Consider the following 42283-nt stretch of genomic DNA (forward strand, 5'->3'; position numbering starts at 1 on the left):
TTTGGCGATTATATTGTAACTGGTTTCCTCTTTTTTGTTAATTAAAAATTTGATTAAATTTATTTGCCCCTATATTTTTTACTCTGTCTTTTCAATCATTCTTATTGAACAAATTCTAAAAATGTGGTATAATAAATTGAAATTAAGAAGTAGATATACTATAGTAAGTAAAAGGTCAGAAAAATGCTCTAATTTTGTTGATTAGGGTATTTTTTTATGTTATAATTTTATTTGAGGTTTGACCGCCTCAAAACTTACTATAGGAAGGAGGTTAATTAATCATGATTAACGGAGACTTCTTAGTTTTTATTATACTGATAATACTTTTGTATTTCTGGTTTAATAAAATTAAATAAAATCTTGCCGTTAATTCCTCCTATATCTATCTTGAGACTTTCTCGTAAATATGAGAGAGTCTCTTTTTTTCATAATTTCTATAAAAAAAGACAACTTCAAGTTTCCCCAAAGTCATCTATTTCATTTAAAAATTATTCTCCAAAATAAGCTATCGCTTCAATTTCTACAAAAACCCCTTTTGGTAATTTATCCACCGCAAAAGCTGATCTTGCTGGATATGGTTCAGTAAAATATTCTGCATAAATATTGTTTACTGCTGTAAAATCATTGATGTTGTCAAGCAAAACTGTTGTTTTTATTACATTTTTTGTTGTTAATCCATTGTTTTCCAAGATTGCCTTTAAGTTTTCGAGAACTTGTCTTGTCTGCTCTTCTACAGTAACAGCTTCAATTTGCTGATTTTCAGGATTTATTGCGATTTGCCCTGAGATGTACAAAAAGTCGCCTGCTTTTCTGAATGCTGAATATGGCCCGACTGCTTCTGGTATTTTTTTCATTTTTCCTCCTAATTTTTCATATTTTTTTAAATTTTACAATTTTATTCTATCATATTTTTTCAATATCAAAAAGAATTTTCTTTCACTTTGAATTACTATTCCAAAAATCGTTATTCTGGCGAATATCCAAAGTTTATAATGTATCGCCAGCTTTCTCCCGGCACTTTTGCAAATCCAAAATAAAGAGGTATCGCCAATGTTTTGGCACCTATTCCAAACTTATAGCTTTCCTTTTCATCATGTCCAAACTTGTAACTCTTGTTGGAAATATTGGCTCTGGAATAAGTTGTATCAAGATACAGGAATTTTGATAAGTTGTACTGGACTTTCAGACTTCCTACAAAAATACTGTTTCCACGAATTTTATCCGCAGGCATTCCAGCGAATTCCAGTGAATTGTCAGAAGTTCTGATTCCACCTATTTTAGGCCTGTACGTTTCTGGAATATCATCTCCGTATGATGTCAAGTAAACTGCTTTCGGAGTAATAGTGATTTTTTCACCAATTGGTATGTTTATTTCTCCTCCTGCACTCAATGAATTAAATTTAGCCTCTTTTGAATTTGCCAATGTATAATTTGAAAATAAATGTACTCCTCTTGTTGCAAAATTTATACTGTCCCTTGTGTCATAATCTATTTTTGCTTCAAAATATGGAAATACTTTCCGTACATTTTCATCGTGATTTTCGTGTTTAGTCACATCCGAAACCTGATATCCGCCTCCAACTGAGAATAATAAATTTTTGTACATTTCAAATCCAATACCTGTTCCAAGTTTGAATTTTCTATTTTCAAAGTTAAAGTATCCATTTTTATACTTCTGATTTTCTATAATGTCACGCTTGTAATCAAATTCAGTATAAATTACCACTTTGGAATTTTTTCCCAACTCCATTGTTGCCTTACCTCTTGCCCCATATTCATTTGCAACCGTTCCAGTTACTGAATATCTGACATTCGTATTATTTATAATCTTACTCCCCTGAAAACCAACATTTACTGTGGCCAAGTCCTCATTATTTATATTTCCTGAAAGTGTTAGGTAATCACTTGGTTTTTCCTGAACATTTATTACCAGATCATTGTCCTTCACTTCATAATAAACCGTTGTAAAATCACCATTCTGATAAATATTATTAACAATTTTTTCCATATCCAGCCTGCTTAAAACACCGAGCTTCTTAGGTAAAAATTTATCAAAATATGTCTTTTTGTATTTTTTATTTCCTTCTATCACAATTCCAGTAATATTGTATTCATCACTCCAAGTCCGTCTAAACTCCTTCCGTTTCTCCTCCAGCTTTTCAAAAAGTTCAGGATTTGACAATTTTCTAATTTCATCTATATTTTCCCTTGCAACTTTCTCCCCAGCCGCAATAAGCTCCTTTACCTTTGAAAAATCATAAGACTCGAATTTTTCCAAATCCGGTTTCATATACAAGTCAAGCATACGGATTTGCCGTTCCACTTCCTGTCTTCCCGCAATCGTCGTCGTATCCGTAATTACGTCAACCAGGTTCATTTTAGACTCGTCTCTTTTTGTGAAACCATCCCCCACATTCACACCAATTGTATAATCCGCTCCTAGCACCTTCACATCCTGTACTGGCAAGTTCCGTGTAACTCCCCCATCAATGTAAAGCCTTTTTCCATCCCGAATCGGTGCAAAAATCGAAGGCAATGACAAACTTTCCCTAATCGCCGTTGCAATTGAGCCTTTATCAATCATAACTCCTTCCCCAGATTCCAAGTCAGTCGCAACCGTCGCAAATTTCCTAGGAAATTTTCTAAAATCCTGTACTCTTAATGCCCCATAAAAAATTTCATTCAGCCTTTGACTCGCAGTTTTCCCCCCAACAACTCCGCTAGGCAATTTCGGCATAAAATTTTTCATTGGAATTACTGTACTATTCCTATCTTCAATCGAATTTCTTATAGCCCCCTTGTCCTTTCTTTCAATTTTATCACTAAAAAGCCCTAGCCAATCCATACTAATCGCTATTTCTTCAATTTCTTGCGGAGTATATCCTACACTATACATTCCCGCAATAATGCTTCCCATACTCGTCCCAGTCGCATATTCCACAGGCACCTTCTCCTCTTCCAGTACCTTCAATATCCCAATATGAGCAAGCCCTTTCGCCGTTCCCCCACTAAGCACCAGCCCAATCCTTTTATTCTCCTGAGAAATCACACTTTTTTTATTTTCCGAATTTTCTCTATTATTTACAATATCCTTATCTAATTCTATTTTAAGTTCATTTCCCAAAATTTCCTTTTCTTTCTCTTCCTCAATTTTCTCAAAATCTCGTTCATCTTTTTTCTCATTTTTCAATACAAGATTCTTCTCATTTTTATCACTTTCTATATTTTTAGAAAATCCAAAACTATTTACCAAAAGAAAAATAATTAAAAACAAAAATCTTTTTCTTCTTTCAATCATTTATGTTATCCTCCTTTTTTACTGATTTTTTATTAAACTTGATTTATAAAAATTTACCTATAATCATTAATACAGTTGACTTTTTTTGATTTTAGGCTATTTTAGTTAAACCAATTTTAAATTGCAATAAAATAATCTTTTTTAATTTTAATTATCAGGATAAACCTTTCTTGCAAGATAGGGATTTTCGACAGTGAGCAATCCTGTAAAAATAAAAAAGATATAAAATAGTAAAAACTGCTATTAAACAAAATAATCTAATACTAAATCCCATTAGAAAATAATTTGCAATTCAAAATTTATTAAATATTCACCTTTTTAATGGGGAATAATTAAATAAAAACTGACTCTTTAGTCATTTTACTATAAAAAAATTTTATTTTTCTTATAAATTTGCTAAAGTTTTGAATAAAATTACAATATTTCAAATAACTCTTCCAGTTTATTCACTTCATATTTTGGAGTAATCCCGGTATCATTCACATTATTTCGCAAATTTACCCAGCAAGTATCAATTCCAACATTTTGTCCACCTTTTATATCTGCCCCTAATGAATCGCCTATCATTATAACTGCTTTCTTATCTGATATTCCAAAATAATTCATTGCATATTCAAATATCCGCTTATCAGGCTTGTTCACTCCAACTTCATCGGAAATAATGATTTTATCAATGTATTTTGCAATCGCTGAATTTTCTATTCGTGAATGCTGGACTTCCTTTATTCCATTTGTTACAATTCCAACTTTATATTTTGAATGTAAATATTCACATAGTTTTTCAGTTGCTTCAAAAGGAAAAATCCCTTCTCCAAGTTTTTTCAAATAAAGCTCACTCATTTCATGCGGATTGTATTCCAAATCAAATTCTTTGATTAATTGCTCAAATCTCACAACCTTTAATCTATCCTTATCCACAGCCCCTTTTTCCAAATCCTTCCACAATTGCAAATTCACATCTTTATATCTATTTTTTATCTTCTCATAAATTTCTTCTTTTTTCTCATTGCCTAATTCACTTTCCGCAAAAAATCCCAATTCTTCGAAAGTGTTCCTAAATGCCTCCTTTTCAGTTTTCGGATAATCAAAAAGTGTGTCATCCAAATCTATTAATACAAGTTTATAGTTCATTTTATGCTCCTTCATTTATTTAGAATATTCTCAAACTCTTTAAATTTAAGAAAATCTGTTATTTTTTATTTGTAATAAATATGATGCAAATATTTGTATCGGTTTTTTATTGTATCCTAATTTTTATAATATCTTGTTCCTCTTCCATTTCCTGTAGCAACAATATATTTTTTCTCAATCAACGATTTTAATAATTTAAGATTTTTATCCTTTTTAAACCCTGTGATTTTCAATATTTATTTATTCGATAAAATATTTCCCTTCTTCAATGCTTCAAATTTTAAATCTTGATTATTTGATTTCAATTTTTCAAAATATTGATTCATCCCTTCCAAAGTGAACCTGTTTAATTCCAGTCTGCCGACTTCAATAGTTGAAGTATCATTTTTTTTGTAGGCTTTTCCTTTATATAGATATGGCTTGTCAAGCTCTTCTTCGATTACAAGTGTTATTGTCTTATTTTTTCCATTTTTTATAAATTTAAAATTAGGTTTCGGCACAATATTGTCATTTATTTTATTTTCAAGATTTAAGCATGTTTCTCCCAAGTCTTCTATTCCCACAACTTTTCCATCATCATCAATCCCAAAAATTATTCTACCTGAACCATAATTAGCAAAAGCACTAACTGTTTTAAAAAACGTATTTGTTATTATCAATTTCAACTCTAATTCTCTATTTTCCTTCATATCCACAAATTCTCCTGACAAAAATTATATCATAATCCAGCCAGAAATACGACAAAAAAATTATCGTCGATTTTACATCGTTTTTCTTATCTATAATTTGTACAACAATTTTACCATTTCATAGTAAAGTCAAGAACACAAATAAATTTAGTAATCAAATTATTTAAATTTTCCAGGTTTTTTTTTATATAACAAGCATATCCTAAAAATATAACAAAAAAACTTCCCAAATTAAGATATTTTCTCAATTTTAAGGAAGTTTATTATGTAACTACTTTTAATTACCTTTTTTTATAACTTTAGGTAACTTGTATTATTTTACTCACATCTTCAAACTTATAACTTATTTCCTAAAGTATTCTTTCATTTATTTACATGTTTCTCACATGTGTGAATCATTTTTGTGAATATTCCCACTCTCCTTCTAATGAATATTATTATATTAATTTTTTTAATAAATCAAATCTTTATTTAAGAATAACATCATATTAATAACTTATCTTATTACAAGTTCCATCGCATACACAAATACAGGTATGGTAAACAAAGAGAGTATTGTACTTAGGCCTATCAGTTTTGCCGCATGTACATAGTCTCCACCAAACAGCTGAGAATACAATGATGCTGTCAATCCTACAGGTGTACACGTGGCAAGCAATATTACGTATTTTATTTCCACTGGAACAAAAGGAATAAATATAAAAAGTATCAGAATCATTAAAGGAATAATAATTAATTTTATAAAAGAAATAGTATAAATCCTTCTATCTTTGAGAAGTTCGACTATATCCATATTTGCTATATAGGTTCCAAGTATTATCATTGCCAATGGTGCATTTACTTTAATACTGAAATTAAATATAAAACTAAGTGATGATGGAGTTCTTACTGAAAATATAAACATCAGAATTCCTAATATTACAGATATTATACCTGAATTTTTTATTATCCGTTTTATTGAAATGTAGTTTGCCTTTTTTGTTATGAGATAAATTCCATAAGTATATGCGGCTATGTTAAAAACTGCAAGATAAGCCGACAGATAAAACACTGCATGATTACCTATTATACTTGCAACCAGAGGAATGCCTATAAAACCGCTATTTGGAAGTCCAAGTCCCAGTCTTTCAATACTATTTTTGGTAAATTTGTTTCCTATAAAAAATCCAAGTGATATTGCAAATATTGAAAGAATAAAGCTTATCAGCAATCTGGAAAATTTTTCTTCAGAAAATTCTGTCTGATATTGTCCAAAAATTATAATGGGATTTATTATCCATACCAATATAAATGACAATTTTTGAACAATATTTCTGTTTATAATTTTTATTTTGAATAAAAAAAATCCAACCATTATAAAACTGTACATTATTCCTACTTTTTCAAATACAATCTGAAATATTTCCATTCCTGTATTCTCCTTATCCAATCTGTAATAAAGGCAGTTGAGCTGCACTTCCAACCTCGTTCCTAAGATTTTGGTGCAGTTCAAATCTGTAATTTCTTGCCTTCACTTTATATACTTTTACTATTTAGGAGTATAAGTCACTCCCTGTTTCTTCAATTTTTCTATAATTTCCTTAAATTGTGGTAAATACTTTTCATTGGCAACTAACATCTCATCAAGAAGATTTTTAGCTATTTTTCCACTTGTAACTATAGGATTAAGTGTAAAAGCCTGTAATGCCTTTCCATAATCTCCTGTTACTCCAGCTTCTATTGTAAGAGCTTCCATTGCTTTCATTATTTGAAGGCTTCCCCTTAATGCAATAGGAAATTTTCCCCAGTTTAAAGGCTCAGGCCCGTGTGAAGTGATTATTGCACTGACTTCTACGGCACAGTCATATTCCACATCTTCTATTGTACCATTATTTTGAGTACTCACTACCATCATAGTTTTCTTGTCGTTAAATATTGAAGCTATTATTTCGCAGGCAGCATCACTGTAATATGTTCCGCCTCTTTTTGTAAGCTGTTCCGGCTTATAGTCCAGTTTAGGATCTTTATACAGTTCAAACAGTTCAGCTTCTGTTCTTTTTACTACTTCTGCCCTTGTCTCATGATTTTTAAAGGCTTCCCTTTCTTCTTCCAGCATCAAGTCTGTCAAGTAATAATATCTGTGATATGAACATGGCAACATTCCTAGATCTTTAATCTGATCATAATTAAAAGGCAAATCAGAGATATTTTTCATTCCTTCGTGTTTTCCAGCATTTGCAGGATTATAAATTGCTTCTATTACTTCATTAGTCACTTCATTTCCTTTTTTATCCCAGACTCTGTGCCAGTGGAAGTGATTTATTCCTGCAAACTTTACAAAAAGTTCATTTGAATTTTCAGGCAGTCCGAGAGCTTCATTACATAATTTCACAAATCTTATAGGTACATTACAAAGCCCCACCGTTTTCTTCCATTTTCCTATTTTTATTGCTGTTTCAGTAATCATTCCCGCCGGATTTGTAAAGTTTATAAGCCATGCATCAGGACAAAGCTCTTCCATATCTTTTATTATTCCCAGTATAACAGGAATTGTTCTAAATGCTTTGAACATTCCTCCTGCCCCATTTGTTTCCTGTCCTATCAGTCCATGACTTAGAGGTATCCTTTCATCTCTTATTCTGGCATCCAAAAGGCCTACTCTAAATTGTGTTGTTACAAAATCTGCATTTTTTAAGGCTTCTCTCCTGTCAAGTGTCAGATTTACTTCCCAGTCAAGTCCTGCAGCTTTAACCATTCTTCTAGCCATAGCTCCTGTTATTTCCAGTTTTTCTTTTCCGTCTTCTATATCAACAAGCCATATTTCCTTTATTGGAAGCTCATCTTTTCTTTTTATGAATCCTTCTATTAGTTCAGGAGTGTAGCTGGAACCTCCTCCAATAGTAACTATTTTTAATTTTTCCATTATTTTTTCTCCTTAATCTCATATTGATTTAATTAATTTATATTTTTAATTTACTCTTTGGCCTCAGATATAGTCTGTTCCTGCTCATAATTTATCTGATCCTGCTTTTTTATGAAAGGAAAATATCCTAATATTGAAATCAACATTATTACTGCCTGAAGCAGGGCAAGCCTCCATCCACCTACTAAAAAACCGCTTATTATAGGTGGCGTTGTCCAAGGTGGATTTACATTTCCCATTAATGGAACAAGTCCTGTTTTCATTGAAATATATGCAACTACGGTGGCCACTATAGGAACTCCTATAAAAGGTATAAACAGTATTGGATTCATCACTACTGGAGTACCGAATATTATAGGCTCATTTATATTGAAAATAGCAGCTCCTATACTCAGTTTCCCCAACTCTTTAAATTGTCTGGATTTTGCAAAAAATAACATATAGACTACTATGCCAATCGTTATTCCTGATCCTGTTATTATCTGTAACATCGTTCTGAAATTATATGTAACTATATATCCATTTGCAGTAGTTAGTATTTTCCCTGCATCCAGTATTTCCTGATTTTCTAACATGTTAGACATCAAAATTCCGGCCATAATTCCAGAAACTATACTTGCACCATGTACACCAAACCACCATAAGAAAGACATAGCAAAAGCCATAATTATAGCCCCGCCAAAAGTACTTGTCATCCCCTGTAAAGGAATAGATAGAACTTTATAAATAAAATCTACAAAAGTCGTTTTAAAAATTATATTAAATAAAGCATATAAAATTACACTTCCAGTTACTATTACTGTTCCAGGGATTAATCCTACAAATGAGTTTGCAACTCCTGAAGGAACTCCATCAGGCATTTTTATTACAATTTTATTTTTTATAAACCATGAGTATACTTTTCCTACTATTACTCCTATTATTATTGAAGCAATCATACCTCTTGATCCAAGATAAAGAACTGGAATAACTCCATCAATTTTCTCATTATTAGGCAGTATATGAAAATGGTTTATTAAAACTACAAATGCAACTAAACTTAATATCCCTGCATTCAATGCTTCTATTTTTTCGTTTTTTGCATAGTAATACCCTATTGTAAACACTGAAGCCAATGCCAGTATACTATACGTAGCATTATTTGCCTGTAAAAGATAACTTCTCCAGCCTGTTTTTGTTAAAAATTCTACAAAGGGGCTGTATGGAAAATTTGCAATCAACAGAAAAATCGAACCTATTATTGTGAGCCCTATTGTCGCTGAAAAACCATCTCTTATAGCCTGTACTGTTTTTGTGCTAACAAAATCCATTATCTTAGGCAGCATTTTTTCTTCCAGTATATTCTGCAAAGCCATTATAATCACACTCCTTGTAATATAATATTTTTTATAACTTTATTTTTTGTTCTATATGATATTATTTTTAAATATTTTATTCCAAATCATTTCCATTTGTCTCAATAACCTTTTTATACCAATAAAATGATTTTTTTCTACTTCTTTCGTATGTTCCGTTTCCTTCATCATCTAAGTCAACATAGATAAATCCATATCTTTTACTTATCTGACACGTTGACATGCTTACAAGATCTATACATCCCCATGGAGTGTATCCCATAACTTCAACTCCATCTTCTATTGCATCTCTTATGGCTGTTATGTGTTCTTTAAAATATTGTATTCTATAATCATCAATGATACTTCCATCTTTCTCAACAGTATCCCTATTTCCAATTCCATTTTCTACGATAAACAGGGGTTTCCTATATCTGTCATACATATCAATTAATGAATAATGCAGTCCTTTAGGATCAATCTGCCAGTTCCATTCAGTAACCTCCAGATAAGGATTTTTCACTCCTGTTGAAACATTTCCGTTAACTTTCTCAAGTTTTTCAGCATTTATGCTTGAAACAAATGACATGTAGTAACTGAAAGATACAAAATCAACAGTATAAAGTTTCAGTATCTCTTCATCTCCTGACTCAAAGTGTACGTTTATTCCATTTTTTTCCCATTCTTTTTTTATAAACTCAGGATATTCCCCAAACACCTGAACATCTCCATAAAAATAATTCTCCCTATTATCTTTTAATGCCAGAAGGCAGTTTTCAGGATTGGAATTTTCAGGATATGTCAGCAGTCTTGTAAGCATACATCCTATTTTTGAATCAGGTACTATTTCATGACAGTATTTGGTTGCAAGTGAACTCGCTACAAACTGGTGATGCAGTGCCTGATATATTATTTCTTCCTGTTTTTCCTTTGGATATCTATCTGTAACTATTCCTGCAGTTGTGAAAGGGTGTCTGAAAATACTGTCTATTTCATTAAATGTCAGCCAGTATTTTACAAGTTTCTTATATCTTTTAAATACTGCTTTACAAAATTTTACAAACATATCAACTACTGGTCTCTGATACCACCCATCATAATTATTTGACAGGTATAACGGCATTTCATAATGAGAAAGAGTAACAAGAGGCTCTATATTTCTCTTTCTCATTTCAGTAAAGAGGCTCTCATAATATTTTAAACCTTCTTCATTCGGTTCTTCTTCTGTTCCCTCAGGAAATATCCTTGTCCATGCAATGGAAACCCTTAATGTCTTAAATCCCATTTCAGTAAATAAATCCAAATCTTCTTTATATCTGTTATAAAAATCAATTCCATGTCTTTTTGGATACATTTTCGTATCTTTTGAGTTCATGGCTTCTTCTATATCTTTTACTGATATACTATGCTGAGCCTGATAATCTTTTGGATCTGTCTTAGGCTTATACGTACTACAGTCTGCCACTGACATTCCTTTGCCATCTATATTCCATGCACCTTCACACTGGTTGGCAGCAAGAGCTCCTCCCCATAAGAAATCTTCTGGAAATATATTTTTTTTATTCATAGTATTTCTACCTTTCTAGATTTTTTATATAATTTTTATATGATTTCATCTATACTTTCAGATTTTTTTATTTTCGATAAAAAACTTCCTTAAGCAACTGTTGCTTCCTTTTTCTCTGTTTCCTTGTTTGAAAACAGTACAAAAGGTATCCAGCACAAAGTACATACAAAAAATATAAGTAACTGTATTACTACACCCTGCCATCCATGAGATATAAATGGACTTATTATTATAGGTACTCCGAATGGAACTTCTACCACATTTGGTACCAAAAATCCAATTTTTGTGGCAAACAATGCTATCCCTGCTCCTATTGCTGAATTAAATATAAACGGTATTGCAAAAGTCGGATTTAACACAAGAGGCAGTCCAAAAACTACAGGTTCATTTATACTGCATATTCCGGGTAAAAGTCCTAATTTTGCTATCATTCTGTGTTCCTCTCTTTTTGAAAACAAGAATATTGCTATAAGTAATGATAATGTGACTCCTGCTCCTCCAGGCACTATAAAGTTCATCCAGAATGACATTGTAAATGCTTCATGTGGTACTTTCCCTACTTCCACCGCTGCAATATTTGCTGCCAATGCAGTCACAAACAAAGGATTTCTGAGAGGTGTAATAACAAGTCCACCATGAATTCCAAGAAACCAGAATATTTGTCCTGCTATTACTAAAGCCAATATCCCTAATGGACTTTTCAGTGCTATTTCAAGAGGTGTCTGAACTATGGCATAAATAAATTCATTTAGATATTGCCCTGTCACTGTTTTAAACACATTTCCAAAAATCGCCGTTCCTAAGACTATTATTAATATTGGAATTAATGTGTTAAAAGAAGTTGCTATTCCAGCAGGTACTGATGGAGGCATTTTTATTTTTATGGCTTCAATTTTTATGAGTACTCTAAATAATTCAGCTACAATTATTGCCATAAGCATCCCTATAAATAATCCTTGAGCACCAAGAGCTGTAGCTGATACAGCTCCAATCTTTTTTGTTTCTTCACCCACTACAGCTGTAAGAGACTGAGGAACAACTGATATATAGGCCAATGCCGCTACAATTCCCGTCAAATGTTCAGGAGTCTTATTTGATCTTGCAAGTTGCATTGCTATAAGAAATACTATTGGAACAGTCATAAAAGTCATTGTTGCAAAATTTATTGCTGAAAATGCTCCTGATAAACTTTCTAATGCAGGTATCCACTGTGCAAGTCCTGTTTTTGGACTAGAAATTAGAGCAGAAAACAATGTTCCAAAAGATCCCACTATAATAAAAGGCATATATGCTGTAAAAGCATTTTTTATTGCTTGTAAATATCTATTATCATCTATTTTTTCTGCAACTGTCATTAGTATATCTTCCAGTTTTTCCTTTAGTGCCATAATCATTTCCCTCCTGCCAGCTCTTCAGCCTGTTTTAATACTGCAGCTCCATCACACCTACCATATGCCATTGGATCTATTATTCCAACAGGAACATTATCTCCAACTATTTTTTTTACTTTTCTTAAAATATGTCTAACTTGAGGCCCTAACAGCAGTACGTCAAAATTTCCAATTTCTTCTGCTATCTGTCCCTGCTCAACTGCCCATATTTTATAATCTTTCCCCTGTTCCTTCGCACTTTCTTCCATTCTTGATACTACCAGACTTGTAGACATTCCTGCTGTACATGCTAACATTATTCTCATATAAATCATCTCCTTATTTTTATTTTAATATAATCTTTTTATTTCCAATCTTAATTCACATAATATCTGCAAAATTAATTCTTTTCTATTTTATCTTTTAATTCCTTTATCATTTTATAAAGCTGCAGGAACTCTTCAGCATTATCTCTTGCAGTTATCGCCATAGACAGATGATCCTGCGAATGAACAAGAATTATGTTTACATCAACTCCATCCCCGTTACTTTCCCGCTGTATAAGTTCAGTCTGTACATGATGAGCCTCCCTCATCTCCTTATCAGCCTCCACTAAAAGTCTTTCAGCCTCTTCAAAATCAAATTCCCTCGCCGCTTCTATAGCCATCATTGATGAAGATTTAGAATTTCCTGCATTCATTATTACCTGAAATGCTATTTCGTATTTTTCATCATTCATCTCTTTCTCCTTTCATTTTTTCTTCTATATTTTTCAACATGTTTATAAGCTCATTATAGTCTCCTGTTTTTATCAGTTTTTCTATATTCTTTTTATTTAACAGAAATTTTGCAGTTATCTTATAGAAATACTTTAATTTCTTATCCTTTTTTTTCGAAACAGAAACTAAAAATATTACCTGAACTTCCTTTTTCTCCCATATAATCGGCTTTTTAAGTATTCCCACACATACAAATGTTTCCTCTGTAAGTGTCCTATCAGTATGAGGCATCGCTATTTTATTTCCAAATTCCGTTATTCCAAGTTTTTCCCTTTTTTTTACTGAAGACAGAAAGTTTTTGGGTATCTTTCTATATTTTTTTATGTGATTTACCATATATTCCAGAATTTTTTCCTTCGATTCCAAATCTATATCTTTTAAAAATAAATTTTCATCATAATATTTTAAGACATCCTCATCTTCCTCCAGAGTAAATATTTTCTTTATTTCCCTGATATTGCTCTCTTCCAGAAAATAATCCACTTCCTGAATAGGAACAGGAATTTTTATATTTATAGGTACCGTTGTAAGAACAAAGTCTATCTTACTGAAATCCATACTTTCCAGATCATATACACTGCAGGTTATCAGTTCTTTCAGATATTCTCCAAAGGCTTCCCTGTATGTATAGGCCAGAAGCTCTGCACTTCCTTTTCCTGATGAACAAACAAGAAGAACTGTTTTTCTATTTATATCCTTTTTCTGTCTTTCAATGGCCAGTGCCAGATTTATTGCTATATATCCTATTTCATCTTCTGACAGTTTTTTATTATAGTATTTATAAAATACTGTACTTGCATACTTTGCCATTGTATAGGCCAGACTGAATCTTTCCTTTATTTTATCAAGCATCGGATTTTTCATTTTCATATCAAATTTCATTCTTATTCTCAAAGGCATTAAATGCTGGGCAAGAGCCATACGTAATTCCAAATCTTTAGTAAAATCAAAATTAAAGGCTTCGTATATTTTCTTCAGCATTTCATTTACTATATTGCTTATTTCCTGTTCTATAATGAAATTTTTCTCATCAATCTTACTTCCTTTAAATAATTTTTTCCCTGCAAGATGAATTGCCATATATCCTACTTCTGAATCGGGAAATTTTATGTTAAATATTTTTTCCAGATTATGTGTACATTTTTCTGCTATTTGAAATTCTTTTTCACTTATATATTCTCTCAACTTTTTTTCCTCAACAGGAACATAACAGTTTTCTTTTATCCTTTTTAAAGCTATCTGAATATGTATAATTAAATTTTGAAAAGCTACATCTGATATATTAAATTTTTCTTTTTTTAATGTGTCCATTATTACTACTGCTATTTTTTTGAGTTCATTTTCATTTATTAAGTTCATATTTCCATTGGTTTTCATTTCTATGTAGTTTGCTATACAAAGACGGAAATCAAATTCTTCTCCTTCAGCTTTTATACCATAATAAGGTTTTCTTTTAAGTTCTATATTATAGCTACTAAATATCTTTTCCACCTCTTTTAAATCTTTAGACAATGTTTTAGGAGAAGTAAAAAGCATTTCACTTAATTTTTCCACCTTTATGTAGTTATCTGTGTTTATTAAATATTCTATAATATACTGTATTCTTTTTTCCGATGTATCAGGAAGAACCTTTCTCTTATTTGTTAAATCTAACTTTGAAAACAGTTCCCCATTAGTAATCTTTAGTATATATCCATATCCTGATTTAGAAACTATCTCACCTCCTGATTTAGTAAGCAAGTTATTCAAATCTTTTATTGTTGTTCTTACAGTTTTGCTACTAATATTCAGCTTTTTTGCCAGTTCTTCAGCAGTTATATATTTTTTTGCAGAAATTGATTTTAATAATATTTTTATACGATTATTCAAACTGACATCCCTCTTTTCTTTATCAATTTGATGTTGTAATATTTCTTTTGTATAATAATTTCTCATATCTTTATCTATAATAAGTATATCTTGAATTTAAAAAAACATCAATTACCACTTTTTCTACTTCAATGTGGTAACTAAGGTCATTTATAATTAATGAAAATCTTTTCGTTTCATTTTTTAGCAAAAAAAAACGTCAAATTTCTGACGCATTTTAATATTTATCCTTTTCTTTCTGATACTGCGATACTGTTTTTCAAGTCCATTTTTTGAATGCCCGATAAAAAGATGGAATTTCTGTATATCCGACTAGATAGACGATTTCTTCTATTGAAAGTTCATTTGATTCTAAATAATTGAAAGTCATTATTTTCTGAACATCTTTGACTAATTGATTAAAACTTGTATTTTCAGCCGACAAATTTCTTTGAAGAGTCCTTCCACTTATGCCAAATCCTTCGGCTATATTTTCCAGTTCAAAACGTCCGCCTTGTAACATTTACTGGAGATATTTCCTTACCAATTCCTTTATTCAATAAATTTATCAACATAAGCTGTTCATTCAAAACTGCAAAACGTGGCAATTCCTTTTTCCTTTGTTCAAAAAAATATTGTATTTGAACAATTTCTTCAAACTCTTAATACTATCTTCATCAGTCACATCCAAATATATCGGCTTGACTCCAAATTGCTTCAAATCCTCCATTTTTTCAGTTCTTCTAGCCGCACCATAAACTACATGCCCCTCTTTTGCCAAACTGTCCGCTGTCTAATATTCAATTCCGCCACTTGCTCCTGTCAATAAAATTACTTTTTTCATATTTTTAATTTTTCCTCTCTTTTCCTCATCATTTTTAAATTTTTATTTTTGTATTCTTCCTTTCAAGTAATTTTTCAACTCCCTTGTCAAAAAAAGTCCTGAACAGTTTCTTCATTCCCACAGGAGAACATCCTCCACGAATATATCCTGTTTCCTTCTCCAGCTCTGATAATGGCAATAAATCAATATTTTTCTCTTCACAATCCTTCGCCACTTTCTTCAAATCCAGGTGAGCCTCTCCATGAATCACACAAACATACAAATTCTTACTTTTTCCCTTTAACACAATAGTCTTGAAAACTCTATCTACCAATTCAGGCAACTTTTTTCAGCAACACCAAGCCCTCTGCTTTTATCTTCGCTCAACTCATAAGTATGAATAATGTGTGGAATCTTTTGTTTATCCAGCTGTCTTAATGCATTCGTTTTTGTAATTTTTTCTTTCTTATGTTTCATATTTCATTACCCCCATACTCGATTTTTTGTTATTTTTAGTAGTCTAGACTGCCATTACCTAATTTGAAGTAACCCTATCTTTCGTAGAATGTTTAGCATAACCCTAGTTCATGCTCAATTTTAGCTTCAAGCATAGTCTGAATAGTAACCAAAAGCGTATCCTTAATATCATTAGTATCCTTAAATACCGTAATTCTCAATTAATGTTTTAAAAATTTCGTTTTCAATTTTCTTTTTAACCATAACAAAAACCTCCAAATACTATATAGTTATTTTACCATATATTATTTAGAGGTTTACACAAAATTTATTACACACCCTCACTTTTATTCTAAACTTACAACCTGTTTCCTAAAAAATTCAATTTAAATCTCCTAATCTCTTGATCTGCTTCTTTCATCTTCCGATTATTTTCATGAATTTTTCCATTTTCATCCACATATCTTACAATTTTTCCATTAGAATCAAAATAATATCTTGTTTCATAAATTCCAAGAACTTTAGGATTATCTGTCCATATAACATGTTCTGTAGATGTTAATTTACTATATATAAAGTAAACTCTATTATTTTTAATATAATATTCCCTGTATTCATTTCCTGTTTCAAAATAAAGGTGACTCACTATTTTTTTTAGTATATTCCCTTTATAGTAATAGCTGACTTCTCCTACAGGTCCATCGTCTACTTCTTCTTTTCGTACTACCAATTTCTCTTTATCTGTTCTATCCTTTTCATTCCTTATTTCCTGTACTACGGAATTTACCTTAGCTGCTGCATTCACAGCAATATTACATGAAAAAAGACATAACATAAGCAATACAAAATTCATTATTTTTTTCATAACAGAACATCTCCTTTTTATTTAAATATTGAACATCATCAACCAATTTACAATTACCTTTTATTCGCTACTCTTCTTCAGGATAGATCATTCCCCATTCCTTACGTAATTTTGTCATAATATCCATAACATCTATCGTATATTCCAGTTTCATTTTGTTAATTCCTGTTTTTACAGACTCTTCCATGTTCTGAAGTTCATACTGAAGTGCATTTGATGTCATCCCTGCTGTAATTTCCTCAACTTCACCAGTTTCAGTATAAATTATTTTAGCCTTATCAGCTCTTGGATATTCGGTAATTTCAATATATGCTTTCTCACATGCAATTACAACTCTTTTTGGCTGTTTTGAATGAAGTGTAAGTGCTATCGTTGACATCTGCTGTTCCTTATTCATCATAATTATACCTACCTGTTCATCCACTCCTGTTGGTGCATATTTCACCTGTGAAAGCACATTATCAGGTTTTGAAGTCATAAACAGCCTTGTAAGGAAATGGCATAAACTCCTATATCAAGCAATGCTCCTCCTGCTAGATTTCTGTTGAAAAATCTATTATTCATGTCATATTCCTTATAACTTCCAAAATTAACCTGTATCATTTTAACATCCCCAAGTTTATCTGAGTTTACAATTTCTGAAAGTACAGTATAAAGTGGCATATTGAAAATTGTCATTGCTTCTCCGAGAATAAGATTTTTTTTCCTTTGCAATTTTTACTGCTTCTTCAAGTTCTTTACTATTTAATGTAATTGATTTTTCACATAGTACGTGCTTCCCATTTTTAAGTGCTTCAATCATAAATTTTATATGTGTGTTATGAGGAGTTGTAATGTAGATTATATCAGTTTCTTTGTCTGTAAACATATCTTCTATTTTGTCATAAACTTTTTGAACTCCATATTTTTTGGCGAATTCCACAGCCTTTCCATGTGTTCTGTTTGCTACTGCATAAAGTTTCTTCCCCATTTTTTCAAGTGCCTGTGCCATCTCATTTGCAATTACGCCAGTTCCCAGCACAGCCCATTTTAATTCTTTTTCTATCTTTTCTCCCATAGTTAGCCTCCTCATTCAAATTTATTATTTCACCTCAATTATATCATGTATTTGTACATTTCCTACTTCTACTTTGTTTTTTACAAGCTGATTGTAATATTTTCTATTTGACATTCAATATAATTTATCACTTTTGAAACGAAAAGCCTTTCGTTCCATTTTACGTTTCATTTTGAAATGAAAAAAATAATTTTGGTTTATTTTTTCAACTGATATTTTACTGAACGTCCTTTTCCTACCTGCTCAACAATGCTTTTCTCAATTAAACCATTTATCGATCTTATGACTTTTGATTTGTTATATCCACTTAATTCTTCGATTTCTTTCCTACTTAATTTTTCATACTTTTTAAGAATTTCAAAGACTTTTACTTCTCCATTAACTAAATTACTTAGAACTGTTTCAATTATCGGCAAAGTTATCCTTATACTATTTTCATATATCTCAAAAGACGGTTTTACAGAATTTTCCCTGTATTCATATTTTATTCTTTTTATTCCTGTTCCAAATTTTTCTATTATTCCTAGTCTATAAAAAATATTTGCTATTATGGGATTTCTTAAAACTGAAACATATCCTCTCATATATTCATCTTCAGACATTCCTGAAGGTAAACTTCCTGGCGATATAATCTCAATTTTATCATTTGACATTACTATTTTTATATTTGCATTTATATCCCATAATCTATGGACTATTGCATTTGCAACAGATTCCCTGAAAGCTTCTTTTGAAATTTTTTCTTTTTTTATACGTTCAGCTCCTACTATTTCTTCATACTCATAATATCTTTCAAATGTGCTGATTGCTTCAAAATATTGTTCAAGTATGGATTTTCTTTCAATGTTTTCCCTAAATAGTATTTTATTTATATTTTCACCTAAAACCACTATATCAATTCCAGAAAATTTTCTATTATTATTATCCGCAAAAAGTTCAGCAGCTATATTAAATTTTCTATTTTTATACAAATTCAGAGTTTTTAATATGTCTAAATTTAATTCTTTTATCCCTACTATTTCCTTCATTTTTTTTTCTAAAAATGTAAATTCTAATTTTTCATTTTCTACTTCAATTGCTTCATAATCTAAATTACTTCCTTGTAATATCAATCTGTTCAATTCAACTGTGTCTACTTCAATTGTCGATGTGTCATTTCTTTTGTAGACTTTGCCATTGTAATAATATGGTGGAAAATCTCCTTTTTTCACATTTAAAACTATACAACTTTTTCCATCTATTTTTTCAACATCCAATGTATATTCTGGCTTAGGTTTTATACTGTCATTAATGGTATTTTCTATATTAAGTTTATTTTCCATTATCTTTTCTATTCCTATAACTTCTCCATTATCATTTATTCCAAAAATTATTTTCCCACTTTCATAATTAAAATAAGCAGAAACTGTTTTCAAATAACTTTTTGTTATTTTTTTCTTAAACTCTATCTTTTTACTTTCTTTTCTCATTTGAACCCTCCATTCTTTTAAATAAAAAAATATATATAATTCCTTTAAAATAGCCCTTTTATAAATTAATTATACTTCATTTTTATCATTTTTGCAACGAAAAGGTTTTCGTTCCATTTTGCGTTTCATTTTGCAACGAAAAATAGTTTTCTGAATTATTAAAACAATTGTAATTGTAACAAAAAATACGCCTAATTTCTGACGTATTTCAATTTTTATTTTTTCTCTTTCTGATACTGCGATACTGTTTTCCCTGTCCATTTTTTAAATGCCCGATAAAAGGAAGAAGTTTCAGTATATCCTACTAGATAGGCTATTTCATCTATTGAAAGTTCCTTTGCTTCCAAATAGTTGAAGGTCATTATTTTTTGAATATCTTTTACCATCTGATTGAAACTGGTATTTTCTGCTGCCAGATTTCTTTGAAGAGTCCTTCCACTTATCCCAAACTCTTCTGCTACATTTTCAAGTCCAAACTGTCCACTCGGAATAAGCTGAAAAAGTTTTTTCTGAACTCTGCTTGCAAAAGTTTCAAATGTCTCACTTTCCATTTCTGCCAGTTTCTGTTTCAATTGCGGTTCCAAATATTCCATCATTATATTATTTGCTGTCAAAAATGGCTTTTTCAAATCTTTCATGCTGAAAATGACTTCATTTTGCTTTGCTTTATTTATCGTAGCATTTATCTCTTTTGTCAATAATTCACCATACTCAAAAGGACTTGTAACACTTACTGGAGATATTTCCTTACCAATTCCTTTATTCAATAAATTTATCAACATAAGTTGTTCATTCAAAACTGCAAAACGTGGTAATTCCTTTTCCCTTTGTTCAAAAAAATACTGCACTTGAACAATTTCTTCAAACTCTTTAATTTCCAAAAAAACAGGCCCTATTAATTTCTTGTATTTTGCCAATCTTTTTAAGCCTTCAAGTCCATTTTTTGAAGAAAGTGCTGCAAAAAATGATGGAATAAACACATTCAAGTTATCAATATTGCTAATTGCTGAAATTTGCTCATCAGTAATAACTTCATCAATTTTTTTCAAAAATAAATAATATTCCTCAGTAGAAAGCTGAATTTCTTCTTTCCATAAAATATTTGGTATTCCCGCTTGTTCAAGAATATTTTCAATTGATAATCCAATACTCTTCAAAAAATCCTGAAACTGCTTTGGCATAGTTATTTTCATATTTTCTCCATTTTTCCAAAGTTTTTTTATCTCAAATTTTCCATTTTCCCAAAATTAATTTCTTCTTATATAAGTTTCTCAGAAAAATTCAATTTTCAATTATTTTTTTACCTATTTCGAAGCACTTTTCATAATTTTGTCAAAAACTCTTGCTGGAAGAATAGTATGTAAAAATACAAGAGGTTTTGCCATAAAGCCTATTAAATATCTTGCTTTAGGACGATTACTGTTTACTGCTTTTGAAATTGCTTTTGTAATAACAATTGGGTTAGAAAGCATATTTCCCGAATATTGCTTTTTCATTCCTTCCGCTGTCTTCAATGCTTCTTTTTCATATGCTCCACCTTTTGCAGAATTTGCCAGTTTATCTGCAGCAATAATTCCCCAGTCAGTTTTTATTCCACCTGGCTCAATAAGCGAAACATCTATTCCAAAATCAGTCACTTCCATACGCAACGCATCACTGAATGCCTCAAGTGCATATTTAGTCGCATGGTACCACCCACCAAAATAACTTGTCAATCTTCCTCCCATCGAAGAAATATTTATAATTCTACCTGGTTTTTGCTTTCTCATATGCGGAAGCACTAATTGAACCAATCTCGCCAATCCAAATAAATTAACCTCAAACTGCATTTTTGCTTCACTTATTTCAACATCTTCTATCGCACCATAAGAACCATATCCCGCATTATTTATCAAAACATCTATACGACCTTCATTTCCAATTATTGTATCAATTGCACTTTTAATACTTTCCTCATCAGTCACATCTAAATGTATAGGTTTAACTCAAAACTGTTTTAAAGTCTCCATTTTCTCAGTTCTTCTAGCTGCACCATAAACCACATGCCCCTCTTTTGTCAAACTTTCCGCTGTTTGATATCCAATTCCACTGCTTGCTCCTGTCAATAAAATTACTTTTTTCATATTTTTAATTTTCCTCTCTTTTCCTTATCATTTTTAAATTTTTATTTTCATTTTTGTTTTCCACATAAATTAGTTTATCAAAGATTAAAATCATTTTCAATGATAAAAAGCGACATTCGGTTAGCAATTTATGACAATTTTTGTTTTTGTATTCTTCCTTTTAAGTAATTTTTCTTTTGTAATTATTAAAAACTAACTCAAAAATTATATTTCTTCCATCGTCAAATCCACAACATTCCCTTTCACCACTTCAACCAGTTTTTCTGTTTCCACTTCCATCTGTAATCCTCGTCTACCAGCTGAAACCATTATTTTATCAAATTTTTCAACTTTCTTGTCAAAAAAAGTCTCAAACAACTTTTTCATTCCCACAGGAGAACATCCTCCACGAATATATCCTGTTTCCTTCTCCAATTCTGATAATGGCAATAAATCAATATTTTTCTCTCCACAAGCCTTCGCCACTTTCTTTAAATCAAGATGAGCCTCTCCATGAATCACACAAACATACAAATTCTTACTTTTTCCCTTTAACACAATTGTCTTAAAAACTCTCTCCGCCAATTCAGGTAATTTTTCCGCAACACCAAGCCCTCCGCTTTTATCCTCACTCCACTCATAAGTATGAATAATATATGGAATCTTCTGTTTATCTAGCTGTCTTAAAGCATTTGTCTTTACAATTTTTTCTTTTTTATGTTTCATTTTTATACCCCCATAATCGTATTCTTCGTTATTTTCAGTATATCAAATTAATATTTTTCAGTCAATAAAAAAACAAGAAGTTAAATTAAATCCCTTATTTCTAAAAACATTTTAATATTAAACTCCATTTAAATAAAGAGGAATAAAATTATAAAAGTCCTTACGTTGGATACTTAATGATTAAATTTAATTAAAGGGCATTTTAATAGTTAATAGACAAATATAATAGCATAATCTTGTAAAAAATGAGTTTAATTTTTTGATTTTCATTGTTTAAACAGGAAATAGTATAAATTATAAGATTTAAATGATATAATAGAATATATAAATTGCAAAATAATATTAGGAAAAGAGGTAAAATTATGTTGAAGGGACGTTCATTTTTGAAACTGCTGGACTTTACAACGGAGGAATTGCAATATTTACTGGATTTGGCAAAGAAATTGAAGGAGGATAAAAAAAATAAAACTGAAAAGAAAAAATTAGTTGGAAAAAATATTGCACTAATTTTTGAAAAAACTTCGACACGGACTAGATGTGCATTTGAGGTGGCGGCTTATGATCAGGGTGCGAATGTTACTTATATTGGGCCTTCTACTTCACAAATGAATAATAAGGAATCTATTGAAGACACTGCAAAGGTTTTGGGAAGATTTTATGACGGGATTGAATATCGGGGATACGGGCAGAATTTGGTTGAAGCATTGGCAAAGCATTCTCGTGTGCCTGTTTGGAACGGGCTTACGACTGAGTTTCATCCTACACAGGTTTTAGCGGATTTTTTGACAATTTTAGAAAAAAAGGGAACTTTAAAGGGAATTAAATTTTCATACCTTGGGGATGGAAAAAACAATATGGCAAATTCACTTATGATTGGGGCAGCAAAATTTGGAATGGATTTTACGATTGTTGCTCCGAAAGAATATTTTCCAGATAAGGAATTGGCTGAAACTGCCTTGAAATTGGCTGAGGAAAATGGAGGGCGTATTTCATTTACAGATGACAGAATTGCCGGCGTAAAAGATGCGGATGTGATTTATACGGATGTATGGGTGTCAATGGGAGAATCATCCGATGTATGGAAGGAGAGAATAAACAGGCTTTCATATTATCAGGTAAATAACGAGCTTGTAAAACATGCAAAGGATGATTATTTATTTATGCACTGTCTGCCTGCATTTCACGACTTAAATACAAAAGTTGCGAAGGAAATTGAACAGAAGTATGGAATTAAGGAAATGGAAGTTACTGATGAAGTGTTCAGAAGCAAAAATTCCGTGGTGTTTGATGAGGCTGAAAATAGGATGCATACGATAAAGGCAGTTATGGTGGCAACTCTAGGCGAAAAATAGGAAAAATTGAGAAATTGGAAAAAATTAAGAATAATGTATTGAAAATTTAGAAAAAATGTACTAAAATGATATTGAAGATTTAACATTCAGAAAGGAGATATTGGTGAAATCAATTATAAAAAAAATATCATTATTAGCAATTACAGTTTTAACAGCGGCGTCATTAAATGCTTCCAGTATTATAATGGGAAATAACCGCAATGCAGCAAAAGTTAATAATCAGAAAATAACAAAAAGCAGGGAACTAAGAGGAGTCTGGGTAGCAAGTGTAAGCAACATCGACTGGCCATCCAAGAAAGGGCTTAGCGTAGAACAGCAAAAAAGAGAATTTTTGACAATTCTTGACAATGTAAAAAAATGGAATATGAATGCAGTATTTGTACAAATCAAGCCAACAGCAGATGCCTTTTATCCATCAAAATACTCACCCTGGTCTGAATATTTAACTGGAACACAAGGAGTAAATCCAGGATACGATCCATTAAAGTTCATGGTGGAAGAAGCACACAAAAGAGGAATCGAATTTCACGCATGGTTTAATCCATACAGACTTTCAGTATCCAGTTCAAGAGATAAATTATCAAAAGACAACATCGGACGTAAAAAACCTGAATGGACAGTGGCTTACGGAGGACAATTATACTTAAATCCAGGAATTCCCGAAGTAAATGATTATGTTGTAAACAGTATTGTTGAAGTTGTAAAAAACTATGATGTTGACGGTGTCCATATGGATGATTATTTTTACCCATACAAAGTTAAAAATCAGGAATATCCAGATTCTGCACAGTACCAGAAATATGGAAGCAAATTTTCATCAGTTGGTGACTGGAGAAGGGATAATGTAAACAAATTAGTTGAAAAATTGCATAAATCCATAAAAAAAGAAAATGTAAATGTAGAATTTGGAATAAGTCCATTTGGAGTATGGAGAAACGCCTCTACTGATCCATCAAGAGGTTCTGCAACAAGAGCGGGAGTCCAAAACTATGATGACTTATATGCAGACATTCTATTATGGATGAATAAAGGCTGGATAGATTATGTGGCACCACAAATTTACTGGAATCAAGGGCATAAATCCGCTGAGTACAATACCCTTGTAAAATGGTGGAGCAAATATGCAGGACAGACACAGACAGACTTATACATTGGACAAGCCGCATACAAGGTTAATGATTGGCAAAATGCAAAAGAATTAATAAATCAGGTAAATTTCAACAGAAATTATCCAGAAGTAAAAGGAAGCATCTTCTTTAGCTACAAATCATTATTAACAAACCCTAAAAATGCGACAAACAGCTTGGCACAAGGGCCTTATTCCAATAATGGCAATTTTTAGTTTCTAAATTTAGAAAAATTTAGAATTTTAAGAGAACTAAAAAAATTAAAAAAATTAAAAAAATCAGTATTATTAAAGTTATTATGACTTAGATAGTGCTGATTTTTTTGTAAAAAAAATTAAAATATATAAAAAGTGATATAAATAACTTGCTGTTTTTGTATAAAAATATGCAAAAATTCTTTTAAATAAAGACTTTCCCTTGATGTTAATAAAATTTGCAAAATGAATTTAATTGGAGTATAATAAGCATATGTAACAAAGAATATTAAATCTTTACTCAAAGTTGGGAGAAAGGAGGGAGATAATGAAAAATAAAATTTTGAAATCTTTAGGATTTCTATTTCTTATGATGGTTATTGTAAATGTGATTTTATCAATTATTTCGACGTTTTTACCAGTGAAATTTGAGTCACCGAGTTCAGTCGTGGAAGCACCACATTATTTTAATTTTGTTCTGGGGAACTTTAAATTTTCACTTAGCCAGACAGTCCTTGATACGTGGGCAATTATGCTTATAATCATATTTATTGTAAGAGCTGGGACAAAGAATATAAGTGTGGAAAAACCTGGCAAAATGCAAATTGTTATGGAAGAATACTATCATTTTATTGAAAATACCTTTTTGACTACTTTTGGAAAACATAAAAAAACTTATATACCATTTTTTGCGGCATTATTTGCATTTATAATGTTTTCAAATTTAAGCACTTTCCTATTCCCGTTCATTATGATGGCAGTCAAAGAAAATGGCATTAGAACGGTAAAACCATTTTTTAGAACGCCAACAGCGGATCCAAATACTACAATTGGGCTATCACTCGTGGTGATTGTCGTCTTCTTGGCAGTTTCTATAAAGCAGCATGGTTTAAAAGGATACATAAAATCATTGTTTGAACCAATGTGGTTTATGTTTCCGTTAAACGTCGTAGATATTTTTTCAAAAGTGCTGAACACTTCAATGCGGTTATTTGGGAATATGCTCGCAGGACTTGTAATTGTCGGGTTGCTATATAGCCTTGTTGGGCGTGGACTGTTACAGTCAATGACAAATAATATGCTGAAGGGAAGTTTTTCATTTTCAGTCGGATGGCCGATGATTATACAGCTTTATCTGGATTTATTCATTGGAATAGTACAGGCGTTCGTATTTACAATACTATCATCAGTTTATATCGGTGAAGCGTTAGGCGAAGAAGAATAAAAAATAAACTTGTAGTTCTTTTATATGTTCAAAGTCATTAAAATTAATGGATTTTGCATAAATAAGAGAATTATAAAAAATATAATTTTTAAAACAAAAAAACAAAAATAAATTTAATAAAAATTAGGAGGATTAAAAGAATGGAAGGAATAGTTCAAGCAGCAGCTTTATTAGGAGCAGGAATTGCAGCAGTAGGAGGAATTGGAGCAGGATTAGGACAAGGGATTGCAACTGGATATGCAGTAGAAGCGGTTTCAAGACAGCCCGAAGCTAAGCAGGATATTATGCAGACATTAATTACTGGACTTGCGATTACGGAATCATCCGCAATTTATGCGTTGGTAATAGCTTTCTTATTAATTTTCTTAAAAGGATAGCAAAAATTAGGCATACTATTCGAGCCCTCTAGAATTGTAAATAAATAAAACAATTCAGAAGTTTGGATAAAATAATTTTGATATGAAAGTTATTTAAAGGAATTAAAAAGAAACAAAAATAGGATTAATAATGTAAATTAAGGAGAAAAAATGAATGAAGGAGCAAAATTAGTAAACATCGATTTTACGATGGCTATTCAAATAATAAACTTTATAGTATTAGTCTATTTTTTTTCACGGGCTTTTGCAAAAAAAATCGGAAAAGTGCTTGAGGACAGAAAAAAATTAGCTTTGTCTGAAATGGAAATCGTTGAGAACGAAAAGGAAAAACTGGAAGAACAGAAAAAATTAATGGAAAAATTGAAAAAGGAATCTAAAAGACGTGCTAACGACATTCTGATAAAAGCTGAAAGACAGGCAGACGACAGAAAAGATCAGATTATATCGCAAGCTATGAGCAATCGTGAAAGAATGATGATGAAAGCCGAAGCTGACATTGAAAAAATGCGGCAAAACGCTAAATTTGAACTTCAAAAGGAAGTTGGGGAAATGGCAGTTGAACTTGCGGAAAAAATTATCAAGGAAAATATTGATGAAAAGCAGGATGAAACTATAAACAAGTTTATTAATGAGATAGGAGATTAAAATGGCTAATGATGAAATTGCAAAAAGATATGCAGCGGCAATTTATAATATAGCAAAATCTTCTAACAGTATAAATGAAGTTCGGGAAGTGTTAAATATTCTTATGGAAAATTATGAGGAGGAAGAGGAATTTAGAAAAATTTTAGAAGATCCTCTGAAAAAATTTCCAGAAAAGGAAAAATTTTTGGAAAAATCATTTGATCATACGACAAAAGAAGCACTTGGAATAGTGAAATATATTGTTAAAAAGCAACGATTGTCGCTAATCAGTGATATAAAAGAATATTTTTTAAAACTTTATTATGAAGAAAATAATAAACTTCCAATAACTGCTATATTTGCAAAGGAGCTATCGGAAACGCAAAGGGAACAGTTAATACAAAAACTTGAAAACAAATATGGTAAAAAAATCGTTTTAAATCTTAAAGTCGATAAGGAAATAATCGGCGGTGGAATTTTAAAAATTGGAAATGAAGTTATTAACGGTTCAATAAAAAATCAGATTGAAGAAATAAAGAAAAATTTTTAGAAACGGAGGTGCTTTTCTTTGAGAATCAAGCCAGAAGAAATAAGTAAAATAATCCGAAGCGAAATCGAAAATTACAAAAGTTCACTGGATATTTCCAATACTGGGACGGTTTTGGAAGTAGGAGATGGAATTGCCAGAATCTACGGATTAAGTAACGCTATGGCAGGAGAGCTTTTAGAGTTTGAAAATGGAACTATCGGAATGGCACTAAACTTGGAAGAAAGTAACATTGGAGCAGTAATTTTTGGAAAGACACAAGGAATAAAAGAAGGAAGCATAGTAAAAGGACTGGGAAAAGTAGCTGAAGTTCCAGCTGGAAATGAGCTTCTTGGAAGAGTAGTTGACGCACTTGGGACTCCTATTGACGGGAAAGGTTCTATAACAGCTGACAAACATATGCCAATCGAACGACAGGCATCAGGAATTATCGCAAGAAAACCTGTTACACAGCCTATGCAGACTGGAATAAAGGCAATAGACGGAATGTTCCCGATTGGAAAAGGACAAAGGGAATTAATAATTGGAGATAGACAAACTGGTAAGACGGCAATCGCCATTGACTCCATTATAAATCAAAAAAATAACGATGTTTTATGTATTTATGTTGCAATTGGGCAAAAAAGATCAACAGTTGCACAAATTTATAAAAAACTGGAAGAGGCAGGTGCGTTGGAATATACAATTATTGTTGCGGCAACTGCTTCAGAATCGGCACCACTTCAATATTTGGCGCCATATTCAGGGGTTGCCATGGGTGAATATTTTATGGATGAAGGAAAAGATGTATTGATAGTTTATGATGATTTATCAAAACATGCGGTAGCTTACCGTGAAATGTCATTACTGCTAAAACGTCCACCGGGAAGGGAAGCATATCCAGGAGATGTCTTCTATCTTCACTCAAGACTGCTTGAAAGAGCGGCAAAATTAAGCGATAAACTGGGTGGAGGCTCAATTACGGCACTTCCAATCGTAGAAACACGTGCAGGAGATATTTCGGCATATATTCCAACAAATGTTATTTCAATAACAGATGGACAAATATTTTTAGAAACAGATTTATTTAATTCAGGATTCAGGCCAGCAATAAATGCAGGAGTTTCTGTATCACGGGTTGGAGGAGCGGCACAAATTAAGGCAATGAAACAGGTGGCTTCAAAAGTGAAACTGGAACTTGCCCAATACAATGAATTACTGGCATTTACACAGTTTGGATCGGATTTGGACAAGGCTACAAGGGATCAGCTTAACCGTGGATCTAAAATTATGGAAGTGTTAAAACAGCCACAATATAGCCCATTCAAAGTTCAGGAACAGGTAATTTCATTTTACTGTGTTACAAATGGATATTTTGACGATGTTCCAACTGAAAAAGTTAGAACATTTGAAAAAGATTTAATCGAAGCACTTAAAAACGATTCAGAAATCTTAAATGAAATTCGTGAGAAAAAAGTATTGGATGACGATCTAAAAAATAAACTTGATGAATTTATAACAGACTTCAAAAAAGAATATGTCTGGTAAAGCAGGTGAAATAATATGGCAGCAAATATGAAAGAAATAAAAGAACGTATTGACAGTGTAAAAAATACAAGTCAAATAACAAATGCAATGAATATTGTTTCTTCTACAAAGTTTAAAAAATTTCAAGTTTTAACTTTAAAATCCAGAAACTATGCACATGCTGTAGATGAGGCGTTTGACAATCTGGTTGCAAGTCTTAAAGGAAATAAATTTGTAATTTTTGATGGAAAGTCGGAAGTCAAAAGAATCGGTATCATTGTAATGACATCGGATCGTGGGCTATGCGGAAGTTTTAACTCAAATACTTTTAGAAGGCTTGAAAATATGAGAAAGCAATTTGAGAAGGAAGGAAAGGACGTTTCAGTCGTAACGATTGGAAGAAAGGCAAAAGAATATTGTAAAAATCGGGATATTAACGTGGATAGTGAATATACGCAGATGATTCCCGAAACAATGTTTGAAACTGGGAAAAAAATCAGTGAAGATGTTGTACAGTTTTATTTAAACGATTTTTATGATGAAGTTTATATGATTTATTCAAAATTTGTATCAGCAATTGAATACAATATTCAAGTGGAAAAATTACTTCCAATAGAAAAAAAGGAAGGGTTGCCAACAAAGGAATATGTATTTGATCCGTCAGAGGAGGAAGTGTTAAATTCATTTGTTCCACAAGTTCTGAATATAAAATTGTATCAATCACTTCTGGAAAATTCGGCAAGTGAACATTCAGCCAGAATGTCTGCGATGAAACAGGCTAACGACAATGCCGCTGAAATGATAAGAAACCTGGAAGTACAATACAATCGTGAAAGACAAGGAAAAATAACACAGGAATTGACAGAAATTATAAGTGGTTCTTTAGGAGTACAATAACTTATTTCCTTAAAGAATTATACGGACATAAACTAAGAAGGAGGTTAAAGGTAACCGATGAATAAAGGTAAATTAGTGCAAGTTATCGGGCCGGTAATAGATGTAAAATTTGAAAAAAAGCTGCCTGATATTTATAATGCACTTGAAGTATATAAGGAAAACGGAGAAAAATTAGTAGCTGAAGTTCATGCCCACAATGGAAACAACGTTGTGAGAGCAGTTGCAATGTCTGGAACTGAAGGGCTAAGACGTGGACTGGAAGTTGTAGATACTGGTAACCCGATTCAAGTTCCCGTTGGAAGAGCTACATTAGGTAGAATTTTCAATGTACTTGGGGAAGCGGTTGATGATGGTGAAAAATTGGATGCGGATGTATTAAGGGAATCTATCCATAAGGACGCACCGTCATTTGAGCAACAGGGAACAGATTCAGAAATACTGGAAACAGGAATAAAAGTGGTGGATTTATTGGCACCATATTTAAAAGGTGGAAAAATCGGACTGTTTGGAGGAGCTGGAGTTGGAAAGACAGTATTAATCCAGGAGTTAATCAATAATATCGCAAAAGGGCATGGAGGACTTTCCGTATTTGCAGGAGTTGGAGAACGTACACGTGAAGGGCGTGATTTGTATAATGAAATGACTGAAAGTGGGGTTATCGACAAGACAGCGTTAGTGTATGGACAAATGAATGAACCACCTGGTGCAAGACTAAGAGTTGGGCTTACAGCACTTACAATGGCGGAATATTTTAGAGATAAGGAAGGACAGAACGTACTTTTATTTATCGACAATATATTCAGATTCACTCAGGCAGGATCAGAAGTGTCGGCACTGCTTGGAAGAATGCCATCAGCCGTAGGATATCAGCCAAACTTGGCAACTGAAATGGGAGCCTTGCAGGAAAGAATAACTTCGACAAGTACAGGTTCAATTACATCAGTACAGGCTGTATACGTGCCAGCAGATGACTTGACAGATCCGGCACCAGCAACAACATTTGCGCATTTGGATGCAACAACAGTATTGTCAAGACAAATTGCATCACTTGGAATTTATCCAGCAGTAGATCCTCTTGATTCAACTTCAAGAATACTTGAGCCTGAAATTGTTGGAAATGAGCATTATAAAATTGCAAGGGAAACTCAGAAAGTATTACAAAGATACAAGGAATTGCAAGATATTATAGCAATTCTAGGAATGGATGAGCTGGATGAAAATGATAAATTAACAGTAAATCGTGCTAGAAAAATCCAAAGATTCTTTTCACAGCCTTTCTCAGTAGCAGAACAGTTTACTGGAATGAAAGGTAAATATGTGCCGCTAAGAGAAACAATTCGTGGATTCAAGGAAATCTTGGATGGGCTTCATGATGATTTACCTGAACAGGCATTCCTATACGTCGGAACAATTGACGAGGCAGTGGCAAAAGCTAGAGAATTAATGAGTGAATAACTTATAAGGAACAATTATAAAAAAGTTTATTGGATTTGGGGATAATCTCCCCTATTTTTCCAATAAATAATTTAATAAAAAAATGTATTTGTTGCATAATCTGGCATATTCTGAGCAGAAAGGAGGATTTATGGCAACAGAATTTATTTTGGAAGCAGTAACTCCCGAAAGACTTGTTTTTGAAAAGCCCGTTGAATTTGTGAAATTGCGTACAGAAGGCGGAGATATTGGAATACTTGCCAAGCATATTAATTATATTACGCCAATTGGTGCAGGGGAAATGCTTGTTCGAGAAAAGGATAATAAGGAAATGACATATTATCTGGAAGGGGGATTTCTCGAAGTTCGACAGGATAAAGTCGTTATTTTGGGAGTGAATATCGTTGAAGCGACTAAAGCAGAGGCGGAACGGATGGCAAGGGAAGTTGCCATTGAAAAGGCAAAAAAACAAAAAATAAAAGAAGATCAGGATATTTTGGGAACAAAAAAACGTATTCAGAGCAATTTAAGCAGAAAATAAATTTTGAAATTCTAGAAAATGTGGTATAATATATATATATAAAATATAGTTAATTAATTTTAAAATTAAAAAAAATAATGTAAAGGTGGAATGGGAATGGAGCAATTGAAAAAAAATAGAATAAGAACATTTTATAGAAATTATGTTAATGAAAAATTAATTGGAAATAAAAATAATAAAAAATTAAAAAAATTAGAAAAATTTGTTTCCATGGAAGTTATCGAAAAGGAAACTATTGAAAAAATTTTAATAAAATACTTCTTTATGAAAAGAAGCAGAACGTTCTATAGAAATTTTGCCAATAAAAAGTTATTAGGAAATCTAGGCAGAAAATATAGAAGAAGTTTTAAAGCCTTTGATTTTAACTATGAAAGAATTTCTCCAGAACAAATAAAACGTAGATATGTTGAAACTGAAATTAACCGTTCAAAATTTGCAAAAGGTGTGGAATTTGACGGTAACTCCAATCAGGAAGATATTTACTTTGACAAGGCTCCATTACCAGCAGCATATTTTACAGACGAACTTGTCCTAATGCCAAAAAATCCTACAACATTATATATATACTGGGAAATTCGTGATGATACATTTGAAAGATTGGCGTCAAATAATGGTGTTATTGATAATGTAGTCATAAAACTTTATAAAGACGGATACGAATATAGAAAAATTATAAGACACGAAAGAATTGGTTCACATTACATTACTGAAATTGACGTAAATCAGCACTATAAAGCGTCCATCGGATACGAAGATCAATATGGAAACTTCTCAGAAGTAGCTCACTCAGTGGAAGCCATTGCACCAAATGACAAAGTTTCTGACAATATTGACTTAGTATGGGGAACAGTAAAATATGATGCAAACACAAATCAGCTTATAAAATATATAAATACACCAATTTCAACACCAGAAGGCAGGGAGCTTTTAGGAGTACCTGCAGACTACGACGTGGATGAAAATAATGAATTTATAATTGAAGTAATAGAAAGATTAACAAAAGTAGGAGCTTCAGAATCATTAATTGAAAGAAAAGTGATAAAAGGAAAACTTCCAAATCTTAGACTGGATATGGGTGGTTCAAGAAGCAGCTAGAAAATTGTAGGGGCATTTAAGCCATGCCCCGTTTTTTTTATATAAAAAAATAGAAATAGGAGAGTTTATGAAAGTAGTTGTTTATGGTGCCGGAGTTATGGCACAGTATGTAAAGGAATCAGTAATAAATTCTGGAAATGAATTTGTTGGGCTGGTTGATCCGCTTGGAAATGGAGATTTTAAAAATTTGAAGGGAAAAGATGTAGAGTTTGATGCGATTATTGATTTTTCGCATTTTAGCTTGCTGGAAGACGTGCTTGAAGCGGGAATTGATAAAAAAGTTCCAGTTTTAATCGCAACAACAGGACATTCGGAAGAACAACTGAAAAAAATTGAAGAGGCGGCAAAGCAAATACCGATAATTAAGGCAACAAATACTTCTGTTGGGGTAAATATTGTAAATGAAATTGTGGCTTTTGCAACAAAATTATTAAAGGATTTTGATATTGAAATAATTGAAAAGCATCACAACAGAAAAATTGACGCACCAAGCGGTACAGCAAATACCCTGCTTAAAGTTGTAAAGGAAAACCTGGATGATAATGGAAAAGATTATAGAACAATTTATGGAAGGGAAGGACACAGTAAACGAGCCGAAAAGGAAATAGGAGTTCACGCCATACGTGGTGGAAACATAGTCGGGGAACATACTGTAATTTATGCAAAAAATGATGAAATTATTGAAATAAAGCATGAAGCGTTGTCAAGAAAAATGTTTTCAGATGGTGCAGTTAAAGCTGTGGAATTTCTTTTTGGGAAGAAAGTGGGACTGTATACAATGAAGGATGTACTTGGTTTATAATAAAATCAAAAATATCAATATACTAAAAAAGTGTAGATTTGCTTTCCTTACAAATAAAAAAAGAAGAAGAACTTTAACTCAGGCTTTTCTTCTTTTTCTTTTGTTTCTAAAAAATTTCAAACTGTTATTTAAAAAACTGTGTAAATATCGTAATAATACTGATGTTGGCAAAATCAATAAATAGTGAACCGACAATTGGAATTACGAAAAATGCCATTTTTGAGTAAACATATTTTTCTGTAACCGCTTTCATGTTTGAAATTCCGTTTGGAGTCGCTCCAAGTCCGAATCCACAATGTCCTGACACCATCACTGCCGCATCATAATCTGATCCCATTGCCTTAAATGTTACAAAATTTAAGTATAGATAAACTAAAATAATCTGTGCAACCAGTAAAATAACTACAGGAAGTGCCAAGTCAATTAATTCCCACAATCTCAATGTCATTAATGCCATTGCCAAAAATAAACTAAGTGCCACATCTTCAAGAATGCTTATTTCCTTAGTTGGAGCATTCATTGCCTTTACATTGTCAGACAAGTTTCTAATAATTGCCGCAACAATCATTGGCCCAATGTAAATCGGGAAATGTGCCTCAAAATTTGTAAAGCTCATAAGATAGTCAATAAACATTGATAAATACGAACCGATTCCCATTGCAATCAAAATATAAAAAAACGCCATCGAAAAACGTTCGCCATCAAGATAAGGTTTCTGTCTTTTTAACACTTCTTCGTCAATATCCTCATCTCCATGCTGTATTCCATCCTTTACAAAATGTTCTGGTAACAATTTGTGCTTTTTAATAAGTCTACTGGCAATAGGGCCTCCCATCGCCGATCCAACAATAAGTCCAAAAGTCGCAGCAGCAATTGCAATAGCGTTTGCCCCTTTATATGCAGAACCAAGAGCTTCAATTGTTGGAGCCACAGCCGCTGATGTTCCATGTCCCCCAGTCATTGGTGTAGATCCTGTCATTAACGCCAATAATGGCGGAATTCCCACAAATTTTGAAAGCCCAACTGCAACAGCATTTTGTAAAATACACAACCCTGATGCAACAAACAGGAAAACAACAACTTTTTTTCCACCTTTTTTCAACACTTTAAGGCTTGCGTTAAATCCTACACTTGTAAAAAACATCACCATAAAGAATTTTTGCAACGTATCATTAAACTTGATTTCAGCTATATTTGTCTGCCTTAAAATAAAAACAAGTATTGAAAACAAAAATCCACCAATTACAGGTGCTGGAATACAATATTTTTCAAAAAATTTAATTTTTTTCCTAAGTTTCATTCCAATTAACAGTAAAATGACTGCCAGCCCAATAGTCTGAATCATATCCATGTTAATTTTAGTCATAATTAATTCACCTCGCTATAAAAATTTTTTCGTAATATATTATTATACTATAAATTCAAATAAAGTGCAAATCTAAAGCAAAAATTATTTTTTTACTCTTAAAATTACCTGAAAAGTCATAAATAAAACTGTAAAAATTTGGAAAAAGTGGTAAAATATGGTAAAATATAGTAAAATTAGTTTAAAATCGGACTTAAAAGTTATAATTGTTTTTCCAAAATCTAAATTTGTTTAATTTTCATCAGTTCGATAAAAAAACTCGTACATATAGCAAAAAAATAAAAATAATAGAATAAATAGAAAACAAATAATTAAAATTTTATGATATGAAAGGTGGCTTAAAATATGGAGTTTACGAAAGTTAAAGAAAATGAGGAAAAGTCAGTTTTAGAAAAAAAAGAGATTGTGGAAAAAGATTTTTGGCGACAAAAATATCATATTCAGGGAATTGTGGGACTTATTAACGATCCAAATGGATTTTCTCAGTTTAAAGGTAAATACCATATGTTTTATCAATGGAATCCGTTGGGAACTAATCATAAAAATAAAACTTGGGCTCATAGCGTAAGTGATGACTTGCTACATTGGGAAAGGCTGAAAACGGCTTTGCGGCCTGATACCTGGTATTCCAAGGATGGAGTTTATTCTGGAAGTGCAATTGCGGATGATAAAAAACTTTATTTATTTTATACAGGAAATGTGAAAGATGCTGATGGAAACAGAGAATCTTACCAATGCCTAGCAGTTTCCAGCGACGGAGAAAATTTTGAGAGATGGGAACCAAGCATTGTAAATCAGCCAGATGGATATACTCGGCACATAAGAGATCCAAAAATCTGGAAAAAAGATGGAAAATTTTATGCGGTAATTGGTATTCAAAGTGAAAATCTGGAAGGAAAAGCAGTTTTATACAGTTCAGAAAATATAAAGGACTGGAAGTTTGAAGGTGAGATTGCTGGGGCAAATCATGGAAAAATTAAAGATTTTGGATTTATGTGGGAATGTCCTGACTATTTCCAGTTAAAAGACGAAAAAACTGGAGAAATAAAGGATTTATTGGTATTTTCTCCACAAGGGCTGGAGCCAGAAGGAGATTTATACAACAACAAATATCAGACAGGATATTTATTTGGGAAACTGGATTACGAAAAACCTGAATTTGAAATTTCATCAAATTTTGTGGAAATCGACAGAGGACACGACTTTTATGCACCACAGTCAATGGAAGATGACAAAGGAAGACGAATTATTGTAGGATGGATGGGAGTTCCAGAAGAGGAAGATTTTCCAACTGTGAAAAACGAATGGCTTCACTGCCTAACATTGCCAAGAGAACTTAAAGTGATAAATGGAAAACTTTATCAGCTGCCAATAAAGGAAATGGAAAGTATCCGTGGAGAAAAAATTGAGTTTAATGAAAAAGTGGCTGGAGAAGTGAAAGTTGGAACAGGAACAACTTACGAGCTAAAAGCAAGATTCACTGACATTAATTCTGATTTTGGATTAAAATTAAGAACTGGTAAAAATAGTGAAACAGTTTTAAAATTTGACTACAACGATAAAAAATTTGTATTAGACAGAACAAAAGGTGAACAGCCTGATAAAAGATTACGAAAAGTCTATCTTGGAGATATTTCAAAGCTGGAACTTACTGTGTTCGTGGATAACTCTTCTGTGGAAGTGTTTATCAATGGCGGACAGGAAGTATTTTCCTCACGAATATTCCCTGAAAAAGATGCGGATGGGATAAGTGTATTTGCTGATAAAAATGTTAATGTAGAAATAGAAAAATGGGAATGGAAATAAAGTTATTTTAATAACATAAATCTTATAAAATGAATTATTTATAAAATTAGAGAGGAAAAAATTGATAAAGAAAAATAATATAAAATTAGATATGGTGAATTTACTGGATGAAATTCAGAACGGGAAATATAGTAATATTCAGTTAAATTACTATTTTTCTAAAAATAGTTATACAAAAAAAGAAAAAATGTTTATTACAAATGTGATAAATATTGTGATAAAAAATTTGATTTATATTGATTATCTGATTGGAAAAAGTGTTAAGAATGTGAAAAAGCGGAAGATAAAACAGCTTTTGAGAATTTCAGTTGCTCAATTGTTTTTTATGGAATCGGATAATGCAGGAGTGATTTTTGAGGCTGGGGAGATTGCAAAGATTTTGAATGCACATCAGGTTGGATTTGTAAATGCGGCTTTGCAGACGGTTTTGAAAAATAAGGAAAAATTTGATGATGAGATTCCGCAGGATAAGAGAGAAAGTATTGTTTTGTCATATCCGCAATGGTTTGTGAATAAGATGAAAATTGATTATTCTGATGATTATTTAAAAATGCTTAAGTCTTATAAAAAAAGAAGCTATTTGTCAGTTAGATTTGATAAAAATAAAATTATGAAAGAAAAATTTGAGGAAACTCTGAAAAATATTAATACAAAGATTTTATTTTCTGTCGGAGAAGTTTATTATTTATCAAATGCAAATATTTTTGATACGGAGATTTATAAGAATGGGAATGTTGTGATTCAGGATGCTTCGTCTTATTTAGCTGTGAAAAATTTAGATGTGAAGGATGGAGATGTGGTGCTTGATGCCTGTGCTGCTCCTGGTGGAAAATCCCTTGCGATTTTACAGTTATTTAATCCGAAAAAATTAATTTCTACAGATATTCACGAACATAAAATAAAATTATTGAATGAACTTAAAAATAAATATGGATACAGTAATTTTGAAGTAAAATTGAATGATGCCACACAAATTGAGAATTTAGATATGATGTTTGATAAAATACTTTTGGATATGCCGTGCAGTGGACTTGGAGTTCTTCGGAAAAAACCTGAAAAAATATATGAGCTGACTGCAAATGATATAAAAAATTTGAAGAAACTTCAGAAAAAAATATTTGAAAGTGCGTATAAATGTTTGAAAAGTGGCGGAGAAATGCTCTATAGCACTTGTACATTTTCTAAAAACGAGAATACAAATAATATTCAGTATTTCTTGGAAAAATATGAGGATTTAGAAATTCTGGAAGTGGAAATTCCCAAAAATATTAAAACTATGAGAGATGAATTTGGGGGAGTGTATATTTCGTATAAAAATGAATATCTAGATGGCTTTTATATAGCAAAATTGAGAAAAAAATTATAATCAAAAAACTTATTTCTGATTTAACAAAATAATTGGTTAGACAAAAAATAATTGAAAGGACATATTTGGAATGCAATTTAATTTGGATGATGATGTAAAATTCATATTGGAACAACTGAATAGAAATGGAACAGGATTTCTTGTTGGTGGAGCAGTTAGAGATAGATTTCTAAATAAAGATCCCGGTGATTATGATTTTGCAACTGATATAGAATATTCAGAATTAAAAAGAATTTTTGCTGATTATAGCCCAAAGGAAACGGGAGCCCATTTTGGGATTCTTATGATAAAAGTCAATGGAAAAAGTTATGAAATAGCAAAATTTCGTAAGGAAACAGGAGTTTTCAACAGCAGATATCCAAAAGAAATTAAATTTGTAAAGACAATCGAAGAGGATTTGGCAAGACGGGACTTTACGATAAATTCACTGGCATATAGCAAAAAAACTGGGATAATTGATTTATATGGCGGAAGGCAGGATATTAGAAGGAAAGTGATAAGGTTTGTTGGAAAGCCTAAATTAAGAATAGAAGAGGATGCTCTTAGAATTTTAAGGGCTTTTCGATTTATTTCAAAACTTGGATTCAATCTGGATAAAAAAACTGCGGAAGCTATTTACAAAAAAAGAAAATTTTTGACAAAAATATCTAAAGAGAGAATTTTTGATGAGTTAAGTAAAATTTTAATGGGAAATTATGCGAAAAAGGCTTTTATTGAAATGAAAAAATTGCGAGTGCTGGAAATGATAATTCCAGAATTTCATTATGCCTACAATTTTAATCAAAACAATCCCAATCATCCCGACGATTTGTTTAACCATATTATAAAAGTTATCCATCTTTGTGATTACGATTTGATAACCAGATTTGCCGCACTTTTTCACGATTTGGGAAAAATAAATGTAAAAATTATTGATGCGAAGGGTATTTTTCATTTTTATGGACACGAAAAGGAAAGTGCATTAATTGCAGAAGAAGAATTAAGACAGCTTAAAGCATCCAATGATTTTACAAATTCAGTAAAAAAAATTGTTAGAAATCACATGTTAATTTATCAAGATGTTTCGGACAAAGTTTTAAAAAAATTGATTATTGAAATGGAAGAAAAAAATCTAAAAAGACTTTTTAATTTATTTTCTGCAGATCTAAATTCTAAAGGGATTAGAACAAAAAAAGAAAATGAACAGATTTTACAAAATTTCCGGGACAAAATTGAAAATATAAAAAAACAGGGAAAAATACCACAGTTTAATGATTTGGACATAACTGGAATTGATTTGATAAATCTTAAATTTAACAATCGTGAAATTGGAGAAGTAAAAAATAAGCTGTATGAACTTGTATTAGGTGATGAAATTGAGAATGAGAAAGAAGCATTGTTAAAATATATTGTGAAGCATTATAATCTGAATGATAAATTTGAGTATGAAAAATCATGCGGGGCAATTGTCTTTAATGAAAATACTGAAAAAATTCTGCTTGTGAAAATGCACAACGGTAACTGGGGCTTTCCAAAAGGACATATTGAAAACAATGAAACAAGGGAAGAAACGGCAATTCGTGAAGTTCACGAAGAAACAAATGTAAACATAAAAATTATTCCAGATTTTGAACGTGAAATAAAATATATTCCAAATGAAAAAACTATTAAGAAAGTTACAATTTTTGCAGGAATTACACAAGACGAGGAAGTTAAAATTGATACTTTTGAAATTGAGGATTTTCAGTGGTGTACTTACGAGGAAGCACTAAAGCTGGTTACTTATAAATTGCAGAAGGATGTATTGGAAAATGCAAGAAAAGTCTTTTTAAAGTCTAAAATAGGCTAATTTCAATTTTTAGAAAAGATAAAAAATGTATAAAGAGGAAAATTAAAATAAAAAATGAAAACAGAAAAAATTTTAGGGTATGAAGTTCACAGGAAAAAAGTAAAAAACATAAATTTACGGATAAAGCCAAATATGGAAGTTTATATTTCTGTACCAATGAATTTACATCGTGATTACATCGAAAATTTTATCCGTTCTAAAGAAGGATGGATAAAAAGTGTCTTGAAAAAGGTTGAAGATGTGAAGAAAAAACAGAAAGGCCTTGAATATAAAACTGGTGAAATTCACAAATTTTTAGGAAAAGAATATACTTTAACTGTGAAAATAGGGAATTTTAATAGTGTAAATTTGAAGAATAATGGAAATAGTCCAGCTAAATCAAATGTGATAATTTTAACTGTAAATGAAAATATTTTTGAAAATATTGACGAAAAGAAAAAAATTATGGAAAAATGGTATTTTGAAAATGCAAAAAAGTTATTTCCACAATTTATGGAAAAATGGCTGAAAATATTGGGTGAGCATGTGGAAAAAGTGGCAATAAAGCCTATGAAAACTAGATGGGGATCATGCAATTACGTAAAAAAATATATAAATCTTAATACGGAGCTTATAAAAAGGACGCCTTTTGAAATAGAATATGTCGTCCTGCATGAATTGACACATCTAAAGTATCCAAATCACGGGAAAGGCTTTTATAATTATGTCGAACGATACATGCCGAATTACAAGATTGCTGAAAAAATGCTAAATACCAAACATTATTATTAATTCTGAAATGAAAACGATATTAAAAATATTTTTTAAATAAAATAGGAACTACCAGTTAAGAGCAGTTCCTATTAATTCAATTAATTATTATCATCAATGTCGTAATCTACTAAAACTTCAATTTCTCCATTTTCATGGACAAAAAGCCCAGTAACAGCCTCATGAGGTAAATCGTTATGCATTTTCTCAGCGGCTTGCCGAATATAACCTTTTTGCGTTTCATCATCAGTTGGGCAACCAGCACAGTCACTATGCCCCGCCACGAAAATATGATCAGATTTATGTTTATTAACGGAGATTAAAACAACCTTATCCTCTATTCTTTTTAAATAATCCTCGTCACTAATAATCTTATTTACAGCTCCTGCATCAGTAATGGTATCTACAAAAGTATATCTATAATTACTTCTGATGTATTCATTCAAAATATGAATAAATCTCCCATCCATACAGCAGACTAAAGTACAAAACATAATTTCCTCCCTCGTTCAAACAACTATAGATTTTTAATTATTACAAGTTTGAAGTTGTTTAAAACTTATCTTATAGATACTGAAATTATAGCATATTTATTGGTAAAAATCAAAAATTTTAACTTAATGGACAGAGTAAAAAATATAGGGGCAAATAAATTTAATCAAATTTTTAATTAACAAAAAAGAGGAAACCAGTTACAATATCATCGCCAAACTCTATTGAAAGGTGGTTCCCTCTATGATTAGAATATCAGATTTTTCCTCGCTTGTAAAGACTTTTTTTTAAAATATTTTTTCCTTCAGACTTCCGTTTGAGCAGCAGTTTAAGCTGTTTGTCACAAAAGCTTTTGAAACGCTGTTTAGAGTTTATGTCAAAAAAGTTGATGATGCCTTTTTTCATTCCGATGAAAGAAAAGATAAATTTAAAAGCAAAGGATTTGTTAATGGTTTCAATACATCGTGGAATTGAGGAAATCTGCAGGGACAGAAACAAACTTATTGACAAACACACAATAATGTTTCCTACATCCGTA

Annotated in this window: 40 protein-coding genes and 3 pseudogenes; 17 read left to right on the forward strand and 26 right to left on the reverse strand. The window is 31.5% G+C overall.

All coding sequences use genetic code 11. The features are described 5' to 3' along the window. Positions 1-488: 488 nt before the first annotated feature. The 24 genes and pseudogenes from K324_RS0112920 to ybaK form a co-directional block, all read right to left on the reverse strand. Positions 489-854 carry a Rid family detoxifying hydrolase gene (locus K324_RS0112920; RefSeq protein ID WP_026749500.1) on the reverse strand — a complete coding sequence of 122 codons (366 nt, stop codon included), beginning with the start codon at positions 852-854 and terminating at the stop codon, positions 489-491. A gap of 110 nt (positions 855-964) precedes the next feature. Then, positions 965-3298, reverse strand: a complete 2334-nt coding sequence (locus K324_RS0112925) for a patatin-like phospholipase family protein (protein ID WP_026749501.1) — start codon at positions 3296-3298, stop codon at positions 965-967. A 414-nt stretch (positions 3299-3712) separates the two neighbouring features. Next, the gene (locus tag K324_RS0112930; RefSeq protein WP_026749502.1) at positions 3713-4429 is read right to left on the reverse strand and encodes a YjjG family noncanonical pyrimidine nucleotidase; all 717 of its coding nucleotides are present in this window, start codon (positions 4427-4429) and stop codon (positions 3713-3715) included. Between the two features lie 260 nt (positions 4430-4689). Next, positions 4690-5118 (reverse strand): annotated as a pseudogene (locus K324_RS15300) (AlbA family DNA-binding domain-containing protein); the annotation flags it as partial. A 496-nt stretch (positions 5119-5614) separates the two neighbouring features. After that, the gene (locus tag K324_RS0112945) at positions 5615-6526 is read right to left on the reverse strand and encodes an AEC family transporter (RefSeq protein ID WP_026749504.1); all 912 of its coding nucleotides are present in this window, start codon (positions 6524-6526) and stop codon (positions 5615-5617) included. A gap of 120 nt (positions 6527-6646) precedes the next feature. Beyond that, a complete protein-coding gene (locus K324_RS0112950) occupies positions 6647-8020 on the reverse strand; it encodes a 6-phospho-beta-glucosidase (protein ID WP_026749505.1) in 1374 nt (457 codons plus the stop codon). A gap of 50 nt (positions 8021-8070) precedes the next feature. Then, positions 8071-9375, reverse strand: a complete 1305-nt coding sequence (locus K324_RS0112955; RefSeq protein ID WP_026749506.1) for a PTS sugar transporter subunit IIC — start codon at positions 9373-9375, stop codon at positions 8071-8073. Positions 9376-9451: 76 nt separating this feature from the next. Continuing rightward, the gene (locus K324_RS0112960) at positions 9452-10921 is read right to left on the reverse strand and encodes a glycoside hydrolase family 1 protein (protein ID WP_026749507.1); all 1470 of its coding nucleotides are present in this window, start codon (positions 10919-10921) and stop codon (positions 9452-9454) included. Between the two features lie 89 nt (positions 10922-11010). Beyond that, complete coding sequence (locus K324_RS0112965) at positions 11011-12309, reverse strand: PTS sugar transporter subunit IIC (RefSeq protein ID WP_026749508.1); 1299 nt, start codon at positions 12307-12309, stop codon at positions 11011-11013. Positions 12310-12311: 2 nt separating this feature from the next. Further along, positions 12312-12617 (reverse strand): PTS sugar transporter subunit IIB, encoded by a 306-nt coding sequence (locus tag K324_RS0112970; RefSeq protein ID WP_026749509.1) that lies wholly within the window; start codon positions 12615-12617, stop codon positions 12312-12314. Between the two features lie 74 nt (positions 12618-12691). Further along, positions 12692-13030: a PTS lactose/cellobiose transporter subunit IIA gene (locus K324_RS0112975; RefSeq protein ID WP_026749510.1), complete on the reverse strand. Its 339-nt coding sequence runs from the start codon at positions 13028-13030 to the stop codon at positions 12692-12694. Next, a complete protein-coding gene (locus K324_RS0112980) occupies positions 13023-14939 on the reverse strand; it encodes a BglG family transcription antiterminator (protein ID WP_026749511.1) in 1917 nt (638 codons plus the stop codon). The genes K324_RS0112975 and K324_RS0112980 overlap by 8 nt, the downstream gene beginning before the upstream one ends. A 259-nt stretch (positions 14940-15198) precedes the next feature. Then, complete coding sequence (locus K324_RS16450) at positions 15199-15441, reverse strand: helix-turn-helix domain-containing protein (protein ID WP_026749512.1); 243 nt, start codon at positions 15439-15441, stop codon at positions 15199-15201. Between the two features lie 63 nt (positions 15442-15504). Continuing rightward, the gene (locus tag K324_RS16255) at positions 15505-15699 is read right to left on the reverse strand and encodes a hypothetical protein (RefSeq protein ID WP_026749513.1); all 195 of its coding nucleotides are present in this window, start codon (positions 15697-15699) and stop codon (positions 15505-15507) included. A 97-nt stretch (positions 15700-15796) separates the two neighbouring features. After that, entirely contained in the window at positions 15797-16084 is a 288-nt protein-coding gene (locus tag K324_RS16455; RefSeq protein WP_232056031.1) for a YbaK/EbsC family protein, read from the reverse strand. Next, positions 16069-16218 carry a YbaK/EbsC family protein gene (locus K324_RS16460; RefSeq protein ID WP_232056030.1) on the reverse strand — a complete coding sequence of 50 codons (150 nt, stop codon included), beginning with the start codon at positions 16216-16218 and terminating at the stop codon, positions 16069-16071. The genes K324_RS16455 and K324_RS16460 overlap by 16 nt, the downstream gene beginning before the upstream one ends. 337 nt (positions 16219-16555) lie before the next feature. Further along, on the reverse strand, positions 16556-17062 hold the full coding sequence (locus K324_RS15315; protein ID WP_051354476.1) for a hypothetical protein: 507 nt from the start codon (positions 17060-17062) through the stop codon (positions 16556-16558). 67 nt (positions 17063-17129) lie between these two features. Continuing rightward, positions 17130-17540 carry a hypothetical protein gene (locus K324_RS16465; protein ID WP_232056028.1) on the reverse strand — a complete coding sequence of 137 codons (411 nt, stop codon included), beginning with the start codon at positions 17538-17540 and terminating at the stop codon, positions 17130-17132. Further along, on the reverse strand, positions 17537-17665 hold the full coding sequence (locus tag K324_RS16565) for a hypothetical protein (protein WP_269473193.1): 129 nt from the start codon (positions 17663-17665) through the stop codon (positions 17537-17539). Before K324_RS16565 ends, K324_RS16465 begins: the two co-directional genes overlap by 4 nt. A 16-nt stretch (positions 17666-17681) precedes the next feature. Then, positions 17682-18119, reverse strand: a complete 438-nt coding sequence (locus K324_RS16470) for a Gfo/Idh/MocA family protein (protein WP_232056026.1) — start codon at positions 18117-18119, stop codon at positions 17682-17684. A gap of 197 nt (positions 18120-18316) precedes the next feature. Further along, positions 18317-19588 (reverse strand): RNA-binding domain-containing protein, encoded by a 1272-nt coding sequence (locus tag K324_RS0113010; protein ID WP_026749514.1) that lies wholly within the window; start codon positions 19586-19588, stop codon positions 18317-18319. A gap of 215 nt (positions 19589-19803) precedes the next feature. Beyond that, positions 19804-20781, reverse strand: a complete 978-nt coding sequence (locus K324_RS0113015; RefSeq protein WP_026749515.1) for a helix-turn-helix domain-containing protein — start codon at positions 20779-20781, stop codon at positions 19804-19806. Positions 20782-20892: 111 nt separating this feature from the next. Further along, a pseudogene (locus K324_RS15000) lies at positions 20893-21711 on the reverse strand (oxidoreductase). A gap of 204 nt (positions 21712-21915) precedes the next feature. Beyond that, positions 21916-22416, reverse strand: a complete 501-nt coding sequence (gene ybaK / locus K324_RS0113025) for a Cys-tRNA(Pro) deacylase (protein WP_026749516.1) — start codon at positions 22414-22416, stop codon at positions 21916-21918. Between the two features lie 362 nt (positions 22417-22778). On the opposite strand from ybaK, the gene argF reads away from it, so the two are divergent. From argF to dapB, 12 genes are all read left to right on the forward strand, one after another. Beyond that, complete coding sequence (gene argF / locus K324_RS0113030; RefSeq protein ID WP_026749517.1) at positions 22779-23768, forward strand: ornithine carbamoyltransferase; 990 nt, start codon at positions 22779-22781, stop codon at positions 23766-23768. 103 nt (positions 23769-23871) lie between these two features. Next, a complete protein-coding gene (locus tag K324_RS0113035) occupies positions 23872-25110 on the forward strand; it encodes a glycoside hydrolase family 10-like protein (protein ID WP_026749518.1) in 1239 nt (412 codons plus the stop codon). A 307-nt stretch (positions 25111-25417) separates the two neighbouring features. Then, positions 25418-26314 carry a F0F1 ATP synthase subunit A gene (atpB, locus tag K324_RS0113040; RefSeq protein ID WP_026749519.1) on the forward strand — a complete coding sequence of 299 codons (897 nt, stop codon included), beginning with the start codon at positions 25418-25420 and terminating at the stop codon, positions 26312-26314. Positions 26315-26454: 140 nt separating this feature from the next. Beyond that, positions 26455-26691, forward strand: a complete 237-nt coding sequence (gene atpE / locus K324_RS0113045) for an ATP synthase F0 subunit C (protein ID WP_006803454.1) — start codon at positions 26455-26457, stop codon at positions 26689-26691. 150 nt (positions 26692-26841) lie between these two features. Beyond that, on the forward strand, positions 26842-27336 hold the full coding sequence (atpF, locus tag K324_RS0113050) for a F0F1 ATP synthase subunit B (protein ID WP_026749520.1): 495 nt from the start codon (positions 26842-26844) through the stop codon (positions 27334-27336). A 1-nt stretch (position 27337) separates the two neighbouring features. Continuing rightward, positions 27338-27865 (forward strand): ATP synthase F1 subunit delta, encoded by a 528-nt coding sequence (gene atpH / locus K324_RS0113055; protein ID WP_026749521.1) that lies wholly within the window; start codon positions 27338-27340, stop codon positions 27863-27865. An 18-nt stretch (positions 27866-27883) separates the two neighbouring features. Then, positions 27884-29389 (forward strand): F0F1 ATP synthase subunit alpha, encoded by a 1506-nt coding sequence (atpA, locus tag K324_RS0113060; RefSeq protein WP_026749522.1) that lies wholly within the window; start codon positions 27884-27886, stop codon positions 29387-29389. A gap of 15 nt (positions 29390-29404) precedes the next feature. Continuing rightward, positions 29405-30265, forward strand: coding sequence for an ATP synthase F1 subunit gamma (atpG, locus tag K324_RS0113065; RefSeq protein WP_026749523.1), 861 nt, complete (start codon positions 29405-29407; stop codon positions 30263-30265). Between the two features lie 57 nt (positions 30266-30322). Then, the gene (gene atpD, locus K324_RS0113070) at positions 30323-31720 is read left to right on the forward strand and encodes a F0F1 ATP synthase subunit beta (RefSeq protein ID WP_026749524.1); all 1398 of its coding nucleotides are present in this window, start codon (positions 30323-30325) and stop codon (positions 31718-31720) included. Between the two features lie 130 nt (positions 31721-31850). Continuing rightward, positions 31851-32240: an ATP synthase F1 subunit epsilon gene (gene atpC, locus K324_RS0113075; protein WP_026749525.1), complete on the forward strand. Its 390-nt coding sequence runs from the start codon at positions 31851-31853 to the stop codon at positions 32238-32240. A 96-nt stretch (positions 32241-32336) separates the two neighbouring features. Beyond that, positions 32337-33335 carry a DUF4912 domain-containing protein gene (locus K324_RS0113080; RefSeq protein ID WP_026749526.1) on the forward strand — a complete coding sequence of 333 codons (999 nt, stop codon included), beginning with the start codon at positions 32337-32339 and terminating at the stop codon, positions 33333-33335. Positions 33336-33402: 67 nt separating this feature from the next. Further along, positions 33403-34137 carry a 4-hydroxy-tetrahydrodipicolinate reductase gene (gene dapB, locus K324_RS0113085; protein ID WP_026749527.1) on the forward strand — a complete coding sequence of 245 codons (735 nt, stop codon included), beginning with the start codon at positions 33403-33405 and terminating at the stop codon, positions 34135-34137. A 124-nt stretch (positions 34138-34261) separates the two neighbouring features. Here dapB and gltS read toward each other — a convergent pair whose 3' ends face one another. Further along, positions 34262-35503: a sodium/glutamate symporter gene (gene gltS / locus K324_RS0113090; RefSeq protein WP_026749528.1), complete on the reverse strand. Its 1242-nt coding sequence runs from the start codon at positions 35501-35503 to the stop codon at positions 34262-34264. 345 nt (positions 35504-35848) lie between these two features. On the opposite strand from gltS, the gene K324_RS0113095 reads away from it, so the two are divergent. From K324_RS0113095 to K324_RS0113110, 4 genes are all read left to right on the forward strand, one after another. Beyond that, positions 35849-37309 carry a glycoside hydrolase family 32 protein gene (locus tag K324_RS0113095; protein WP_026749529.1) on the forward strand — a complete coding sequence of 487 codons (1461 nt, stop codon included), beginning with the start codon at positions 35849-35851 and terminating at the stop codon, positions 37307-37309. A 61-nt stretch (positions 37310-37370) separates the two neighbouring features. Continuing rightward, positions 37371-38675, forward strand: coding sequence for a 16S rRNA (cytosine(967)-C(5))-methyltransferase RsmB (gene rsmB, locus K324_RS0113100; protein ID WP_026749530.1), 1305 nt, complete (start codon positions 37371-37373; stop codon positions 38673-38675). Positions 38676-38745: 70 nt separating this feature from the next. Continuing rightward, positions 38746-40503: an NUDIX domain-containing protein gene (locus tag K324_RS15005; RefSeq protein WP_036095849.1), complete on the forward strand. Its 1758-nt coding sequence runs from the start codon at positions 38746-38748 to the stop codon at positions 40501-40503. A gap of 54 nt (positions 40504-40557) precedes the next feature. Beyond that, positions 40558-41274 carry a M48 family metallopeptidase gene (locus K324_RS0113110; protein ID WP_026749531.1) on the forward strand — a complete coding sequence of 239 codons (717 nt, stop codon included), beginning with the start codon at positions 40558-40560 and terminating at the stop codon, positions 41272-41274. An 80-nt stretch (positions 41275-41354) separates the two neighbouring features. Here K324_RS0113110 and K324_RS0113115 read toward each other — a convergent pair whose 3' ends face one another. Next, positions 41355-41747 (reverse strand): carbonic anhydrase, encoded by a 393-nt coding sequence (locus tag K324_RS0113115; protein WP_036095850.1) that lies wholly within the window; start codon positions 41745-41747, stop codon positions 41355-41357. 292 nt (positions 41748-42039) lie between these two features. On the opposite strand from K324_RS0113115, the pseudogene K324_RS16645 reads away from it, so the two are divergent. Continuing rightward, positions 42040-42192 (forward strand): annotated as a pseudogene (locus K324_RS16645) (ISLre2 family transposase); the annotation flags it as partial. Positions 42193-42283: the final 91 nt, after the last annotated feature.

The organism is Leptotrichia trevisanii DSM 22070 (genome assembly GCF_000482505.1).
GTDB classification, from domain to species: domain Bacteria; phylum Fusobacteriota; class Fusobacteriia; order Fusobacteriales; family Leptotrichiaceae; genus Leptotrichia; species Leptotrichia trevisanii.

Excerpts from the sequence above, each read along its gene's own strand:
- K324_RS0112920 (WP_026749500.1), bottom strand. The coding sequence starts at position 854 with ATGAAAAAAATACCAGAAGCAGTCGGGCCATATTCAGCATTCAGAAAA.
- K324_RS0112925 (WP_026749501.1), bottom strand. The coding sequence starts at position 3,298 with ATGATTGAAAGAAGAAAAAGATTTTTGTTTTTAATTATTTTTCTTTTG.
- K324_RS0112930 (WP_026749502.1), bottom strand. The coding sequence starts at position 4,429 with ATGAACTATAAACTTGTATTAATAGATTTGGATGACACACTTTTTGAT.
- K324_RS0112945 (WP_026749504.1), bottom strand. The coding sequence starts at position 6,526 with ATGGAAATATTTCAGATTGTATTTGAAAAAGTAGGAATAATGTACAGT.
- K324_RS0112950 (WP_026749505.1), bottom strand. The coding sequence starts at position 8,020 with ATGGAAAAATTAAAAATAGTTACTATTGGAGGAGGTTCCAGCTACACT.
- K324_RS0112955 (WP_026749506.1), bottom strand. The coding sequence starts at position 9,375 with ATGGCTTTGCAGAATATACTGGAAGAAAAAATGCTGCCTAAGATAATG.
- K324_RS0112960 (WP_026749507.1), bottom strand. The coding sequence starts at position 10,921 with ATGAATAAAAAAAATATATTTCCAGAAGATTTCTTATGGGGAGGAGCT.
- K324_RS0112965 (WP_026749508.1), bottom strand. The coding sequence starts at position 12,309 with ATGGCACTAAAGGAAAAACTGGAAGATATACTAATGACAGTTGCAGAA.
- K324_RS0112970 (WP_026749509.1), bottom strand. The coding sequence starts at position 12,617 with ATGAGAATAATGTTAGCATGTACAGCAGGAATGTCTACAAGTCTGGTA.
- K324_RS0112975 (WP_026749510.1), bottom strand. The coding sequence starts at position 13,030 with ATGAATGATGAAAAATACGAAATAGCATTTCAGGTAATAATGAATGCA.
- K324_RS16450 (WP_026749512.1), bottom strand. The coding sequence starts at position 15,441 with ATGTTACAAGGCGGACGTTTTGAACTGGAAAATATAGCCGAAGGATTT.
- K324_RS16460 (WP_232056030.1), bottom strand. The coding sequence starts at position 16,218 with ATGAAACATAAGAAAGAAAAAATTACAAAAACGAATGCATTAAGACAG.
- K324_RS15315 (WP_051354476.1), bottom strand. The coding sequence starts at position 17,062 with ATGAAAAAAATAATGAATTTTGTATTGCTTATGTTATGTCTTTTTTCA.
- K324_RS16465 (WP_232056028.1), bottom strand. The coding sequence starts at position 17,540 with ATGACTTCAAAACCTGATAATGTGCTTTCACAGGTGAAATATGCACCA.
- K324_RS16565 (WP_269473193.1), bottom strand. The coding sequence starts at position 17,665 with ATGATACAGGTTAATTTTGGAAGTTATAAGGAATATGACATGAATAAT.
- K324_RS16470 (WP_232056026.1), bottom strand. The coding sequence starts at position 18,119 with ATGGGAGAAAAGATAGAAAAAGAATTAAAATGGGCTGTGCTGGGAACT.
- K324_RS0113010 (WP_026749514.1), bottom strand. The coding sequence starts at position 19,588 with ATGAGAAAAGAAAGTAAAAAGATAGAGTTTAAGAAAAAAATAACAAAA.
- K324_RS0113015 (WP_026749515.1), bottom strand. The coding sequence starts at position 20,781 with ATGAAAATAACTATGCCAAAGCAGTTTCAGGATTTTTTGAAGAGTATT.
- ybaK (WP_026749516.1), bottom strand. The coding sequence starts at position 22,416 with ATGAAACATAAAAAAGAAAAAATTGTAAAGACAAATGCTTTAAGACAG.
- argF (WP_026749517.1), top strand. The coding sequence starts at position 22,779 with ATGTTGAAGGGACGTTCATTTTTGAAACTGCTGGACTTTACAACGGAG.
- atpB (WP_026749519.1), top strand. The coding sequence starts at position 25,418 with ATGAAAAATAAAATTTTGAAATCTTTAGGATTTCTATTTCTTATGATG.
- atpE (WP_006803454.1), top strand. The coding sequence starts at position 26,455 with ATGGAAGGAATAGTTCAAGCAGCAGCTTTATTAGGAGCAGGAATTGCA.
- atpF (WP_026749520.1), top strand. The coding sequence starts at position 26,842 with ATGAATGAAGGAGCAAAATTAGTAAACATCGATTTTACGATGGCTATT.
- atpH (WP_026749521.1), top strand. The coding sequence starts at position 27,338 with ATGGCTAATGATGAAATTGCAAAAAGATATGCAGCGGCAATTTATAAT.
- atpG (WP_026749523.1), top strand. The coding sequence starts at position 29,405 with ATGGCAGCAAATATGAAAGAAATAAAAGAACGTATTGACAGTGTAAAA.
- atpD (WP_026749524.1), top strand. The coding sequence starts at position 30,323 with ATGAATAAAGGTAAATTAGTGCAAGTTATCGGGCCGGTAATAGATGTA.
- atpC (WP_026749525.1), top strand. The coding sequence starts at position 31,851 with ATGGCAACAGAATTTATTTTGGAAGCAGTAACTCCCGAAAGACTTGTT.
- K324_RS0113080 (WP_026749526.1), top strand. The coding sequence starts at position 32,337 with ATGGAGCAATTGAAAAAAAATAGAATAAGAACATTTTATAGAAATTAT.
- dapB (WP_026749527.1), top strand. The coding sequence starts at position 33,403 with ATGAAAGTAGTTGTTTATGGTGCCGGAGTTATGGCACAGTATGTAAAG.
- gltS (WP_026749528.1), bottom strand. The coding sequence starts at position 35,503 with ATGACTAAAATTAACATGGATATGATTCAGACTATTGGGCTGGCAGTC.
- K324_RS0113095 (WP_026749529.1), top strand. The coding sequence starts at position 35,849 with ATGGAGTTTACGAAAGTTAAAGAAAATGAGGAAAAGTCAGTTTTAGAA.
- K324_RS15005 (WP_036095849.1), top strand. The coding sequence starts at position 38,746 with ATGCAATTTAATTTGGATGATGATGTAAAATTCATATTGGAACAACTG.
- K324_RS0113110 (WP_026749531.1), top strand. The coding sequence starts at position 40,558 with ATGAAAACAGAAAAAATTTTAGGGTATGAAGTTCACAGGAAAAAAGTA.
- K324_RS0113115 (WP_036095850.1), bottom strand. The coding sequence starts at position 41,747 with ATGTTTTGTACTTTAGTCTGCTGTATGGATGGGAGATTTATTCATATT.